The organism is Sphingomonas psychrotolerans, assembly GCF_002796605.1.
GTDB classification, from domain to species: Bacteria; Pseudomonadota; Alphaproteobacteria; order Sphingomonadales; family Sphingomonadaceae; genus Sphingomonas; species Sphingomonas psychrotolerans.
The window spans coordinates 57,672-115,342 of sequence record NZ_CP024924.1; the positions used below are offsets into that span (position 1 = coordinate 57,672).

At 61.8% G+C, this 57,671-nt stretch carries 54 protein-coding genes (2 of these 54 cut by a window edge); 24 read left to right on the forward strand and 30 right to left on the reverse strand.

Features of this window, described 5'->3' with window-relative positions; translation table 11 throughout:
* From CVN68_RS22410 to CVN68_RS22420, 3 genes are all read left to right on the forward strand, one after another.
* On the forward strand, positions 1-211 hold the 3' portion of the coding sequence (locus CVN68_RS22410) for an SDR family NAD(P)-dependent oxidoreductase (RefSeq protein ID WP_100284654.1). 530 nt of this gene lie to the left of the window's left edge; the window shows 211 of its 741 coding nt (coding positions 531-741); its start codon lies off the left edge, out of view; its stop codon occupies positions 209-211.
* A gap of 149 nt (positions 212-360) precedes the next feature.
* Complete coding sequence (locus CVN68_RS22415) at positions 361-1,323, forward strand: aspartyl protease family protein (RefSeq protein WP_100284655.1); 963 nt, start codon at positions 361-363, stop codon at positions 1,321-1,323.
* A gap of 73 nt (positions 1,324-1,396) precedes the next feature.
* A complete protein-coding gene (locus tag CVN68_RS22420; protein WP_407695555.1) occupies positions 1,397-1,795 on the forward strand; it encodes a cupin domain-containing protein in 399 nt (132 codons plus the stop codon).
* Positions 1,796-1,953: 158 nt separating this feature from the next.
* Here CVN68_RS22420 and CVN68_RS22425 read toward each other — a convergent pair whose 3' ends face one another.
* From CVN68_RS22425 to CVN68_RS22495, 15 genes are all read right to left on the reverse strand, one after another.
* Complete coding sequence (locus tag CVN68_RS22425; protein ID WP_100284657.1) at positions 1,954-3,570, reverse strand: FAD-dependent oxidoreductase; 1,617 nt, start codon at positions 3,568-3,570, stop codon at positions 1,954-1,956.
* 168 nt (positions 3,571-3,738) lie between these two features.
* Complete coding sequence (locus CVN68_RS22430; RefSeq protein ID WP_100284658.1) at positions 3,739-4,425, reverse strand: CPBP family intramembrane glutamic endopeptidase; 687 nt, start codon at positions 4,423-4,425, stop codon at positions 3,739-3,741.
* 217 nt (positions 4,426-4,642) lie between these two features.
* A complete protein-coding gene (locus CVN68_RS22435; RefSeq protein WP_100284659.1) occupies positions 4,643-5,716 on the reverse strand; it encodes an NAD(P)H-dependent flavin oxidoreductase in 1,074 nt (357 codons plus the stop codon).
* A 418-nt stretch (positions 5,717-6,134) separates the two neighbouring features.
* Positions 6,135-6,383: a hypothetical protein gene (locus CVN68_RS22440; RefSeq protein ID WP_100284660.1), complete on the reverse strand. Its 249-nt coding sequence runs from the start codon at positions 6,381-6,383 to the stop codon at positions 6,135-6,137.
* Positions 6,384-6,389: 6 nt separating this feature from the next.
* Positions 6,390-7,394 (reverse strand): ankyrin repeat domain-containing protein, encoded by a 1,005-nt coding sequence (locus tag CVN68_RS22445; RefSeq protein ID WP_100284661.1) that lies wholly within the window; start codon positions 7,392-7,394, stop codon positions 6,390-6,392.
* Positions 7,381-8,373 (reverse strand): alpha/beta fold hydrolase, encoded by a 993-nt coding sequence (locus tag CVN68_RS22450; protein ID WP_100284662.1) that lies wholly within the window; start codon positions 8,371-8,373, stop codon positions 7,381-7,383. The genes CVN68_RS22445 and CVN68_RS22450 overlap by 14 nt, the downstream gene beginning before the upstream one ends.
* Positions 8,374-8,497: 124 nt before the next feature.
* Positions 8,498-8,944 (reverse strand): hypothetical protein, encoded by a 447-nt coding sequence (locus tag CVN68_RS22455; protein WP_100284663.1) that lies wholly within the window; start codon positions 8,942-8,944, stop codon positions 8,498-8,500.
* Between the two features lie 44 nt (positions 8,945-8,988).
* On the reverse strand, positions 8,989-9,429 hold the full coding sequence (locus CVN68_RS22460; protein ID WP_158299056.1) for a YybH family protein: 441 nt from the start codon (positions 9,427-9,429) through the stop codon (positions 8,989-8,991).
* Between the two features lie 226 nt (positions 9,430-9,655).
* Positions 9,656-10,108, reverse strand: coding sequence for an OsmC family protein (locus CVN68_RS22465; protein WP_100284665.1), 453 nt, complete (start codon positions 10,106-10,108; stop codon positions 9,656-9,658).
* Between the two features lie 112 nt (positions 10,109-10,220).
* Complete coding sequence (locus tag CVN68_RS22470) at positions 10,221-11,114, reverse strand: pirin family protein (RefSeq protein WP_100284666.1); 894 nt, start codon at positions 11,112-11,114, stop codon at positions 10,221-10,223.
* Positions 11,107-11,403, reverse strand: coding sequence for a GNAT family N-acetyltransferase (locus CVN68_RS22475; RefSeq protein ID WP_100284667.1), 297 nt, complete (start codon positions 11,401-11,403; stop codon positions 11,107-11,109). The genes CVN68_RS22470 and CVN68_RS22475 overlap by 8 nt, the downstream gene beginning before the upstream one ends.
* Positions 11,400-12,242, reverse strand: a complete 843-nt coding sequence (locus CVN68_RS22480) for an alpha/beta fold hydrolase (protein WP_100284668.1) — start codon at positions 12,240-12,242, stop codon at positions 11,400-11,402. Before CVN68_RS22480 ends, CVN68_RS22475 begins: the two co-directional genes overlap by 4 nt.
* A 120-nt stretch (positions 12,243-12,362) precedes the next feature.
* The gene (locus CVN68_RS22485) at positions 12,363-13,046 is read right to left on the reverse strand and encodes an FMN-dependent NADH-azoreductase (protein WP_100284669.1); all 684 of its coding nucleotides are present in this window, start codon (positions 13,044-13,046) and stop codon (positions 12,363-12,365) included.
* A 203-nt stretch (positions 13,047-13,249) separates the two neighbouring features.
* Entirely contained in the window at positions 13,250-14,035 is a 786-nt protein-coding gene (locus CVN68_RS22490; RefSeq protein ID WP_100284670.1) for an SDR family NAD(P)-dependent oxidoreductase, read from the reverse strand.
* Positions 14,036-14,065: 30 nt separating this feature from the next.
* Positions 14,066-15,106 carry an Atu2307/SP_0267 family LLM class monooxygenase gene (locus CVN68_RS22495; RefSeq protein ID WP_100284671.1) on the reverse strand — a complete coding sequence of 347 codons (1,041 nt, stop codon included), beginning with the start codon at positions 15,104-15,106 and terminating at the stop codon, positions 14,066-14,068.
* 614 nt (positions 15,107-15,720) lie between these two features.
* Between CVN68_RS22495 and CVN68_RS22500 the strand changes: the two genes are divergently transcribed.
* Positions 15,721-17,490 (forward strand): monovalent cation:proton antiporter-2 (CPA2) family protein, encoded by a 1,770-nt coding sequence (locus tag CVN68_RS22500; protein WP_100284672.1) that lies wholly within the window; start codon positions 15,721-15,723, stop codon positions 17,488-17,490.
* 50 nt (positions 17,491-17,540) lie between these two features.
* On the forward strand, positions 17,541-18,485 hold the full coding sequence (locus tag CVN68_RS22505) for a LysR family transcriptional regulator (protein WP_100284673.1): 945 nt from the start codon (positions 17,541-17,543) through the stop codon (positions 18,483-18,485).
* A gap of 97 nt (positions 18,486-18,582) precedes the next feature.
* Here the strand turns inward: CVN68_RS22505 and CVN68_RS22510 are convergent, their stop codons facing one another.
* Together CVN68_RS22510 and CVN68_RS22515 are read right to left on the reverse strand one after the other, a co-directional pair.
* On the reverse strand, positions 18,583-19,128 hold the full coding sequence (locus CVN68_RS22510) for a hypothetical protein (RefSeq protein WP_100284674.1): 546 nt from the start codon (positions 19,126-19,128) through the stop codon (positions 18,583-18,585).
* 237 nt (positions 19,129-19,365) lie between these two features.
* Complete coding sequence (locus CVN68_RS22515) at positions 19,366-20,259, reverse strand: LysR family transcriptional regulator (RefSeq protein WP_100284743.1); 894 nt, start codon at positions 20,257-20,259, stop codon at positions 19,366-19,368.
* A 106-nt stretch (positions 20,260-20,365) separates the two neighbouring features.
* Between CVN68_RS22515 and CVN68_RS22520 the strand changes: the two genes are divergently transcribed.
* A complete protein-coding gene (locus CVN68_RS22520; RefSeq protein WP_100284675.1) occupies positions 20,366-21,268 on the forward strand; it encodes a pirin family protein in 903 nt (300 codons plus the stop codon).
* A 129-nt stretch (positions 21,269-21,397) separates the two neighbouring features.
* Here the strand turns inward: CVN68_RS22520 and CVN68_RS22525 are convergent, their stop codons facing one another.
* The 4 genes from CVN68_RS22525 to CVN68_RS22540 all read right to left on the reverse strand — a co-directional run bounded on the left by CVN68_RS22525 (position 21,398) and on the right by CVN68_RS22540 (position 26,046).
* Positions 21,398-23,203, reverse strand: a complete 1,806-nt coding sequence (locus tag CVN68_RS22525; RefSeq protein WP_100284676.1) for an amidohydrolase — start codon at positions 23,201-23,203, stop codon at positions 21,398-21,400.
* Between the two features lies 1 nt (position 23,204).
* The gene (locus tag CVN68_RS22530; RefSeq protein ID WP_233503746.1) at positions 23,205-23,708 is read right to left on the reverse strand and encodes a VOC family protein; all 504 of its coding nucleotides are present in this window, start codon (positions 23,706-23,708) and stop codon (positions 23,205-23,207) included.
* A gap of 137 nt (positions 23,709-23,845) precedes the next feature.
* Entirely contained in the window at positions 23,846-25,342 is a 1,497-nt protein-coding gene (locus CVN68_RS22535) for an alginate export family protein (protein ID WP_100284677.1), read from the reverse strand.
* Positions 25,343-25,392: 50 nt separating this feature from the next.
* Positions 25,393-26,046 carry a hydrolase gene (locus CVN68_RS22540; protein ID WP_100284678.1) on the reverse strand — a complete coding sequence of 218 codons (654 nt, stop codon included), beginning with the start codon at positions 26,044-26,046 and terminating at the stop codon, positions 25,393-25,395.
* Positions 26,047-26,189: 143 nt separating this feature from the next.
* Here CVN68_RS22540 and CVN68_RS22545 point away from each other — a divergent pair, with 143 nt between their 5' ends.
* Positions 26,190-27,080, forward strand: a complete 891-nt coding sequence (locus CVN68_RS22545) for a LysR family transcriptional regulator (RefSeq protein WP_100284679.1) — start codon at positions 26,190-26,192, stop codon at positions 27,078-27,080.
* A 286-nt stretch (positions 27,081-27,366) separates the two neighbouring features.
* Here the strand turns inward: CVN68_RS22545 and CVN68_RS22550 are convergent, their stop codons facing one another.
* Positions 27,367-28,407 carry an LLM class flavin-dependent oxidoreductase gene (locus CVN68_RS22550; protein WP_100284680.1) on the reverse strand — a complete coding sequence of 347 codons (1,041 nt, stop codon included), beginning with the start codon at positions 28,405-28,407 and terminating at the stop codon, positions 27,367-27,369.
* Between the two features lie 188 nt (positions 28,408-28,595).
* On the opposite strand from CVN68_RS22550, the gene CVN68_RS22555 reads away from it, so the two are divergent.
* From CVN68_RS22555 to CVN68_RS22570, 4 genes are all read left to right on the forward strand, one after another.
* Positions 28,596-29,492, forward strand: a complete 897-nt coding sequence (locus tag CVN68_RS22555; RefSeq protein ID WP_100284681.1) for a LysR family transcriptional regulator — start codon at positions 28,596-28,598, stop codon at positions 29,490-29,492.
* Positions 29,493-29,645: 153 nt separating this feature from the next.
* Entirely contained in the window at positions 29,646-31,379 is a 1,734-nt protein-coding gene (locus tag CVN68_RS22560; protein WP_100284682.1) for a pyrroloquinoline quinone-dependent dehydrogenase, read from the forward strand.
* Between the two features lie 135 nt (positions 31,380-31,514).
* Positions 31,515-32,351, forward strand: a complete 837-nt coding sequence (locus tag CVN68_RS22565; protein WP_100284683.1) for a DODA-type extradiol aromatic ring-opening family dioxygenase — start codon at positions 31,515-31,517, stop codon at positions 32,349-32,351.
* Positions 32,348-33,328 (forward strand): SMP-30/gluconolactonase/LRE family protein, encoded by a 981-nt coding sequence (locus CVN68_RS22570; RefSeq protein WP_100284684.1) that lies wholly within the window; start codon positions 32,348-32,350, stop codon positions 33,326-33,328. The genes CVN68_RS22565 and CVN68_RS22570 overlap by 4 nt, the downstream gene beginning before the upstream one ends.
* A gap of 44 nt (positions 33,329-33,372) precedes the next feature.
* Here CVN68_RS22570 and CVN68_RS22575 read toward each other — a convergent pair whose 3' ends face one another.
* Positions 33,373-34,776, reverse strand: a complete 1,404-nt coding sequence (locus tag CVN68_RS22575) for an alginate export family protein (protein ID WP_100284685.1) — start codon at positions 34,774-34,776, stop codon at positions 33,373-33,375.
* Positions 34,777-35,522: 746 nt separating this feature from the next.
* On the opposite strand from CVN68_RS22575, the gene pqqA reads away from it, so the two are divergent.
* From pqqA to CVN68_RS22615, 9 genes are all read left to right on the forward strand, one after another.
* Entirely contained in the window at positions 35,523-35,606 is an 84-nt protein-coding gene (gene pqqA, locus CVN68_RS22580; protein WP_100284686.1) for a pyrroloquinoline quinone precursor peptide PqqA, read from the forward strand.
* A 7-nt stretch (positions 35,607-35,613) separates the two neighbouring features.
* Positions 35,614-36,513: a pyrroloquinoline quinone biosynthesis protein PqqB gene (gene pqqB / locus CVN68_RS22585; protein WP_100284687.1), complete on the forward strand. Its 900-nt coding sequence runs from the start codon at positions 35,614-35,616 to the stop codon at positions 36,511-36,513.
* A gap of 8 nt (positions 36,514-36,521) precedes the next feature.
* The gene (gene pqqC, locus CVN68_RS22590; protein ID WP_100284688.1) at positions 36,522-37,244 is read left to right on the forward strand and encodes a pyrroloquinoline-quinone synthase PqqC; all 723 of its coding nucleotides are present in this window, start codon (positions 36,522-36,524) and stop codon (positions 37,242-37,244) included.
* A complete protein-coding gene (pqqD, locus tag CVN68_RS22595) occupies positions 37,241-37,513 on the forward strand; it encodes a pyrroloquinoline quinone biosynthesis peptide chaperone PqqD (RefSeq protein ID WP_100284689.1) in 273 nt (90 codons plus the stop codon). Before pqqC ends, pqqD begins: the two co-directional genes overlap by 4 nt.
* Positions 37,510-38,607, forward strand: a complete 1,098-nt coding sequence (gene pqqE, locus CVN68_RS22600; protein ID WP_100284690.1) for a pyrroloquinoline quinone biosynthesis protein PqqE — start codon at positions 37,510-37,512, stop codon at positions 38,605-38,607. Before pqqD ends, pqqE begins: the two co-directional genes overlap by 4 nt.
* Entirely contained in the window at positions 38,600-39,562 is a 963-nt protein-coding gene (gene pip / locus CVN68_RS22605; protein WP_199560344.1) for a prolyl aminopeptidase, read from the forward strand. Before pqqE ends, pip begins: the two co-directional genes overlap by 8 nt.
* A 145-nt stretch (positions 39,563-39,707) precedes the next feature.
* Positions 39,708-40,106 (forward strand): ester cyclase, encoded by a 399-nt coding sequence (locus tag CVN68_RS22610; protein ID WP_100284691.1) that lies wholly within the window; start codon positions 39,708-39,710, stop codon positions 40,104-40,106.
* Positions 40,107-40,291: 185 nt separating this feature from the next.
* Positions 40,292-40,435 (forward strand): hypothetical protein, encoded by a 144-nt coding sequence (locus CVN68_RS23535; protein ID WP_158299057.1) that lies wholly within the window; start codon positions 40,292-40,294, stop codon positions 40,433-40,435.
* 315 nt (positions 40,436-40,750) lie between these two features.
* Entirely contained in the window at positions 40,751-42,829 is a 2,079-nt protein-coding gene (locus CVN68_RS22615; RefSeq protein ID WP_233503747.1) for a TonB-dependent receptor domain-containing protein, read from the forward strand.
* A 305-nt stretch (positions 42,830-43,134) separates the two neighbouring features.
* Here CVN68_RS22615 and CVN68_RS22620 read toward each other — a convergent pair whose 3' ends face one another.
* Positions 43,135-43,335, reverse strand: a complete 201-nt coding sequence (locus CVN68_RS22620; RefSeq protein ID WP_100284693.1) for a hypothetical protein — start codon at positions 43,333-43,335, stop codon at positions 43,135-43,137.
* 13 nt (positions 43,336-43,348) lie between these two features.
* Positions 43,349-43,693: a hypothetical protein gene (locus CVN68_RS22625; protein WP_100284694.1), complete on the reverse strand. Its 345-nt coding sequence runs from the start codon at positions 43,691-43,693 to the stop codon at positions 43,349-43,351.
* A gap of 223 nt (positions 43,694-43,916) precedes the next feature.
* Here CVN68_RS22625 and CVN68_RS22630 point away from each other — a divergent pair, with 223 nt between their 5' ends.
* Entirely contained in the window at positions 43,917-44,420 is a 504-nt protein-coding gene (locus tag CVN68_RS22630; protein WP_100284695.1) for a hypothetical protein, read from the forward strand.
* A 201-nt stretch (positions 44,421-44,621) separates the two neighbouring features.
* Here CVN68_RS22630 and dinB read toward each other — a convergent pair whose 3' ends face one another.
* Complete coding sequence (gene dinB / locus CVN68_RS22635; protein WP_100284696.1) at positions 44,622-45,701, reverse strand: DNA polymerase IV; 1,080 nt, start codon at positions 45,699-45,701, stop codon at positions 44,622-44,624.
* Between the two features lie 99 nt (positions 45,702-45,800).
* Here dinB and CVN68_RS22640 point away from each other — a divergent pair, with 99 nt between their 5' ends.
* Positions 45,801-46,910, forward strand: a complete 1,110-nt coding sequence (locus tag CVN68_RS22640; RefSeq protein WP_100284745.1) for a metallophosphoesterase family protein — start codon at positions 45,801-45,803, stop codon at positions 46,908-46,910.
* Positions 46,907-49,540 carry an AAA family ATPase gene (locus CVN68_RS22645; RefSeq protein WP_100284697.1) on the forward strand — a complete coding sequence of 878 codons (2,634 nt, stop codon included), beginning with the start codon at positions 46,907-46,909 and terminating at the stop codon, positions 49,538-49,540. Before CVN68_RS22640 ends, CVN68_RS22645 begins: the two co-directional genes overlap by 4 nt.
* Before the next feature lie 128 nt (positions 49,541-49,668).
* On the opposite strand, the gene CVN68_RS22650 is transcribed toward CVN68_RS22645, so the two are convergent.
* The 4 genes from CVN68_RS22650 to CVN68_RS22670 form a co-directional block, all read right to left on the reverse strand.
* A complete protein-coding gene (locus CVN68_RS22650) occupies positions 49,669-50,472 on the reverse strand; it encodes a DUF2971 domain-containing protein (protein ID WP_100284698.1) in 804 nt (267 codons plus the stop codon).
* A 29-nt stretch (positions 50,473-50,501) separates the two neighbouring features.
* Positions 50,502-51,809: a hypothetical protein gene (locus CVN68_RS22655; RefSeq protein ID WP_100284699.1), complete on the reverse strand. Its 1,308-nt coding sequence runs from the start codon at positions 51,807-51,809 to the stop codon at positions 50,502-50,504.
* 922 nt (positions 51,810-52,731) lie between these two features.
* Positions 52,732-55,815, reverse strand: a complete 3,084-nt coding sequence (locus CVN68_RS22665; protein ID WP_199560339.1) for a TrlF family AAA-like ATPase — start codon at positions 55,813-55,815, stop codon at positions 52,732-52,734.
* A 191-nt stretch (positions 55,816-56,006) separates the two neighbouring features.
* On the reverse strand, positions 56,007-57,245 hold the full coding sequence (locus CVN68_RS22670) for an integrase (protein WP_100284700.1): 1,239 nt from the start codon (positions 57,243-57,245) through the stop codon (positions 56,007-56,009).
* Positions 57,246-57,406: 161 nt separating this feature from the next.
* Here CVN68_RS22670 and CVN68_RS22675 point away from each other — a divergent pair, with 161 nt between their 5' ends.
* Positions 57,407-57,671 carry the beginning of a hypothetical protein gene (locus CVN68_RS22675; protein ID WP_100284701.1) on the forward strand. Its footprint extends 677 nt past the window's final position, so only the first 265 of its 942 coding nucleotides appear in the window; the start codon lies at positions 57,407-57,409; its stop codon lies beyond the right edge, outside the window.

A 57,671-nucleotide genomic window follows, 5' to 3' on the forward strand; every position in this document is an offset into this window, starting at 1 on the left:
TATCACCGTCAATCTCGTTCAGCCGGGGGCCACCAACACGGATTCGAACCCTGCGGACGGCGAGGCGGCCGATTTCCAACGCGGTCTGACCTCTCTTGGACGGTACGCCGAGCCCCGCGAGATCGGCAATGCCGTAGCCTATCTCGCCAGCCCAGCCGCGAGCATTATCACGGGCGCGACCCTTACCGTCGATGGTGGCGCGATCGCCTGACGCTTGATCAGAGCAGCGCGCTCGCTGGCCTCCAGAGTCCGAGCGGCGCGCAGGCGACGAAATCTCGGGCCGCGAACGCCCTCTTTTCCGCCTGAACCGTAGTCGCTCTCACCGTGCCACCTAATCATAGCCACGAAGGTCTTTTAAGAATGCGGTATATTCTCTCGCTCGGCATCATTGTCGCCGCTTCCACGGCCGTCCAGGGACTAGCGGCGCAGGGAAAGGAGGCAGCGCCTGTCCAGCCCTCTACAACAGCCGCCGACATGCCTTCACGGATGCCATCGAGACCAGCCAGCATTCCTATCAAGCTGCGGGACAACCTTGTAACCGTGGCGGCGACGATAAACGGCCAGAGCGAAATTGCGGTCCTGGACAGCGGCGCGGGTGCGATCGTCATCGATCGGGAATTCACGCGTGCCATCGGCTTGAAGGCCGGCCAATCGGTCGGCGAGGTAGCTGGAGGGGGAGCTCAGGCTCAACAGCTTCTCCCGGTAAATATCTCCAGCCTGATCGTGGGGCCAATCAGGTTCGACGGAATTGACGCCTATTCCGTGAACCTGGAACAGTTGTCTTCGTCCGCCGGTTTTCCTGTGAGGTTGCTGATTGGGGCGCCAGCGTTCAAGTACGGAGCGATCACGTTCGACTACAAGCGGCAGCGCGTCACGTTTGGCCCGACCGGAAGCTCGCCCAAATGCGCAGCCCCCATCCCCATGTCGTTGGTCCATGATGTGCCGGTCGTCGAGGTAGAGCTGCGTGCGACCCCGTCCTCCGAACCGGCACGTCTCAAGCTTGTGGTGGATCTTGGGACGAGGCACCAGGCGATGATCATTGGTGGGCCATTCGTCAGGAGCGACGCGGGAAAAGCGCTGGTGCAGTCCGGTCAGGCGCAAAAGATCGGACACGGGACCGGTGGTGAGATCCAGGGAAGCATCGCTAAAGTCGCGCACGTTAAGATCGGTATGTTGGAAATCCAGGATTTGGAAGTAGCGCTATCTTCCGGTGCGCCGGTCTTCGAATCCGGTGCGGCTGACGGATCCTTGGGCGTTCCACTCTGGAAAGAGGGCCGGGTCACGTTCGACTATCCGGCAAGAACCTTGTGCATCGAGAGGTAACGAGCGCATGCGGACGGTATACGCAAGCTCCAGTGCTGAAACTAGCGACGCGGGGGAAAGCAACGAGGTGGGTGTGGATTTGATCACGCTGCTGGATCTCCAGCCACATCCAGAAGGTGGCCATTTTCGCGAAACAATACGAACGGCCGATGGACCGGACGGCCGTTCGCGGATGACGGCGATCCTGTTCCTGCTGGCGGAAGGAGAGCGTTCGCACTGGCATCGCGTAGACGCCGACGAGGTCTGGCTCTGGCACTCGGGAACGCCGCTAACGCTTTGGATCGACGGGCAGGATCCTATCTTTCTAGGGCCTGATGCTGGCAGGGGGCAGCAGGTACAGGCGATTGTTCCTGCGGGCACGTGGCAATCGGCCGAGGTGGCCACTGGCTGGGCTCTCATGACCTGCGTCGTCGCCCCCGGGTTCGAGTTCGGCGGCTTCGAACTCGCGCCTCCAGGCTGGAGCCCGAACTGATCTGACAATCAATCTCCTTGGGTAGCGGGCCGGGATGTAGCCGTCGGTTGCGCGGATTAATGCGTCGAGGAACCCGGTTCGGACCAGGCGTGCCCGCGCCTTCCACGAGCTGGAAGGTCGCCTGTGGCCAAGCTTGATGAGGCCCCCCGATGAGGTTGTCAGTGTGCCGAGTTGACGTGGTCCCAAACGCGCGAGATGACGACCGAACCTTCCCCGACGGACGAGGCGACGCGTTTGACTGATCCCGCACGCACGTCCCCGACCGCGAAGATGCCTGGGCACGACGTCGCGTAGGGCGATGCGGCGCCCGCATCGTCGCCCGTCAGAACAAAACCCTTGGCGTCGAGCTGCACTAGCTCGGCAAGCCAAGCGGTATTCGGCACCGCTCCGACCATCACGAACATGCCGCAGGTATCGACGGTTTCCTCCGAGCCGCTTCGCCGGATCGTGACCCTCTCGAGCCTCTGGCTGCCGTGGACCGCAACCACTTGCGCACCGTATTCGATTGTGATCGCCGGATCGGCCTCAAGCCGGCTGGACAGGTAGCTGGACATCGAGGCTGCCAGCGAGTCCCCGCGAACGAGGAGGCGTACCCGGTTTGCGACGCGGCTAAGGAACATCGCTGCCTGCCCGGCCGAGTTCCCCCCGCCGATGACGATGACCTCGGTGTCACGGCAGAAGCGCGCTTCGTTCTCCGTCGCCGAATAGTAGATTCCATCGCCCTCGAAGTCGGCCAGGCGGTCGATCGGGAGGCGGCGATACTGCACTCCCGTTGCGATCACTACCGCTCTCGCACGAGCGCGCCGCCCGCTGCTGAAGGTGGCGCAGAAGGTGCCGTCCTCCAGCATATCTAAGGCATCGACGCGGAGGGGCATCGCAAAGCGCGTCCCGAACTTCATCGCCTGAACCTCGCCTCGCCAGACCAAGTCGGCGCCCGAGATGCCGGTGGGGAAACCCATGTAGTTCTCGATCCGGCTTGATGTGCCAGCCTGCCCGCCCACGGCAATGTCCTCTACCACTACCGCGCTGAGCCCTTCGGCTCCCGCATACACGCCCGCAGCGACGCCAGCGGGACCACCGCCCACGATGAGAACGTCGACGATCTCGTTCTCATTGAGCTCCTGATGCATTCCGACCAGCCGAGCGATCTTTTCCGGCGTCGGATCCGTGATCACCGTATCCTTGCCAAAGATCACCATGGGTTGGCCCGGATCGGCAGAGCAGCTTGATGCCACCGCGTGCGCTTCTGCGCTGTCCAGGACGTGGGACGCGCAGGGGAGTCGATTTCGCGCCGCGAACTCCGCGATGCGTCGGATGTCCCGGTCCGCCTCTTCGCCGATGAGTACGAGAGAGCTGTTTCGCGTTTCGAGTTGTTTGCGACGTCGTGCCGCCAGTACGGTGATGACGATGTCCGACATTTCGGGGATCTGCGCCATCAGCTTGAGCATCTCGGCGCGGGGGACCTCGATCACCCGGGTGTCCTGAGCTGCCCGGAACGCCATCGACCAGCTGCCGCCCGCAAGGAAGGAAATCTCCCCCATGAATTGGGATGGTCCAAGCGTGTCGGGGATCAGGCGCTCTCCGGTGAAAGCGTTCATGACCTCGATCTCGCCCTCCTCAACGTAAACGAAGCTGTCGATCGTTTCGCCGGGTCGGACCAAAACCGTGCCGGCAGGATATCGGACCTCCGTGCCTGCAACGCGCATGGCGGCGACGTGCGATTCTGACAGCGGAACCCGCTGCATCTCTGAAAGGTCTCGGCCGATCTTCTCCACGCCCGTCTCCGATGTACTTGGTCAAATTGACAGCTAGCGAATGGTGGCGGTTTGCCACTTCAACGATCGAGCGGGTAGCTCCGCGCGGTGACATACCGTGTCGCGCGTCGCGGAACGCCTACGGCGCACAGTCTTCGGCTGACATAGGTAGGACCCGCTAGGTTCGCCTCAGGGAACCGGACTAATGCCCAAAACCGAAGCGACGCTGTTCGAGCCGTTGTAGACACAATGGAGAATGATCCCCGGCCAGACCGAGCCGGTACGGCGGAACAGAATCGCGGCAAGCATGCCCACCATGATCGCGACAGGCAGGATTACGCTGATCCCGTGCGCGAGCCCGAAAATGACCGAGCTGACGCCAATGCCGGCCCATGCTCCGTAGCGGTTCAGGGCGTTTGCAACGACACCCCGGAAAAGGATCTCCTCTCCGAAAGGCGTGAACGCGGCACCTCCAAGAAGCGATGCGAAGAACGGGAGCGCGCCGCCACGTGCGGCTGCGTGGAGAATGCCTTGAGGATCGTCGTATCCGAAGGACGCCGCATAGACCATTTGGATGATGTAGTTGAGGCCATATCCGGCCACTCCCATGCCGGCCGCGATTACCAGCCAACGCGACGCAACCCGCCGGAACCCGAACGGCGGAAGGGTCCGGATCCTCAATCCATAGGCGGCGACGAAAGCGCCCACGCCGGCGAAGCCCCCCGCGGTCGAACCGACAACTCCCTGAAGAATCGGCCGATCGGCGGGCAGCTGGCTGAAACCCAGCGCGAAAGCGAACAGCAGCACAGCGAACGCGATGAGACCGATGAGGATCTCAGGCCAGCCAGGCTGCCTTGTCTTAATCCCGGTAAACATTGTTGCCTCGCTCCTCGCCGGTCGAACGTCTGTGCGCCGGCTTCCAGTACGAGTTCGCCCTCGAACATTGCGTGAGTCTGGCGATGCCGACCAAGCTTCGCGGCAAGCGCCCGGGCAGACTAAAACGTCTTAACCATCGCCTCATGGATGACCTGCTGCTATTCCGCGACGGCCTTCGCCGGGCGGCCATTGACGATGTGGATGTTGAGCAATGGCATTACCGGTCGTTCCGATTGCGGACGGCACTCAGCTCGCGCGCAAGTGTTTCAATGAGGGCAGCAGCAGGCAGGGCGCGCGACAGAGGCGCGCCCTGTCCTGCCCAATGCGCCCCAAACCCGTGTTCGCCGCGAGCTTTGGCGGCTGCATGGAGGGATTTGCCGGCATCGTAGGCAATGGGATAGTCGGGCGGCAGACGCTCGGCGAGTTGCCCGATCAGTGCCGTAAAGCGGTTGGCAATCGCTCGCGCGGGGCGTCCGGAGATCAACGGTGTCAGGGTCGTGTGATATGCTCCCGGACCGTTTAAAGCGGTGCGATAGGCATTGTCAGCAGCGGACTCCGGACAGCCTACGAACGCCGTGCCGAGTTGCGCTGCAATGGCGCCAAGTTCGAGCGCGGCCGCGATGCCCGCGCCATCCATGATCCCGCCAGCAGCGATAACAGGCAGCTTCGTTTCCCGCACCAGCAGGCGCGTCAGCGCCAACGTCCCGAGAGCATCGTCTGGCTTTGCCGGATCAAAGACACCCCGGTGTCCGCCAGCCTCGATACCTTGCGCCACAATACCATCGATACCGGCCGCTTCGATCGCGCGTGCTTCCTCCACGCTGGTGGCAGTCGCCAGCAGGTAGATGCCACGCGCGCGCAACTCCGAGAGCGCGTCGGCAGACGGCACACCGAAATGGAAGCTGACGACGGGGGGTTTCAGCGCCAGCAGGGTCGCCAGCATATCGGCATCGTCGTCAAAGCTCTTATAGATCGTACGCAGCGCCTTGGGCGGCTCGGCATCGAACTCCGCGAACAACGGCGCGAGCCATTCCAGCCATGCCCGTTCTCGCTCCAGATCAGCCGTGGCGCTGCCGTGGACAAACAGATTGACGTTAAAGGCTCCATCGATGCGGTTGATGCGTGCGCGGGTTTCCTCAATCATCTCGCGTGCGCCGCTGGCGTCGGTCGCGCCGACCCCGATCGATCCTAGCCCGCCAGCATCCGACACCGTTGCCGCCAGTGTCGGCGTCGAGACGCCGGCCATCGGTGCCTGGACGATGGGGAGCGTCATGTTGAGCCGGTTGAGCATTCTTGCCTCCTTATGCCGCAAACGCTTCGTCAGCCATCGTCTAGTAGACTCTTCTCGCCGTTCGCGAGCGCGCGGATCAGCATTGTGGGTGTGTCGCACCGATTGTGGTTTGCGTCTCAACGATCGTGCGCCTGCGGCGTCGAACCGTCTCACGCAATGTGAGCCGGAAACGACCCTTATTGCAGTTCCGGGCGATCATCATTGCGAGCCGCTACAGGCACGGGTGCTCCGGCGGCATCCGGTAGTCGATGCCGTAACAGGGTACGCCGTGCTGCTTGGCTTGGCGGCAAGCGCTCACCCGGGACGCCTCCCCGCCGCCGAACACCAGCGAGCCGGCCGTGCAGATCGATCGTCGCGTGCCGGTCATCGGATATCACGTCCGGCGTGGCGTGATGGATGATCGCGGGGCCGGCTTCGATCATAGACGATTGAGCTCGAAGGTTTCCTGCCACCCCTTCGCCGATGTGGCATATTGTGCGTCCGCCGCCGCCTTGATCTTCATCCAACCCGGAAGGTCGTCCGGCTGCGGCGTCTCGTAAAGGGCGTGAAGAGGCCTCCCGTCTTCCCCGACGAGGCAGGCCAACGCCGCTTGGGCTTCGGCGCTGATGGAGGCGGGGACCGGGATCGCACGCGCCTCTAGTTTCACCGCAGATCCGTTTTCGTCCATATGCGTCTATTCCGCCTTGGCGAGGATGCGTGCCAGATCCTCGTAACCGTAGAGACTGGCTAGCTCGCGCGGGGTCTGCCCCGAATGGGTGCGCAGACCGAGCGATGCGCCATGCTCGACCAGAATTTGCGCGGCCTCCACATGGCCGTGCCAGACAGCATCGTGCAGTGCTGTCAGGCCGTTATATGGACCTTGCGCGTCGAGGCCGCGACTGCCCACGCCGCCGCGGTCGAGACCCTGCAGCAAAACCCGCAGGACATGTGCGTAGCCGAGAAAAGCCGCCTCGTGGATCGCCGTTCCGCGCATAAGCCCGATCTCACCATGAGGATCTGCGCCGGCATCGAGCAGCAGGTGGACAATCTCCACCTGCCGCGTGCGCACGGCGATGCCCAGAGCGGTATAGTCGTCCTCTACCGTGCCGGTGACGGGGATACGCTGATTCACGTCAGTGCCTTCGGCGATCAGCCTTCGCGCCTCGCCGACGTCGCCCTCCTTGATCGCCACGATCAACGCCGACCCGGCAAGCTGCTCCGCCGATGCTGTTTCGTGGAGCACGATCGCGCGGGCGATCGCTTCCGACCCGTCCTCTTGCGCCAGTTCCAGTGCGGTCTGGTGCCAGTGATTGCGGATCCCCGTCCGCGCGCCGCGATCAAGCAGCAGCTGCACCGCGCCCTCATGCTTGTGCAGCACCGCGTCCATAAGCGGTGTGTTGCCGAGAACCGGAGTTTGCTGGTCTACAAATGCGCCGCAGTCGAGCAGCAGGCGTATGACAGCCGGGCTTCCAGATTGCGCCGCCTTGTGCAGCACCGTTGCTCCCATGCGCGGTTCCACGGCAAGCAGATCGGCGCCGGCCGTCAGGAGTAGCTCCACCATCAGGGTTTGGCCCAAGCCGGCCGCCATCATGAGCGGAGTGAAGCCGTCGGCATCCCGCCGATCAACATCGGTGCTGTCACCTAATGCCACCCGCGCTGCGGCTACATCACCCGCTCGGATCGCTTCATCGAGCGACATCGCACACCTCCCGAGCCAGGAATCGGACAATCTCTTCGTTCACCCGCTCCGCCGCCTCGTGCTGCACCCAGTGGCCGACCCCGTCCAATTCGACGACGTCGACAAGCCCTGGCCACACCGGGCTTAGGTCCGACACGGCGGGAGGCTCTGGGTGGAAGAAGCGGCAGAGACCGTCAGCACCGCCCCAGATATAGAGGCTGGGCTGCGCGATCGTTACGTTCTTGAACGCAGCGGTCAGCCCGAAGGTCTCTTGGAGGACGCGGTAGTAGTTCAGCCCTCCGTGAAAGCCTGTCCGCTCAAAGGCGCTGATCGAATGTGCCACATAGTCGGGATCCGCCCAGGTTGGAATCTCCACCAGCGGAGGGCGGAGCATTCCCTTCGCCGGGTCGATCGGGTCCCACCTTTCTCCGGGCGGGGGACTTGCGGACAGCCAGTAGAGCACGCTGCGTATCGTGTTCGACGCCGGCAAGAGGCGCGCATCCGCTTCGGGTTCGGAAAGTCCGAAGGCGTAATAGCGCTCGCCGAGTCCGCGTGCCCGCAAGTCTTCCCAGAGGCTCGTGTCTCCGCGCGGTGAAAAGGGAATGCTGAGGCTGACGAGCGCGTGGAAGCGGTCGGGACGCATAATGCAGGCTCGCTGCGCATAGTCCGCACCCCAGTCGTGTCCGACAATCACCGCGCTGTCGATCTCAAGCGCGTCGAGCACGCCGATCAGGTCGCCCGTGACATGAAGAGAGGTGTAATTGCGAAAGTCTTCCGGCGCGTAGCTCTGGCCGAACCCGCGCATGTCCAGCGCTATCGCCCGAAACCCAGCCGCGGCAACGGCGCGCATTTGGCTCCGCCAAGTCTCTGCCGTATCCGGGAAGCCGTGGCAGAACAACACGGCTGGGCCCTCGCCCTGGTCAAGCACATGGAAGGGCTCGCCGTTTGCCATCACCCGCATGCGGCGCACGTGGGGATAGTCATCTGCCTGATCGCTCATCTCGAAAGTCCCCTATGTGCCGGTCTGCATGCTCGTCGCCAAGGTCACGTCGGTAACCGCGAGAGGAGCCGCGGTTCCACGAAGTCTCTCTCGACGATGCTCGACCACGTCGCCGTGATTGCCCTCAGGGGAGGTCGGCCAGCTGTTTCCTCATGAAGAGCATGAAGTCCTGATTTCCGGTGTAGAAGTCGAGAACGGCCCGCGCCCGTCTTGTGGCGAAGATCGTCGGCAGTGCCGCAGTTAGGGTTTCCCATGATTCCCCGTCGAGCGTCCCCGTTCTGAACTGGTGCCAGGCGTATTCCCGGATCTTGATGAGCTTGACCACCTGCCACAGGAACATCCGCTCCGCTTCCGGCGTCAGCGCGATATCGTCGCCTATGAAGTGCGGATCGACGCCTTGCTGCATGTAATCGGAGATGATGCCGATGTCGGCTTCCAGGATCTCCTGAAACGAGCTCGCGATCATGGCCTTCGTGTTCTGCCGAAGCTGCACGATCACATACCATAGGCTGGCCACGACCACGACGGACTGCACGAGACCGCTGACCGCCGAGATCGCCGTCCAGTTCATCCCACTCTCCTCGGTGCGCTTGTGAGGCGTCGCACGCGCGACAGTTATTGGGGGAGCGGGTTCGTCGTCGCGAAGGAGTAGCGCGCGATCTTCCACGCCTCGTCATCGCCTTTTTGGAAGATGAACAGTTCGTGGTTGGCGTCGGGGACGCGTTGCTTGATTGCATTCACGGTCACATGCCCGTTCGAACTCGTCCGGACGAACGCCCAGTTCGGCGCGACCTGCACGACCTCCTCGACCGTCAACTCGGTATCGAAGGTGATCGCCTGGAAAATGCCGTTGTAGGCAGCCCGGATTGCATCGGCGCCGACGGTCGAAGGGTTGTTCGGAGCCATGAAGACGCCATCAGGTGCAAATACGGTCAGCACTGTGTCGGTGTCCGAGGCGTTCAGCGCCGTCTCGTAGGTCAGCAATACCTCTTCGATGTCTGCCTGAGTCGAAGCGGCGCCTGCGGTTTTGCTTGCAGATTTCACGAGCTTTCTCATAACGTGCATCCCCGTCTTGATTCAATTTGTTGCGCTTGGACTTTATGTCGCTTCCGGTCTTCGGAGTAGTATGGGGGTCTGCGATACTGTGTCGCCGTTTCCGGAACGCGGCACGCCGGACGCCCCCCACGGCGTCCCATGAATGGATCGCAGCCAGCAGGGCGCTCGCAAGGCTGAAGGCTTTAGAGCGCCCGGGGCGATCTCATCACCATTGCGATCGGCGCCGTCAGTGCTCCGGCGTCGACGCTCCAGCCTTCGTCCGGATCAGGGGCGCGCCCTCCAGGACGCGCTGAACCGGGCACTTGCCCGCGATCTCCATCAACCGTGCCAGTTGATCGGCGCCGAGCAGCGGAGCGCTGATTGAGACGGTCTTGTCGAATATATCGATTGGTGCAGCGGCACCGGCAATCACCGTCTTCACATGATCAACCACAACCTCGATATGCTCGACCGGCCAGCCTTGCTGGAGCGCAAACCAGCGGACGGTCATGACGGTGCATTCGGCTAGCGATGAGGCCAGCAGTTCGAGCGGGTTCGGCCCCAGGCCGCCGCCGCCCGCACTGGCTGGTTCGTCGCCAATGAAGCTGTGGTCATGCGTCGCGATGCGGACAGCAAACGGGCTCTCCCCGGTTTCGATCGCTGATACTCGGGTGCGAAGGGCCGCCATCACGAGATCCATGGGGCCGGTGTAGGAGAGGCCTGGCTTTGCAAAAACCAGGAGGAGGGTCGCGTGCTTGCAGAGCCAATCGCGATGTCTCCTCGCAAACCGGTGCTGCAGATGACAAAAGGGTTCATGATATCGCTGGCAGAGGCGGAACCGGCTCGTCCGGTAGTGGAATGAACTCGGCATCGTCGGCATCGGGCAGCTTCATGCGTCCCGCCTTCCAATCGGCCGCCGCCTGAGCGAGCCGGTCCTTGGATGAGGAAACGAAGTTCCAGTGGATGAAACGCTCTCCGATCGGCTCGCCGCCGAGAACCATGACGGTCGAAGCCTTCTTGGCCTTAAAATGCGAAGAGCCCGCGCCCAGAACCAGCATCTGTCCCGCCTCGTAGCGATTGCCGTGGATTTCGATCGCGCCCGCCGCGATGTAGAGCGCCCGCTCTTTGTGATCCGCGGGGACTTCTGCGACCGCGCCAGGCTCCATTTCGAGGTGCGCGTAGAAGAGCGGCGAGTGCGTCTTGGCCCTTGCGGTGAGGCCATAGGCGCTGCCCGCGATTAGATGACCGACTACTCCGCCGCTTTCCCATTGCGGCAGGTCGGTGCCCGAGTGGTGGGTGAAGGACGGGGCGCTTTCCTCGAATTCCTCCGGCAGCGCGACCCAGGCCTGGATGCCATGCAGGTGGTCGCCGACGGCGCGGGCATGTTCGAAGCGCTCGCTATGCGTGATGCCGCGGCCGGCCGTCATCCAATTCACTTCTTGCGGCCGGATCGGCATTTCGTAGCCGAGGCTGTCGCGGTGCATGATCTCGCCCGAGAACAGGTAACTGACGGTCGACAGGCCAACGTGCGGATGCGCCCGGACATCGAACTCGGGGCCGAGGCCGGGGGCCAGATCGATGGGCCCGAAGTGATCGAAGAATATGAAGGGTCCGACCATGCGCCGCTTGGCGAAGGGCAGGACGCGGCCGACCTCGAAGCCACCGCCTAGATCGCGGCGACGCTGATCGATGACGAGTTCAATCATTCTGGGTCTCCGTCGCGACGATATCGGCATATTCGGGATGGCGCGCGTAGAAGGCCGCCATGAAGGGGCAGAGCAGCACCACCTTGCGCCCGGACGAACGGATGGCGTCGAAGGTGCCGCGTGCGAGCTGTGAGCCTAGACCCTGTCCGGAGAACCGCTTCGGCACGATCGTGTGGGTCAGGACGACCTGATCACCGTCCATGCGGTAATAGGCAGCGGCAACTTCGTGGCTCGCATCGATCGGCAGTTCGAAGCGATGCTGAGCGGGATTGTCTTCGACGACGTTCACGCGAGGTTCTCCCCCTTGATAAAGGCAAGAAGGTCGGCGTTAATGAGGTCGGGATGGGTCGCGAACATGCCGTGCGATAGGCCGGGATAGGTTTTGAGCGCGCCATTCGGGAGCAGCTTGACCGCAATGCGAGCCGAGGCCTCGATCGGCACCACTTGATCGTCTTCACCGTGCATCAGGAGCACGGGAACCGTGACGGCCTGCAGATCTTCGGTGAAGTCCGTTTCCGAGAAGGCCGTGATACAGTCGTAATGCGCCTTGGTGCCGCCCATCATGCCTTGGCGCCACCAATTGCGGATCAGGCCTTCGCTGACCTCGGCGGCGTCGCGGTTGAAGCCGTAAAAGGGACCGCTGGGCACATCGAGAAAGAATTGCGCGCGGTTGCGGCTGAGCGCTTCGCGGAACCCGTCGAAAATCGACATCGGCAACCCGCCGGGATAGCGCTCCGTCGCCAGCATGATGGGTGGCACGGCGCCCAAGAGCACGGCCTTGGCGACGCGACCGGGTGTGCTTCGCGCGACATAGCGGATCACTTCGCCGCCACCGGTGGAATGCCCGATATGTACTGCGTTTTTCAGATCGAGCGCGTCTGCCAGTTCCGCGACGTCGGCGGCATAGGTGTCCATCTCATTGCCGGTATCGGTCTGGTCGGAACGGCCGTGACCACGTCGGTCATGCGCGACGACGCGGTAGCCTTTCGCCAGAAAAAACAGCATCTGGTTATCCCAGTCGTCTGAACTGAGCGGCCATCCATGATGGAATACGATGGGCTGGGCGTCGCGAGGACCCCAATCTTTGTAGAAGAGGCGTGTACCGTCCTTCACCGTTAACGTTGCCATTGTCGGGCAAATCCTTCTTGGTTGGGGACCGGGCTAAGGCCTGTCAGCCCCGCGCCTGATCCGGGTAAACATGGATCGCCTGAATTCGACCGTTCTGAATGTGGGCGACCTCGGTCCGATTCATGGCCGCCGGTCGATCACCTGGTCCGGCCCTGCCGTTCCGTCCGGCACGTGCACGGCCATGCCACCTGCGGCGATCCGTGCGACGGCTGTCTCGATCTGACCCCGGGCATGCGCGATCGCGGCGTCGCGCGCTTCGGGCCCAAAGCCGATCTTTTCGGCATGAACGAACGCGACATCCGTGATCCCGACGAAGCCGAGAAGCTGCTTCAGATACGGCTCTTGGAAGTCGAGGACCTTGCTCGGCCCTTCGCTATAGAGACCGCCCCGCGCCTGGATCACAATGGCGCGGATGCCTGTGAGCAGGCCCTGCGGGCCGGATTCACTGAAAGAGAACGTTACGCGCGGTCGCAGCACATGATCGAACCAGCTGCGCAGCGTCGTTGAAATGCTGAAATTGTACATCGGCGCCCCGATCACGAGGATCGTCGCCTCCTGCAGCTCCGCGATCAGATCGTCCGACAGCCCCTGCGCAGCAAGCTCGTCTTCTGTTGTTGCAACAGCACGAATGCCGGCGACGGTGTCCGGGGTCAGATGCGGAACCGGAACGTCACTGAGGTCGCGCCGGGTGACCAGCGCGTCAGGAATCGCCGCCAGCAGACGCTGCACCGTTTCTTCGACGAGGACACGGGAGACCGAGGCCTCGCCGGAGATGCTGCTGTTGATCGCAAGAATTCGGTTCACACGGCGCTCCACTTCGATTGCGGAACCCGGCGTAACATTCCGGCGACGGGCTAAGTAGCGGCGCAACGTGACAAGCTGTGTCGCAGAAAGAGCAACCCTTGGCCGATCGCATCTTATGCCGCGCTCGCGATGCTGAGCGGCCGCAGCTCGAGCCACGCTCCTAGCCGAAGCCATCTATGGCCGCGACGAACACCCGCCTGCCGTCAGGCGCGAGTGTCGATTTCCGCTTTGACCGGCACCTGGCTTTGGACAGCGAGATCGAGCACGCGCGCCGCAGCTGTGACGGAATCCCCCAGCGCCTCGCCCTCGGAAAGCTTCTTCATCCAGACGCGTAGTAGCTTTCCATAGAGCTTGCGCTGGGCCGCCGTCATGCTGTCGTCGAGCCGTGTTAAATCGTTGGTCGGACCTGTTGACGTCGCCTCGAGATCGCACATTGATGCGATGACCACGTCGATGCCGAATGGCTTGAGTTCGGCCCGGTATGCGGCCGAAAAAGCTTCTACGGCCGCCTGCGAGGCATCCGACGGGCCGTCAAAAGGCTGCGGCTCATCCCGCGCCGAGGAACTGATCTGAACGATGCGGCCTTGAGCCATCCGTAGCGCGGGTAGGAAAGCGTTGATGACCGCCAGTCCGCCGAAAACATTTGCCTCAAAGCCACGCCGCACCTCTTCGAGGGGCAGCAATTCGAGGGGACCGGAGGGCAGATGCACTGCCGTATTGATGAGAAGATCGAGCCCGGATTTACCGATCGCCTCTGATACACCGGCGGCCCACGCATTCACCATCTGCGTCTGTTGCATATCGCAGGCGATAAGACTGACACGGCCGCTGGAGGCACTGCGTAGATCTTCCACCTCCTGCGCCGAGCCGGCGGTACCGAATACAATGGATCGCCTCTTCGCAAGCATAAGCGCGATCTCGCGGCCGAGGCCGTGACCTGCGTTGGTGACGACGACCGGTCGGCCAGATGTTCTAAGAAGCGGACGCATGTCGGACACCCTTGTTCGCAGACGCAAAGATCATTTGGTAAAAAAGCGTTCTCGCACCGTCGGAGCGACCTCTCTGCCCAGGAGCTCAATCGAGCGTTGCATTGCTGGCGGCTCAACCGACGCGGTGCTCATCTGGAATGTGATCCGCGAAATGCCGCCCAGCGCTTCGCTCGCCCGCAGTACCTTGTCGGCCACGGTCTCGGGCGCGCCTACCAAGTACGCGCCTTCAGGACCCGCCATGTCTGCGAACTGCGCGCGTGTTGGTGGCGTCCATCCGCGCTCGCGACCGACGATGGCCATCAAATGCGCCCAACCCGGGTAGAAGGCATCAGCCGCCTCGGCGTCTGTAGCTCCGAGGAAGCCGAGCGCGTGGACCCCAACCTTTAGTGTTGCGGGACCGTGCCCGGCCTTCTCACCGGCTTGCCGATAGAGGTCAACGAGTGGGCGGAAGCGCCCGAAGGTGCCGCCGATAACCGCGATCATGAGTGGCAGGCCGAGCAGGCCAGCGCGAGCGAAGGATTCCGGCGTTCCGCCGACGCCAAGCCAGACGGGCAGCCGCGGCTGATGCGGACGCGGGAAGACACCCTCTCCATTGAGGGACGGTCGGAAGCGCCCTTGCCAGATCGGGTGGGTGGTCTCACGCAACGTCAGAAGCAAATCGAGCTTCTCGGCGAAGAGGTCGTCGTAGCTGCGCGGGTCGAGGCCGAATAACGGGAAGGCCTCGCCGAACGAACCGCGGCCGACCACTAGCTCGGCTCGCCCCTTGGAGATCAGGTCCAACGTGGCGAATTCCTGGAAGATCCGCACTGGATCGGCAGCGCTGAGCACGGTGACTGCGCTTGTCAGTCGGATGCGGCTGGTGCGTGCGGCCGCCGCAGCCAGGATGATGGCCGGAGCAGAATCGAGGAATTCCGGGCGATGGTGCTCGCCGATGCCAAATACGTCCAGGCCAACGCTGTCGGCGATTTCCACCTCCGTAAGCAATGCCGCCATGCGATCGGTGGAGGACGGCAGAGCACCGGTCGCCGGGTCAGGCAGAATAGCGGCGAAACTATCGATACCAATTTCCATCTAGGGTCCTTTTGCGTGGCAGGGCTGCGGGAGGGGTTCTAGGGAAACGCCTCTCTCTTTCCATGTCGCCGGCCTGGTTCCGATCGGATCGCCCTGCCCCGATCTTCGGACATCGGCGCCCCGTTCGGTCGGAAGGTAAACTTCCTCGCGTCCGCAAGACTTAATCCAGCCGAGCTCCGGCCAAGGGAAAATCACGGCGCATCCTCCTTCCGCCCTGAACCGGATTGTGTTCGCGAGGGCTCAGCCGACAAGGCATCACCTGCCAGCTCAACTGCCATCTTGGGCGGAGCCGCGGTAGCGCCACCTACTGGTAATCTCTGTCGCCCGAACGGCAACGCCAACCCGGCCCACGATCCGCAGGACACTGGAGAGTGTGGACCGGTGTTGGATGAAGTGACAGCTCCTTTGCCCTCGATTGGGCGGAGCGTTCTCCTAGTCCGCGTTCCACAAACTGCGACACAGCTCATCAAATGTCGAACCTACCGCGCGCGTAGTGCCTGTGAGATGTTATGGGGCCGCTGTGAGCCTCCCCTAAGGTCGGACGCGTGACGTCGGCGAACGCGGTTGTCCCGACCGGGTCAAGTGGCAGACAGAATTCTTGGGGAAGTGAAGTAATGTCCGATGCCAGCCTGGGACAGACGATCGGGCCAGCGGTAGCGCTTATGGGTGCCGCCGTTATCGCGGTGCCGCTATTCCGGCGGCTAGGTCTCGGATCGGTGCTTGGCTATTTCGCGGCCGGCGTGCTGGTCGGCCCGTCTGGCTTGGCCCTGTTCCGCGACACGCAGTCGATCCTGCACTTTTCCGAGCTCGGCGTCGTCATGTTCCTATTCGTGATTGGGCTGGAACTACGACCGATCAAGTTGTGGGCGATGCGCGGTGAGATCTTCGGCCTTGGATTAGTGCAGGTGCTGCTCGCGATCGTCGCGCTCACGGCCACCGGAGCGCTGGTCTTCGGCCTGCCATTCCAGATCGCGTTCGTCGCGGCTGCGGGTATGGTTCTGTCCTCCACCGCCGTCATCATGTCGGTGCTGCAGGATCGCGGCGAGATTTCCGGCGCGGGAGGACAGAAAGCGGTCGCGATCCTTCTATTTGAGGATCTGACGATCGTGCCCTTGTTGACGGCAGTGGCCTTCATGTCGCCCCTCGCGCGCGAGGCGGCGGGGTGGACCGGCGCCCTGACCGCGGTTGGCGCACTGCTGCTGTTGGTGGGCATAGCGCGCTGGGCCCTAAACCCTTTCTTCGCGCTGCTCGCTCGGGCGCGGACGCGTGAGGTGCTTACGGCTGGCGCGCTGCTGGTGGTGCTCGGCGCCGCCTTGCTCATGGACCTGGCAGGACTCTCGATGGCGATGGGCGCCTTTATCGCCGGCGTGATGCTGTCCAGTTCGAGCTACCGGCATCAGATCGAGAGCGATATCGAGCCATTCCGCGGACTGCTGATGGGGCTGTTCCTTCTTGCGGTCGGCATGTCGCTCGATCTCTCGGTCGTAGCGGCCGAATGGCGGCTCCTGCTGGCGATGCTGGCAGCATTCATGCTCACCAAGGCGGTGGTCGTCTACGCGGTCGCCCGCCTGTTCGGCGGCGACAATCATCAGGCGCTGCACCGCACGTCGCTCTTCCTGCCGGGAGGAGAGTTTGCCTTCGTGCTTTACACCGCGGCGGTTTCGAGCGGCGTAATCGGCGCACGGGAGAACGCGATCTTCGCCACCTTGGTGATCTTGTCCATGTCGCTGATTCCGGCTCTTGCCGCTGCCATGGCGCGGCTGCAAAGGTCGAAGCCGACGATGGACGGCGTGGAGGCCGCACAAGGTCTCAGGGGGCGGGTTCTCCTCATCGGCTTCGGGCGTTTCGGCCAGATCGCATCACAGCTGCTGCTGGTCCGCGGGGTAGACCTGAGCGTCATCGACAACGATCCCGACCGGATCCGCGACGCGGCTCGATACGGGTTCAAGGTCTTCTTTGGCGACGGTGCAAGGCTCGATACGTTGCACCATTCGGGGGCTGGCGAAGCTGACGCGATCATGGTCTGCATCGATGACGCGAAGGCGGCCATGCAGATCGTCGCGTTGGCTCAGACCGCAGCGCCTCAGGCCCGACTTCTGATCCGTAGCCGTGATCGAGGGCATGCGATCGAACTGATCCGCGCAGGCGTCGATTACCAGATCAGGGAGACCGTAGAGTCTGCATATCTGATGGGGGCCGAAGGATTGCGCGCCCTAGGATTTGCCGAAGCCGACATCGCAGAAGCGGACGAAGACATTCGACGCCGGGATACTGAACGCCTCTCGGAACAGACGCAGGGAGACTCGTTCTCGGGCAGAGATCGTCTCATTCTTCAGCCTATTCCGGAGCCGCTGTTTCCCGAAGGCGCGAATATCCGACGGTGACCGGAGAAGGAGTGGGGTGCTGTATGGGAATTGAAAAAGTGAGGTGCTGAGTGGAAATCGAAGAATTGCGCACGTTCGTCGAAGTCGCGGACTCAGGGGGTATCTCGGCAGCGGCGCGTCGATTGGGCGTGTCCAAGTCGATCGTAAGTCGTCGCCTCATGCGCCTTGAGGATGAGCTGGGCATTCAGTTGCTCTCGCGAAATACGCGAGGTGCCAACCTCACGGAGGCCGGAGTGACATTCCGGGATTGTGCCGCCCAAGCCTGCTCGTCCATCGACATCGCGAAAGAAACCATCCTTCCTCAAGGTGAGCTACGCGGTCGCCTTCGCATCGCTGCGCCGTACGTTTACGGTCCCACCCACATTGCCCCGATTCTCGCTGAGATGGCGCGACGTCATCCGCGGCTCCAGATCCACACCAGCTATAACGATCACTTCGTGGATCTCATCGGCGAAGGTTTCGACTGCGGCATTCGGTTCGGCTATCTTGAAGACTCCAACCTGATCGTCAGGCAGGTAGCTCCCCTGCACGGCAAGCTCGTGGCCAGCCCCGAATACATTGCCAAGCACGGCTCCCCGGAAACACCAGAAGAACTTGCGAGCCACGAAGCCCTGATGCTGCGGACAGAGTCATGGCAGTGCATGGACGGACAGAAGATGGTCACCTTACGGCCGCAAGGGCGCTTCAAGAGTGACAACGGGAACGCGTTGATTGCTGCTGCCCTGGCGGGCATCGGGATCGGCCGGTTGCCGAACGAGTTCGTCGACGAGCATATCGCCGCTGGGCGCCTCGTTCACGTCATGACCCGCTTTCCACTCCCCCCGGCTGGTATATACGTCGTCCGACCGCCTGGGCAGCATCCGGCACGCAAGATCCGGATTCTGACCGAGATGCTGATCGAGTGCTTCGGGCGAAACTACCCCGCAGGCGTTCGTTTTGGATTCGATTGGGCAAATGACGTTCAATTCGGTCAAACTTCGAACTCGCCCGGCTAGTATCCAGGCCCGGGCGCGTCCGCGGCGATCATTGATAGAGAGGTAGGTGCCTCGTCGCGACGAACACTTGCGCTCGCCTCTGCAGCTTTCACAGCAATCAGCGCGCGCTCTGAGCTGGGAGCAAGAGCGGCGCGAGCAGCACGAACGATAGACCCGAGATGATGAATGCGATCATCTCCTCCGCCAACGCCTGCGCCACGATATGGTAGATGAGGCCGACCGCGAGTCCGAGTGCGCTCCAAGACAGAACGGCTGATCCTGCATGAGAACGACATCTCCAAGGCGCTACCATCTGCTCCAACCGGGCAGCTTGTCCCGCTGCAAAACCGGCTTCGAAGAAATTGCGTAAGTCGTTGTCATGCGCTGGTCCGCGAAGTCGCAGGATGACGGCGTGCCGGCGCAGGGCCTCAAGTCGTCCGTCCGCCAACCGGTTGGACAATTTGTAGCCGAAGCAGCGTAGCAGCCTGACCTTGAGGCTAAGCGGATCAGCGAGGGACAACCATGGGTCGTTGCGCGAGAGGAGGATTACCGATCGCTCCGCTTGATCAAAGCGATTGGGCGTTTTCAACGACGAAGACTCGGCGCTAACGAGGCCGGTTGCCTGAGATGTGGCAGTTTGATGTTGGAACAGGAGGTAGGCCATGGGCGGTCCGATCTGCCATCTAGCCTGAATCAGGTACGATGGCGCGTGACCGGCGGGTAGCCGCCGTTCGAGCGATGCTTCGTCGCACGAAGCGCGACATCCGCTGCCTCATTGCGCGTTCCGACATCTCTCAAAGATGTGACAGGCTGCTCGACCGGCGCCCCCGAGACCCGATGCACAGCAAGATCGCTGATCGCCACCGACAGCGTTACCTACGCTGCCGACGCAGGGTATTGGTCATTCGGCGACCTTTAGCCGCTCCACAAACCACTTGCCCGCAGGACCCGGCGGAGCGTCGTCGCGCCAGGCGGCGAACATCGACATCATCCGCTGCGCACGACCAAGCGAAAGCACCTCGAGTTCAACAAGCGATCCGTCATTGATATCCTGTCGGACGACGTCCAGCGGCATCGCGCCCCAGCCCAACCCAGCCTTGAGGAACGCATGCTTTGCGCCGAGGTCGGCCAGACGCCACACCCGTGGGGAGAGTACACCAAACTCGCGCCCTTCCGTCAGCGAAGAACGATCGGTGAGGATCAACTGAATATGGGCGCTCAGTGCGGCGTCGACGTCGCCCGAATCCAATGCAGCCAGCGGATGGTGGGGCGAGGCAACGACGACCATCTCCACCTCGAGCAGGCGCTCTACCCCGATCCCCGGTGGAACGACCGGTAGCGAGCCCATCACCCCGAAGGAGCAGCGTCGATCGAGAATGGGCATCAGGACCGCGCCGAGCGCTTCGACGTAGAGCCGCAGCGGCGTGTCGGGAAACTCGGTGTGAAATGCCGACACCGCGTCGGTCAGCGTCGTGATCGGGAACATAACATCGACCGCGACCGACAATTCCGGCTCCAGTCCGCCGGCGAGCGCGCGCGCTTGTGCCTTGAAGCTGCCCATCGCGCCGACGATCTCGCGCGCTCGCGGGATGAGGGCTGCGCCGGCGGGCGTCAGGACCGGTGACCGTCCGCTTCGATCGAAGAGCAGCACGCCAAGCTGGCCTTCCAGATTGGCAAGTGTCTGGCTGACGACGGACTGGGCACGTCCCAGCCGACGTCCGGCCGCAGAGAAGCTGCCCTCTTCCGCAGCCGCGATGAACGTTCGGATCTGATCGGAGGAAAAGGCATCCAGCATGACGACCATCCTATCGGGCTTGCCGATAGATCGCATCTGTTTTGATGGGCTACTCCAATAGGTCCCGAATCTCCACTTTGCGGTCATCAGACTAGGAGTTTCAGAGATGAACGCGCAAATAATCGAAAGAACCGGTTCCGCTTACGTCGCATCTGGCGAGCGTCGCATCGTCCACCGCACGACGGGCCAAGCGCATGGATCGATCAGGCGTCTGATGAGCCCCGGGGATCTCGGCGAGGTCGTCAAGCCGTTCGTGTTCCTTGACCTGTTCGAGGCCCGTTCGGAATTCATGGGCTCGATGGCCATCCATCCGCACTCAGGCCTGGCAACGGTTACCGTCCTGACCGAAGGCGATGTGCGGTTCGACGATCCGTCCTCGGGGCAGGGAACGATCGGCTACGGCGGCGTCGAGTGGATGCGTGCGGGCGGCGGCGTATGGCACGGCAAGGAGATGTCGCGCGGCTCGTCGCCGAGCGTTCAAGGCTTTCAGCTCTGGGTAGCCCTGCCGCCCGAGCTCGAGAACGGCCCGGTCGACAGCCAATATATCGAGGCGGGTGACATGCCGTCGGTCGGTCCGGCGCATGTGATCCTGGGCGAATATGGCGGTCGGCGTAGTCCGGTCCGGTCCGTCGATGGCACGACCTACCTTCTCGTGACGCTCAAGCGGGGTGAGACTTGGACGTTCACGCCGTCGAAGGACCAGTCGGTCGCCTGGCTCGGCGTGGCCCGCGGCTCGCTCGATGCCGGAGAAACCGTCGTGGCGACCGAGATGGTCGTATTCGACCAAGGATCGGACGCCATCACGCTGACCGCCGGGAATGAGCGTGACGCAGTCTTCGTCATCGGCTCTGCTATCCCCCATCCTCACGATCTGGTGACGGGTTATTATTCGGTTCACACATCCGAGGCGGCGTTGGAGGCCGGTGAAGCGAATATCGCTGCCATCGGTCAGAGGATGAAGCGATCAGGCGCCATGGAACAGTCGGGAGCCGTGCCGATCTTCCGGTAGAGCTCGGCCAGCCGGCCGCTCTCCGGCCGGCATCACAAAAGGCACCGGCAGCGCTTCAGCGCTGCCGGTGCCTCCCGCCGATCCAACCCATCAACTATGGCGCTGGCTGTAAGCAGCCGGCCCCATAGGTTACTTCCCTTGGTAATAGACGCCGAAATGTTTCACGGGCGACCACGTAGGTAGGGTCGCGGGCAGCTGTGGCGACAGCCCACTGTAATCCTGGTCACCGAATACGACCTTGCCGTTCATGACAGTTAGAACGGATGAGACGGACTTGATCTGGTCCTCCGGCACGGTGAAATAATCCCGGTCGAGCACCGCGAAGTCCGCCAGGTAGCCGGGCGCAATGGTGCCCGCTTCCGATTCCGCATTCATGAACCACGCTCCTCCCGCGGTGAACAGCTTCAACGCCTCAGCTCGGGTAAGCCGGTTATCCTTGGCGAGTGCCTCGGATCCAGACACTGATTTCCCGGACACCATCCAACTGATACCCACCCATGGATTGTACGAAGATGCCCTGAAGCCGTCGGTGGTCATCGCTAACGGGATCCCGCTATCTATGAGCATGCGCAGGCGCGGAGTCTGCAACGCTTTGGCAAGGCCATATGTCTTGATGAAGCCATCGGCGTGCAGCGCCATCTTATCGTCCAGGGCGATCCCGCCGCCCAGCTTCCGAACCCGAGCGATGTTCTCCGGACTGATGGTCTCGGCGTGTTCGAGGCTCCACCGCAAGCCGTCAAGCGGTGTCGTCTCATTCACCTTTTCCAACGCATCGAGAAACGGGGAGATGTTCTCGTTGTAGCTGGCGTGCATACGGAAGGGGATGCGTCGCTCGACCAGCCTTTTCACATCTTCCTCGACGAAGCGCCGCATCTTCTCTGGGTCGATGATGATGGCCGGGCGGTCAAAATTCTCATGATCGTGGACTTCCGCGCTCAGGACTTCCCCGGCCCCTCGATACTCATGGCCATGCGGCAAGGTAGGATACAGGTTCTGTCCGGGGCTTATCGGCGCCGTCTTCGTTATAGCCTCTAGCTCTAGATCCACCATGTTTACTGGACCGCCATTGCCGAGCTGTAGATCCACGAAGGGCATGCGCACATTGAGGCGGTTGTCTCGCGCAAGCACGGCAACCCTCGCCTGTGCTTTAGGGTAGGCCCACCTGCTGCCGTTATCGACGATCGATGTGACACCGAATCGGTTCAGGCCATGGATGCTACTGACCAGCGAACTCACTTCCTCGTCGAACGTGGGCTGCGGCACCGCCATCTCGAGAGCGACGAACAACCAGGTATTGCCGTAGATAACTCCCGTGGGGTTCCCGCGACTGTCCTTTTCAATCTCGGTGCCCGGCACCTTCGGGAACCGATCGGTGCCCACGCCCAGCACATCCAGCGCCTGCTTGTTCAAGTAGGCGCGGTTATAGGCGTATTGCACGATCATCGGCCGATTGGGCACCGCCTTGCGGAGTTCAGCCAGCGTGGGGAAGCGGTTCTCCTTGAACTGGTACGGGGACCAGCCTCCAATCACCTTGACCCACTGGCCATCCGGAGTGCGGCCCGCTTGCTCGTGAAGCATGGTCAACGCCTGACGTAGCGTCGGCACGCCGTCCCATCGCACATTGTAGTTATAGGCCAAGTCGTTGAGGACATGGATATGCGCATCGATAATGCCCGGGATGAGCCTGCGGCTGTGCGCATCAATGACCTTGGTCTCGGCACTCTTTAGGCCAAGAATATCGGCGTCGGATCCGACGGAGTAAATGCGGCCATTTTTTACGGCCAGCGCCGTCGCTTCTGGCTGCGCTCGGTTGCCGGTGGAGATCTTGGCGTTGAATACGATCAGATCGGCTCCGGTATGGCCCTGCGTTGATTGTGCCTGTAGCGCGGAGAACGATGTGATCGCGACGATTGCGACAAATGCTTTCCTGATCATATTAGCCTCGCTTAGCTGTTTGTTTGGACGGAGTGCGGGAGGCTGGAGGCGAGCACCTCAGCCAGTTCGATGAGATTGCCGAAAGGATCGGCGAAAAAGCGAGTTTGCGGCCGATTGCTTCGACCACGAATGGCTCGGCGACGATGGTCACGCCGCGCGCGCGAAGCTCCTCGAGCGTTTCGGCACCATCGACGACGCTGAGACAAAAATGGTGATAGCCCGCGAAGTCGAGGGTGCCGCCCAAGTGTGAGTAGGGCCGCACATCTTGCGGAACCGGCTCACCGCCAACGATAGTTTCGATGCAGAAACGATCGTCGACGGGCGAAGCGAGGTAGCCGAGCCTCTGGTCGGCGTAGTCCCATTCGGCGACCACACGAAAGTCGAGCGATGCGACATACCATCGCTTGGCGATCTCGAAGTCGGGCGTGCGCACCGCGACGTGGTGACCGCGCATGTCGGCGAAGGGTGAAGCATCATTAAGCGCGGGCGGAGTGAGGTCAGCCACAGGCGTTGTCCGTCGAATTGAGGATGAAGGTTTTGAACTCGGAGCCCGCTCGGCCGCGCCGATGCGGCGGTGGCCGATCCCGCCTTTCCTCGGTTGGGCCACGCGGCAATGCGCGGTGAGCGGCGGATAGCGCATCGTCAGAACCTAAAGGTGGTCTGGGCGCCGACCATCTTGATGGTGCGCGCCGGGCCGGTATCACGAATGAATGGGCCGGGGTCGAAAGCACTCAGCGAGGCGGTGAGGTTCAGCTTCGGTGTCGCCTGCCAGCTGGCGGCAAGCTCGATCTGCTTTCCGATGAAGCGCGCGTCGCTGGTCTTGCCGCTTCGTACCAGAAACCCTGGGATGGCGTAGATCCCGTCGTGTACACTCTCACGCCAATAGGCAACTCCGGTCAGCGATACGGCGATGTCCTTGCGCGGATGAACCGTGGTCGAAGGTCGGAGATGGATGAGGTTCCGCGGACCGATAGGTGAAAGGGCTCCGAAATACTTGCCGTTCGGGAAAAGCGGATTCAGCGTCCCCAGCTTCCGGTCGTTCGGGTCACCGTCGCCCGAAACAACATCGGCAGTAAGCGCGATCTCTGGTCGGAGTGGCGAGTTCCGGAAGCGGTACCCTGTCTCTGCCCCGACGCCCCAGGCCGCCGAGCGGTAACCGGCAAATGTGCCGCGCTGCACCGCTGCCTCGGCGTTCCAATACCAGGCGCCATTGTCTCCGAAGAACCTTGTGCCGATGGTGTGCGCCAGCTGCCTGCCGGCGCCTTGGTCGAAGACGGCGTTTCGGTCTCGCAGGCCGATATAGTAGATATCGACACCATATGTGTGCTTCGCGTTGAGCCATTGTGTGGCGTAGACGCCCCAGACTGCTTTATTACGCGAGCGTCGGTCGTTGAACGCGCCCAGCTTCGTGTCGACCGGCTGAAGGTAGAAGCCAGTTATTTGGCGGCTCTTACCGGTGGCGATACCCTCGAATCCGTCAAACGGCAGCGGAACGCCGGTTCCATAGCGCCTGTCGATAAACCGTCCCGAACCGAGCGAAACTAGCTTCCGCCCGGCAGACAGTCGAAGCACATCCCCGCTCGGTACCGGGATGTCTACGTCGACAAACGCCTGCAGCATGTCGACGCCGGTAGCGTCCGCAGGTCCCTTCCGGCGGTCTGTTCCGGAGATAGCCGAAACGATCGGCATCGCAAAAAACCGCAGCTTGCCGACATGAAGATCAGCATAAGGCATCAGTCGATTCCAGACGTAATCGTCGTTCGGCGACGCTCCCCAGTTCACATTCTCATAGCCTTCGTAGCGTGAACGCGCCTCCAGGCCCGTGGTCAGATAGATGGAGCCATCCTCGTTCAGCGGGATATACTTCAACGGCTCGGCCCAATCGCCCGTCCGGGCTGCGGGATCGGCGAGGGTGGACCAGTTTTCTGAATAGCGATCGATGGTGAGCGTCGGAGCGCGTTCCAGATTGGTCGACACCTGCGCACTTGCTGCGGAAGGCGATATCAAGGCGGCCGCGACGAAGATCAGGCACGGTCCGGCGTTCGCCAGCCGAGGGACTCCACTTCGATTGCGATCATCGGAAGTCGGCCGCCTTGGCGCGCTTCCGACCTTGTAGGGGGGGGTGGCGAGCATCGACATGCCCGCAGGCTGCCGCAACGCGTTTTGTCGATGCTCGCCAATCACGGCGATCAGCCCGCGTCGGTATCGACGGGGGTCTTCAAGAGTTGCTGCTCCCACAGATACGCGATGCCGGCGCCTCCCGCGTGGTCGATCAGGATCTCCGGGAGAAGCGCCGCGGTGTCGGTCCGCGCCCAATCGCGCTGCCACTCCGAGACCACGGCCATCCAGGTCATCACGTTCACTCCGCCGGCGACCAAGCGCTGAATGGCGACCTGATGTGCCTCGACCGATGCACCGCCGCTGGCGTCAGTAACGACCGTTACATCCCAGCCTTCGCCGGCCGCGTGAAGCGCTGGCATAGCTACGCAGACCTCGGTCCAGAGACCGGCAATGATGAGCTGCTTGCGACCAGTCGCCTTGACCGCGTCGACAGTGGGCTTGTCTTCCCAGGTATTGATGAAAGTGCGGTCGATTACCTCCTGATCCGGGAACAGGTCAGTGAGCTGCTTGAAGAGTAGCCCACCCCGGTTGGCGATGACGCTGGTCAGGATCGTTGGGACCTTGAACACCTTGGCGGCCTTCGCAAGAGCTGTCGTGTTGTTCACGACCGCCTGCGGATCATGGCTGTTCGTGTTGGCAAGCTGATAAGGTTGGTGATCGATCAAAAGGAGCACTGAATCTTCGGGACGAAGAAGCGAGTTGAGCCCATTGCGGAAAGTCATGGCGGTTCTCTCTTCTGCAAGTGCTTGCATTGGTTGCTGGGACATCGAACGAGACGCGAGCCCAGTTGAAGTGTTGCCATTCCGGTATCCGCGGCGGTAGCATCGTCCGGTGACATGCTGTGTCGCAGGACGGGGAACGCTGGATGGACATTGAAGACTTGCGGACGTTCGTTGAGGTCGCTGACGCAGGTGGCGTCACGCCCGCCTCGCGGCGGCTGGGCATCTCCAAGTCGATGGTTAGCCGCCGCCTTGTCCGACTGGAAGCGGAGTTGAGTGTCCAGCTTCTTGCGCGCACCACACGGGGTGCGGCGCTTACCGAGGCCGGAGCGACGTTCCGGGACTATGCCGCCCGGGTGATCGCCGAAATCGATGTCGCCAAGGAAACGATCCTTCCGGCGGGCGAGTTGCGGGGCCGCCTGCGCGTCGCAGCGCCCTTGTCATTCGGGCCGACGCATTTCGCGCCGGTCCTTGCCGAAATGGCGGCGCGCCATCCAGAGCTTCATATCCATTCATGCTACACAGATCGGTTCGTCGACCTCATTACGGAGGGTTACGATTGTGCGATACGCGTCGGTACGCTGCCCGATTCGAACCTGATCGCAAGGAGGATCGGCCCCATCCGCGCGGGGTATGTCGCATCGCCGGCCTACATCAAGAAGTACGGATCTCCAGAAACCCCAGAGGAGTTCGTCACTCATCAGGCGGTCATGCAGGGCACGGAGACATGGCCAGCAGCGGACGGCGACAAGATCATCGCGATGCGGCCGCGGGGGCGATTCAAAGCAGATAACGCCGTCGCCCTCATCGCCGCTGCGATCCAAGGCGTCGGCATCGCCGGAGTCCCACTCGACCTGGTCAAGGAACATCTAGCTTCCGGCGTTCTGGTGCCCGTGATGCCTCGCTATCCGATCCCCGAACTCGCCATCTATGTTGTCCGTCCCCCGGGGCAGCATCCTTCGCGAAAAGTGCGCGTGCTCACCGAAATGCTGATCGAGTGCTTCAGCGAGCACAAAGCCGACCAAAGCGCAAACTAGTCGCTGGCGTTCCGGAGGCTGCGACACACATTGCCTCGGCGTGGCACTACCTTGCTCTGACCCGCGATGTCAGAGCGGTGATCCCGCTCGGAAGGCGGGGAGATTATAGTCGAGCGTCGGAGCGCTCGAGCGGGCTTTATCGACAGATCGCCGACCGCCGCGCTCTCAAGGGGCGCCATAATCTTCTCCGTCCGGCAAACCCCTGTGTATCGAGAGGTGAGATACACCATAGCGGGGTGCATGCTGACAGATCCGCCAGTCCGCCCATACCTGGCCTTTGCCTCGCTCAAGTGGAAGCATCTAACGTCCGGACAGCCAGCGCAACCTCAGTGCCGAGTAGCTCTATCGCACGCAGCATCGCGGCAGTCTCTGAGGCTGCAGACGTCATCTGGAAAGCAACTCGCGAAAGGCCCCCAAGGACCTCGTTAGCGTGTTGGATCTTTGCGGCAACAGTCGCAGGATTCCCAATAAGGAAAGCCCCTTCGGGACCCGCTGTCGCTTCGAACTGCGCGCGCGTTGGCTGAGACCAACCACGTTCGCGCGCATATTTGGAGATCATCTGCGCCCAGCCGGGATAGAAGGCATCACGGGCTGCCGCGTCACTGTCCGCAACGAAGCCCATGGCATGAATCGCTACCTTGAGCTGCACGGGATCGTGGCCCGCGCGCGCGCCAGCCTCGCGGTAAAGGTCGACTAGCGGACGAAACCGATCGAACGTGCCGCCGACGATTGCGATCATCAGTGGCAACCCCAGGCGGCCAGCGCGCTCGAATGATTCAGGGGTCCCGCCGACACCTATCCAAACGGGCAAGCGGGCCTGATGCGGTCGCGGAAACACACCCTGTCCTGTCAGCGGCGCCCGGAACCGCCCTTTCCAAGTGGGATGGGTCGTTTCTCGAAGCAGCAGGAGCAGGTCGAGTTTCTCCGCAAAGAGTTCGTCATAGTCTCGCATCGGAAGGCCGAACAAAGGGAAAGCTTCCACCGAGGATCCCCTTCCGGCGACGATCTCAGCGCGGCCGCGGGATATGAGATCAAGCGTCGCGAACTCCTGAAAAAGCCGGACCGGATCGACGGCACCGAGAACCGTTACCGCGCTAGTGAGCCTGATCCGTTCTGTACGTGCCGCGGCCGCAGCCAGGATCGTCACCGGCGAGGAGTCAAGAAACTCGGACCGGTGGTGTTCGCCAATGCCAAAAAAGTGGAGCCCTACCCGCTCCGCAAGCTCGATCTCTTCGAGCACGCCAGCCATTCGATCAGCTGCCGCAGGCAGCGCGCCGTTTACCGGATCGGGGAAGATAGCTGCGAAGCTGTCAATGCCAATTTCCATATCACGTCCTTGTCGTTCCGACACCATGCCGCCGATCGATCCGCCCAGCAGTGATCAAGGAGGCGCGGCCCCGCGCTGATGGGAGCATGCTGGAGGCAGCGAGATACCGCTACGTGACGTTGGCATCCCTTATGCGGATACGCTAGCATCGTATTCCGCTACTTTGCGTCACAGATTCGAGGACGAGCGTGAACACCCAAGACTTACGAACCTTCGTGGAGGTCGCGGATGCCGGCGGCGTGACGGCTGCTGCCCGTCGCCTCGGTATCGGGAAGGCGATCGTCAGCCGGCAGCTTATCCGCTTGGAGGCGGATCTCGGCGTCCAGCTGCTTGCCCGAACAACACGGGGGGCCTCGCTGACCGAGGCAGGCGCGACGTTCCGAGAATATGCCGCAAAGGTCATAGCGGATCTTGATACCGCGCGAGAGACAATCGTGCCGAACGGAGAGCTCCGTGGTCGCCTTCGGATCGCTGCGCCGCTGTCATTTGGACCGACGCACCTGGCCCCCGTCCTAGCTCAGCTTGGGCGCCTGCATCCTTCCTTGCACATTCAGACTTGTTACAGCGACCGGCACGTGAACCTGATAGAGGAGGGGTTCGATTGCGCCATTCGGTTTGGACGCCCCGCACCATCGACGCTTCTCGCCAGGCGCATTGCGCCGCTCTATGCATCGCTCGTGGCCAGCCCGGACTACATCGCGAGGCGTGGGTCACCAGAGACGCTGGAAGATTTGCTTAGTCATGAGGCGCTTCTCCAAGGCACTGAGCCGTGGGACTTTGTCGATGGCGACAAGACCGTCACGCTCAATGTTCAGGGTCGCTTCAAGGCTGATAATGGAGTCGCGATCACAGCCGCAGCGCTTGCGGGTCTCGGCATTGCTTGCCTGCCTGACGGCTTGATTGTCGAGCATTTGGCATCAGGAGCACTCGTGCGCGTGATGTCTCATTATCCGCAACCAGTGTACGGCATTTTCGTTATTCGCCCACCCGGGCAACACCCGTTGCGCAAGGTCCGAGCCCTCACCGAGCTTTTGATCGAGCGTCTTGGAGCACCAGATAGTCTGTCTAATAACCCGTCAGGCTGACAGCCGAGGCGAGCGTGATGGGGTTTGGCAAGCCCACGCGAATGACGCTTCTCAGTGCCGCGCGTCTCTGTTTTTGCGACACAGTTGCCTGTCTGCCGCGACTACAGAAAGGCGCTCATCGACGATAGCGTGCGCAGTCGAAAGGGGGCTCCCATGCGCCACAACATCGTCATCACTGAATCTCAGACACAAGTTACCACTGTCGATACACTTCGAGACCCGCAGACCAGTTCTATGCTGTCGAGCATTGCTTTGATACTCGACTCGAAAAGGCCCGCGAACCTGCGTCGCAGTTTCCGCTACCTCGCCACTTTTACGTTTTCGTCGTTCGCAATGACCGCTTGCGCCGCCTCCCAAGAAAACCCGGGTGCAGCATCCGATGGGAATTGGGCGTCGTACAACCGGACCTTGGCCGGGGACAGATTTTCGCCTCTCGCTGATATCACCCGGGAGAACGTCGGGTCGCTCGTCCGCAAGTGCGAGTATGCCCTGTCAGAGCCGTCATCTTTTCAAACCGGCCCGCTCGCGATCGATGGGGTCCTCTACTTCACCACCCCCGGTGGTTCGTTCGCAGTTGATGCCGGGACCTGCAAGGAACGCTGGCACATCACGCATCCGGTGCCGACTGGAGAAGGTGTCATCACCGCTAACCGCGGCTTCGCGTATCATGACGGGGTCCTGTTCCGCGGAACGATGGAGGGTCATGTCCTCGCGATCTCTCCGAAGGATGGTCGCACGCTCTGGGATGTTCAGATCCCTGACGCCGGGCCCGGGGTCAGCATCCCGATGGCGCCGATCGCCGCTGACGGTAAGGTGTTCATCGGCAATGCTGGCGGCGACCGCGCGAATGTGACCGGCCACGCCTACGCGTTCGATGCGAAGACCGGCAAGATGCTCTGGCGTTTCGAGGTCGTGCCCGACACCCCCGAGATCCGCGCAACCTGGAAGATGCCGAAAGGTAACCCTCTGTCTGGCGGTGGGATTTGGACCTCGCTCACCTATGACGAAGCAGCCGGCGTCGTCTACGTTCCGACAGGCAATCCCGCTCCGGACTTCGACGGCGAGCTTCGACAGGGTGATAACCTTTACGTCAATTCAGTCATTGCCATCGACGGGAAGACCGGCCGGCGGATCGCCCACAATCAGGTCGTGAAGCAGGACTACCACGACTGGGGTCTGAGCGGCCCCCCGGCGCTGTTCACCACCGCTGGGGGCAAGCGCGTCGTCGCCTCTGCGAACAAGGATGGCATGCTGTCAGTGCTCGATCGCGGCGATCTGAAATCAGGTCTCCCGCTCCTCTACGGGCAGCCAACAACAACCCGCAAGAATGTGGATGTGCCGCTGTCGCGCGAGCGAGCCACGGAATTCTGTCCGGGCATGTTCGGCGGGAGTGAGTGGAATGGCGCGGCCTTCAGTCCCAAGCTCAATACGATATTCGTGGGTGCGGTGGATTGGTGTTCACGCGTGACGCTGACGCCCAAGGACGCACCTGTGCCAAAAACGGGCGACATCTGGCTCGGCATCAAGGAGCCTATGACCGAGGCGATGATGCCGTGGTCGACTGCTCGCGGCTGGCTTACCGCCTACGACGCGGACACTGGTGCCGTGCGTTGGAAACTTGAGGCACCGAAACCGGTTCTCGGCGGGGTTACCCCCACTGCCGGCGGCCTTGTCTTCGCCTCTGACCTGGCCGGCAACTTTTTCGCCGTGGATGCCACCAGCGGCAAGAAGCTTTGGAACGAGCAGGTCGGACAGCCGATCGGCGGCGGCATCATCACCTACCGCGTCGGAGACAAACAGCTTGTAGCAGCGGCAATCGGAAACGGCGGCGGAGCTTGGCCCGCACCCGTCACACGCACCAGCATCGTTGTCTACGGTTTGAAGTAGCGCGCGTTACGCCCACCGTTCACGTGGCCGAGGCGGATGCTCCACTGCAACCCACCTCGACCATCTAAGACTTCGGACGGTGGGCCGTTTTCCTTCGTATCATCGAAGCCCAGTAACGAGCCTCAGGATCTCATCGTGACGACCCAACCTCTTCCAACGTACTTCGTGAGCCATGGCGGCGGCCCTTGGCCCTACATGGACGGCGAGTTTCGGCGGCGTTTCGATGAGCTCGAAGGCTCACTCGTTCGGATGCGCGCTGAACTCGACAACATGCCGAAGGCTGTGCTGGTGGTCTCAGGCCACTGGGAAAAGGAAGCATTCACTCTGTCGTCTGCCGCGCGACCGGGCATGGAATACGATTATTACGGATTTCCCCCCCACCTCTACGAAATCGCCTACCGCTCCCCCGGCTCACCAGCACTGGCCGAGCGGGCGGCCGGGTTGTTGGCGGCTCGAGGGCTCCCTACCGATCTCGACCCTCAGCGCGGCTTTGATCACGGCACCTTCAGCATCATGAAGCCCCTCTATCCCGAGGAGGATGTTCCTCTCGTCCAGGTCTCACTACATGCCAGCTTCGACCCAGCCCTGCATATCGCCGCTGGTAAGGCTCTCGCCCCCTTGCGAGACGAGGGCGTTCTGATCATTGGCAGCGGGCTCAGTTACCATAATCTGCAAGCTATGCAGACGGGAGCCGGGCACGAACCTTCCCGACAGTTTGACGCGTGGTTGCGGGAAACGGTGCTCGACACGCCGCCTCACGAGCGCGAGAGGCGACTGGTACAATGGACTGGGGCTCCCTCTGCCCGCGCGGTACATCCGCGCGAGGATCACCTCCTGCCGCTGATGGTCGTGGCCGGAGCGGCGGGCACCGAACCTGCCTCCCTTAGCTACCACCAATCGGATTTCTTCGGGGGCCTATCGGTTTCGAGCTTTCGCTTCGGCGAACCCCCTCTCGAAGGAAACAACCTATGATCTGCTCGCCTCACATCATGAGCGTCCAGCACGCGAAACGTCAGATTCCATTTCTCGCGCTCATGGCGGCCGCAATCGCCGCCGGAGCCTCCGGTTGCGCTGCGCAGCCCGGACCCTCGCGCTCCGAGATAGTAATCGACGGCCCGAGATCCTTTCCTGAAAACATCACCTCGACCAAAGACGGAACCATCATCACCGGCTCGGTCGGGTCGGGTGGAATCTTCAGGGCGGTGCCAGGAGCGGCAGTTGCGACGCAATGGATAGCGGCCGGTGACAACGGTCTTCTCGACACGTTCGGAGTTTTGGCCGACGAAGCCTCCAACATTCTTTGGGTCTGCTCTTCGCGCCTCGATCCTGCGGCCCCGGGACAGGTTACAGCCAAGCCGGCGGTCTTTAGATACGATCTCAAGACTGGCGCCTTCCGCAGCAAACATCCGCTGCCCGGCGGCAGCGGGCTATGCAACGATATCGCCATCGGGCCGGACAAGGCCGCATATGTCGCCGATACTGCCGGCGGGCGCATCCTGCGCCTGGCTGCCGACAGCCAGGAGCTAACGGAATGGTCGAGGTCGAACGACCTTGAGGGTGCCGACGGTCTCGCCTTTCAGGACCGTCTGCTGTTCGTGAACAGCTTCACTTCCGGAAAGCTTATGCGCATCGAGCTGAAGGCCGATGGGTCTGCGGGCAAGCCGGTAGTTTTGAAAACGTCGCGCCCGCTGACACGACCAGACGGGATGCGCCGCCTGAATGCGACCCAGTTGGTCTTGGCTGAAGGTGGGGGGACCATCGACCTGCTGACCATCAAGGGCGACACTGTCGCCGTGCAGACACTCCGCTCAGGCCTAGTCGGGCCTGCTGGTGTCACAATTGTAGAGAACACACTCTGGGCGCTCGAATCGAAGCTCTCTCTGCGCGACAAGCCAGAGTCCGATCCTGCACCATTCAAAGCTTACGCTATCACTCTCCCCTCCCCCTGACCCGAGCTCAACCTCCGCGAACCTACGGGTGAACGCCCAACAGCTCAGAACCTGAAGCTCGTCGTCGCAACCACCGCGCGAATTGATCGTGCCGTGCCGGTCTCGCGGATAAATTGCTGAGGATCGAACAGACTGACCAGACCTCGGAAGCTCAGTTCCGAGTTGGCCTGCCAATCTACCGCCAACTCATATTGCTTGCTGACGAAGCGAGCCCTGCTCCCGGCACCACTCCGCTCCAGGAACCCTGGCATGTTGTAGATCCCGTCGCGTGTGCTCGCGCGCCAATAGCCACCACCGTCGAACGAGATCGCCACACGTTCCCAAGGATGCACGGTCAGCGAAGATCGAACATGAATGAGGTTGCGAGGACCGATCGGCGACTGCGTCACGAAATACTGGCCTCTTGGGAATAGTGGATTCATCGTTCCAAGTTTATCATCCGCCGGGTCGCGATCGCCGGAGGCATAGTCCAGCGTAAACGCAAGCATCGGCTTCAAGGTCGAACCCGAAAAGCTATAGCTTACCTCTGATCCCACCCCGAAAGCCTGGACCTGCTTGTCGGCGAACGACCCGCGTTGGACGGCGCCTTCGAGGTTCCAGGACCAATTGCCGCGTTTACCGAAGAAACGGCTGCCAACTGTGTGGACCATCAAGCGGCCAGCGCCTTGATCTACCCGTGCGTCACGGTCGCGGAGGCCCAAATAATAAAGGTCGACGCCGCTCGCGCGGCTCCGGTCCAGCCACTGCGTCGCATACACTCCCCACACCGCTTGCTTGTTTGAGCTGCGGTCGTTCATGTCGCCCGCTCGTGTATCAACCGGTCTGACGTACAGCATTCTTAACTGTTGCGCTTCTGCCGAAAACGCGACGTCCGCTCCGTCGAAAGGCTGGAGGATGTTGGGTCCGTAGCGGGAGTCGATGAATCGGCCTGCACCTAGCGAGAAGACCTTACGTCCGGCGGAAACACTCAGACTGACGTCTTCCGCAAGCCGAAGATCGACCTCTAGGAATGCCTGCAGCGCGTCAGTGCCGCTCGTATCGACGGGGCTTAGAGGGCGGTCGGCGCCCGAAATCGCAGAGAAGACCGGCTGAATGAACATCCTCGCATTTTTGAGGTGCAGGTCCGCGTAGGGCATGAATCGGTGCCAGACATAGCTGTCATCCGGCCGTGATCCCCAGTTGGGGCTTCGGAAGCCTTCGTACCGGACGCGTGCTTCGAGTCCGGACGTCAGATAGCTCGATCCATCGTCACTCAAAGGTATATACTTGAATTTCTCTGTCCAATGGCCAGTCCGTTTGGATGGATCATCGAGATAGGACCAGTCTTCAGTATGGCGCTCCGGAGTCACTTCGGGTGTCTGGCGTTCATTCGCGGTCACCTGCGCATGCGCACTAAGTGGCGAAATCGCTACTGCTACCGCTAGGCGCGCGCAGATGAGACTGACCATTGGGATCAGAGAGGAGGGCGGCAAGACTATCGATCCCTATTTTTCGCTTAACGCCCTCGCGGCCATTTCTTTCTCAAGGTACCCCCGGAGACCCGAGCTCATCCCTCCTCCACTCTGCAGGGGTCGGGGGCGAGATCGCTAAAAGCTGCTGGACCTCTGACTAAGAATGCCATGGCGCCTCGAACCGCGTTAGCTCCACCATTCGTCGTTCTCTGTCGCACGATTCGGAACGCCGCCACGGACTCCTCTCGTCACGAACTTCGGATCGTACAGATATGCGATGCGCCGCTCAGTGAGGGGAGCCGGCAGTCCGAGTATCAGTGACTGATGTTTGCAGAGGAGCCGCGGGCTGGGCTGACGATTGCTCTCGGCACGTCGGCCGACGCGGTTTCGGTCTCTGCAGGTCCGGCAGAACCGCGACTACGTCCGTTACTACCGTTCCTCCCGGTCCAGGACGAACAAGCGCGGCAACGGCGCCTGTCCTTCCAATGAGAACCGTCGGCTTCTGTCACGATCCGCCATGGCGAAAGTGTGGGGCTCACCAGTAGATATGAGGCGCGAACGCGACACGTGCTACCCGCCCAGCGTTCCGCCAACTGTGACAGAGAGTACACGGTATCGGCGCTACCGCCGCACCTGACGAAGTGTCATTGTCAGCGTGCGTGTGATCGGCCCCCGAGCTGCTGCCACATTCTGTGGGATGGCAGTGGCACTGTCCCGCGCCAGCAACCTGATGGAGCAAGCTCATGACCTGGAACACACCCAAGATTGTCGAAATCGCCCTGGGCGCGGAAATCAACTGCTACGCCTCTGCCGAGCTGAACGCCTGAAATATCAGTGCAGGTTTTGGTCCTGGGGTCCGCTGCTGGCGGTGGTTTTCCCCAGTGGAATTCCGATGCTCCCGGTTGTCGCCGCGCCCGCGCTGGCGATCCTGCGGCGCTCCCCAGGACTCAAGCCGGCCTGGCCATCAGCGCGGACGGCAATCAGTGGATTCTTCTCAACGCATCGCCAGACCTTCGCGAGCAACTCAACCGCACGCCTAAGCTGCACCCTCGCGACGGAATGCGCTCCAGCCCCATCGCTGCAGTTGTCCTGTCTGGCGGCGATGTGGACGTGATTGCCGGCCTCCTGACATTGAGAGAGCGCCACGCGTTCACCCTTCTTGCGACACCGCGCGTCCACGGATTTCTCGATGCCAACCCGATCTTCGACGTACTTGGGCGGGACATCGTGGCAAGGCAGGCGTTGGAGCTGAACGCTCGAGCAACCGAGTACGGCTGCACCCTCGAGCTGTTTTCCGTCCCGGGGAAGGTGCCGCTCTTCTTGGAAGAGGCTGATACGATGCCGACCATCCAAGTCGACGAAACGACCGTTGGCGTGCTGGTGTCGGACGGGCGGCATCGAGTCTTCTATATCCCTGGCTGTGCAGCCATGACGAACGAGCTAGCCTCGCGGCTGAACGGCGCGGACATGGTGTTCTTCGACGGCACGCTTTGGCGCGACGATGAGATGGTCGCCGCGAATCTCGGTAGCAAAACGGGCCGAAGGATGGGGCATATGAGTCTCTCCGGGCCTGATGGCACGCTGGCAGCATTCCAATCGATCACGGTGCGCCGCAAGATAATCATTCACATGAACAACTCGAACCCTGTCCTGCTGGCGGACTCGCTCGAGCGAGCCGAAGCGGAGGCTGCTGGCTGGATAATCGCCGAGGACGGCATGGAGTTTTCGCTTTGAGTGCGGTGATGTCCCCTGACGCGCTAGAAGCCGCGCTCCGCGCGATCGGCGCTGAACGGTATCACAGCCTCCACCCTTTCCATCAGCTGCTCCACTCCGGTGAACTCACCCGCGGTCAGGTACAGGCGTGGGCGCTCAACCGCTACTATTACCAGGCAAGCATACCAACCAAGGATGCGATGCTGATGGCGCGCCTCCCCTCTGCTGCGCAACGCCGTGAGTGGCGTCGGCGCATCGAGGACCACGACGGTGATGGCGACACGCCGGGAGGCATAGAACGCTGGCTGAAGCTGGCCGAAGGGGTTGGGCTTGATAGGGCCCTGGTGGAAAGCGCTGGCGGCATCCTCCCCGAGACGCGTTTTGCCGTGGACGCTTACGTCCATTTCGTTCGGGATCGCACGCTGCTGGAAGCGATCGCATCTTCGCTCACGGAGTTGTTTGCGCCGGCAATCATCGCAGAGCGTGTCTCGGGCATGTTGAAGCACTACGACTTCATAACCCGCGAGACACTGGCCTATTTCACGCCCCGGCTCACCCAGGCGCCGCAGGACAGCGCTTGGGCCCTCGCCTATGTCAGGTCGGAGGCAGTCACCTTAGAGAAGCAAGCAGCGGTGCTAGCGGCGCTCCGGTTCAAATGCGACGTGCTATGGTCTCAGCTGGACGGCCTTTACTATGCCTATGTCGCTCCCGGTTTTGTACCGCCCGGCGCATTCGTACCGGACGCCGCATGAGCGGCGAGTCTCGCGTTCCGCGCTTCCGTCGAGGCGTCCGGTTCCGGTACGATCAGGTTCGCGGGGCTTGGGTGCTTCTAGCGCCCGAGAAGCTGTACGTGCCTGATGAAGTTGCAGTGGAAATTCTGAAGTTGGTGGATGGCGAGCGCCCAATCGCGGCGATTGCCGACGATCTCGCTTCGCGGTTCGACGCACCGCGTGAGCTCATTGTTCGGGACACGGCAGCAGCGCTGGAAGACCTGTCACTACGCGGAGCGCTGGAACTATGAACTATACCCAGCCCCCCATGGGTCTTATTGCTGAGCTTACGCATCGCTGCCCCTTGCAATGTGCCTATTGTTCCAACCCTATCGCGCTTGACCCACCGCGCGGCGAACTCACTACCGCCGACTGGACACGGGTGCTCGACCAAGCGGCGGCGCTGGGCATCCTGCAAGTGCATTTTTCGGGTGGCGAGCCGATGGCGCGCGCCGACCTCGTACAGTTGGTCGCGCATGCTTCGAGCGCAGGGTTATATACCAACATCATCACTTCTGGCGTGTTGCTGTCCGATGCGGCGATCAGCGATTTGCTAGGCGCCGGTATCGATCACATACAGCTTTCTTTCCAGGACGCCCTTCTGGCGGAGGGCGACCGCTTCGGCGGCTACCGTGGCGGCCACGCACGTAAGCTGGAGTCCGCGCGCCGCATTCGTGAAGCCGGGCTCCCGCTCACCGCCAATTTCGTCGTGCACCGGCAGAACGTCGATCGGGTCGAAGCGATGATCGCCTTGGGTGAAGCGCTTCAGGCTGAGCGTATCGAGATCGCGCATGTGCAATATTACGGCTGGGCGCTGCTAAATCGGAGCGCGCTGCTACCCAGTCGCGAGCAGTTGGAGGCGACCAACAAGGTCGTTGCAACCGCCCGTACCAGGCTCGCTGGTCGCATTGCTATCGACTACGTTGTCCCCGATTACTACGCCGCCCGTCCCAAGGCCTGCATGGGGGGATGGGGCAATCGCTTCATCAACATATCGCCTTCCGGTAAAGGGCTACCATGCCATGCGGCTGAAACGCTGACCGATCTCGCGTTCCCGTCGGTGCGAGACATGTCGCTTAAGAACATCTGGACTGACTCGGAGGCGTTTCGGCGTTTTAGGGGCACCGAGTGGATGCCAGCACCATGCCGGAGCTGCGACCGGCGGGAGATCGACTGGGGCGGCTGCCGCTGCCAGGCGCTGGCCTTGGCAGGTGATGCCACGGCGACCGATCCGGCGTGCGCCCGGTCCCCCGATCACGCTCTGATGGCCGAGGCGGTCGCTGCCGCTGTCGATGCACCGCTCGACCTTGTTCCTCGTCGAATGCGACGCGTTGCCGATGCCTGATCTGCGGTCGTTATATCCCCCGGTCGAGCCCTACGCAGCGGGGTTCCTCGATGTCGGCGATGGCCACGTCCTCTACTATGAGCGCTGTGGAACTCCAGGGGCCAAGCCAGCTGTGTTCCTCCACGGCGGACCGGGCGGCGGCATCTCGGCGCGACACCGCCGCCTGTTTGATCCCGCACGATATGATCTGTTGCTGTTCGATCAGCGCGGATGCGGAAAGTCTACTCCCTATGCCAGCCTGGAAGCGAATACGACCTGGCACCTGGTGGCCGACATGGAGCGGTTGCGTACTCTCACCGGCGTTAAGCGGTGGCTTGTGTTTGGGGGCTCCTGGGGCTCGACGCTAGCACTGACCTACGCACAAACGCACCCGGACCGAGTCAGCGAGCTTGTGCTGCGGGGGGTCTTCACTGTCACTCGGCGGGAATTGGACTGGTACTATCAGCAGGGTGCTTCGGAGATTTTCCCGGATCAGTGGGAGTCGTTTGTGGCGCCCATCCCAGCAGCGGAACGTCAAGATCTTCGCACTGCCTATCGTCGCAGACTGACGAGCAGCGATCCGGCCGTCCAGGCACAGGCCGCTCAGGCTTGGTCGATGTGGGAGGGGAAGACGCTAACGCTGATGCCGGACCCAGACACCAGTGCTGGCTTTGCCGATCCACGTTTCGCGCTCGCGTTTGCACGCATCGAGAACCACTTTTTCGTTCACGGCGGCTGGCTTGAAGATGGACAGTTGATCCGCGACGCCCGCCGTCTGGGCGCAGTGCCCGGCACGATCATTCAAGGTCGATACGACATGGTTTGCCCGCCGCGTACCGCCTGGGAATTGCATCGCGCTTGGCCGCAGGCAAGACTTCGAATGATTGAGGGCGCCGGCCATGCCTGGTCTGAACCCGAGATACTCGATGAGCTGATCCGGACAACGGACGCCTATGCGGCAGCGGTACCCATTTAGGTGCCATTCGGTATCGTGGCCGGCGATGAACCTCGTCCCCTCAATCCACCCTCTCGCGGCGGATTGAATGCTATTCGACCATGTTTCTCCAGCCGCACTCGACGTGGTTGACGCACATAGACTCACCAATCGAAAGGAAAAGCCGATGTCAGAGGTCGATCTGCGCAATTTTTTTGGACGCTACATCGCCGCGCTTAATTCGCATAACTTTCAGCAACTCAGCGAGTTCATGCATGACGACATGATCGTAAACGGACAGCCGATGACTAGGGAGCAAATGGTTACAGTGCTCGAAGAGCACGTCGATGCCGTTCCTGATCTGATGTGGCGTCCTCAGGATCTCGCCATCGACGGCAATCAGGTTGCAGCTCGCTTCTACAATAAGGGCACCCCGATCAAAGAATGGCTCGGCTCACCGCCGAACGGCGCGACTGTCGAGTACGTCGAACACGTGTTTCACAAAATACGAGACGGTCGCTTCGTGGAGCAGAACTTTCTCCTCGACGCTCTGGCGATACAGCAGCAGCTCAACGAGAACCCTTGACGCGATATGATGCGGCCTGCCGCCGGCCTATGCCGCCCAACACACTCCTACGCTACCAAGTTCGAACTGCGGCGTTTGTTCTGATCACGATAGCAGCGGCTGCAACCCCCTCGGCTATCGGTAGCCAAGCGCGGATCCCCTCCAAATCCGAGCGAGCCTGACAGATACGCTCTCCTGACGAAACGGTGACCATTCCGATCGTCATGGTTCAGGAGTTTCCCTTGTTAGATGGATCCGTGGCCGGCACCGATGGCAAGTTTTTGCTCGACACTGGCATGCAGGGGGCACGCACTATCAATGACCATCGCGTGCCGATTTCCCAAGCGTAAAGGGCGCACAGCGTTGTTGTCCTTTCAGCCAAACCACTTCGCGCTCACCCTTGACATGAGGATATAACATCTCATTAGGTGCCTCGGTCTATGTAGGTGATTGGAGCTGAGAGATTGAGTTTCCGACAGGTAAGGCTACGAGCTCCCGCGCTTCTCGCAGCGACGGTTTTTGCGGTAGGCACACCGGGCCTGGCGTATGCTCAAGAAGCAGCAGTCGAGAGCGAGGAAGCAGAAGCCGAGAGGCGTGACCGGCTGCCTTCCGGCGACATTGTCGTCACGGGTCGCTCGCTTGACACCATAGGGACGTCGCTACCGGTGCACGTCCTTTCCGGCGACGAACTGGCGCATCGTCGCCAGGGGGGGCTTGGCGAGACGCTGGCCGGCCTGCCGGGCGTTCACCTTGATAACTTCGGCGGCGGCGCGTCGCGGCCCGTGATCCGCGGCCAGACGTTGCCGCGCATCGAAGTGCTGACCGATGGGGCCAATCTGTTCGACGTGTCGTCAATTTCGCCGGACCATGCGATTACCACCGATCCCCTCCTACTAGATGCCATCGAAATTCAGCGCGGGCCGGCGGCTATCAGGTATGGCGGTAATGCGACCAACGGCGCCATAAATCTGATCGACAGCAAGGTGCCCAAGGCTGTGCCGGATGGGAGCCTTTCCGGTGCAACGGAGGCGCGCTTTGGCAACGGCGACGAAGAGAAGACGGTTGTCGGCCGGGTCACCGCCGGCTTGGGCCAGTTCGCCCTCCATGCTGAGGGCGCGCGTCGGGCTGCGGAGGACTATGACGTCCCCAACAGCTACGGTTCAGACAAGCTGCGGGACTCTTTTGTTGAGAGCACGAGCTATTCCGTCGGCGCGTCATGGATTACACCTAAGGGGTATATCGGCGCTGCATATTCGCGAATGGAGAGCGAATACGGCCTTCCCGGGCACAGTCACACAAATGGTGTCTGCCATACGCATGGGCTCGACCTGCATTGCGAAGCGCATGGCGGGTTCGATGACCCATTCGGCGGGCCAGACAGCCATACGGCCTCTATCAAGCTGCGCAGCGACCGGGTCGATGTCCGCGCCGACTATGACGACCTGCTCCCGGGCTTCAGCCACGTCCGGCTTCGCGGGTCCTACACAGATTACGCCCATGACGAGATCGACGGCGAATTGCTGTTCTCCCGCTTTACCAACGAGGTCTGGGATGGGCGTTTCGAGCTCACGCACAAGCCGATCCTCGGCTTCACGGGGACAGCCGGCGTGCAATATACCGACGGCAAGTTTGGCGGCATCAACGCCAACAACCTGCACAGGCCGTTTCCTGACGGCGCTTATGGTTTTGATGGGACCCCCGACTATCTGACTGAAAGTGTCGGCATATTCCTGACCGAGCGCCGCTCGTTCGGCACCGTTGATATTGAGGCTGCGGTCCGCAAGGACTGGCGTCGAATTGACGTAGGAGTGCCCTCGTGGCGCTCGACTGTTGGCCCGGAACTGGCAGCACTTTTCGTGGAGTGGTACGGTGCTGATTGGAAACAAGTGCTGGAAAGCGAGGACGTAGAGCGCTTCCGCACCAGGAACCCTACCGTGCGGCACAATCCATTGTCGGCATCGCTCGGCGCCACTTGGAACGTCGGGCAAGGTTATGCGCTTGCGCTGTCGTTCGGGCATACCCAGCGTGCGCCGAGCGTGCGCGAGCTTTACGCACGCGGAAACAACCTTGCGACCAACAGCTATGAACTCGGTCTAGCGGTCGGCAATCCGACCCTCGACGAAGCCGGGCTTTCGGCTGAGGACGTTCTGGAGACCACGGACGCGATCAATCTGACGCTTCGTCGGACCAGGGGGCCGCTTAAGTTCGAGGTTGGGCTCTTTTATCAGAACGTCGACGATTATGTGTTTGCGCGCTTGATCGAAACTGAAACCCAGACCGGCGTTCCGCACAATTTCCTGATCTACACTGCAGCGACGGCACGCTTCGCCGGTGTCGATGGCCAGGCCAGCTATCAGATCACGCCGCAGTCGCGGGTGACGGTGTTCGGCGACTATGTCGACGCGAAGCTCAAGAACGAGAACGACAACCTGCCACGCATTCCCCCCGGCCGTCTCGGCGTGCGCTACGATGCGACCGCCGGACCGCTGTCTGGCGACGTCGAATACTATCACACGTTTCAGCAAGACAAGATCGCGTCCTATGAAACCCGGACGCCCGGCTACGACATGCTCAACGCCACGCTCAGTTACCGCTTCGACTTGGGTAACGAAAGGGCAGTTGACCTGTATGTGCGCGGGAGTAATTTGCTTAACGAACTGGCATTCGCACACACCTCCTTTGTAAAGGATCAATCACCGCTGCGCGGCCGAAACTTCGTGATAGGCATGCGACACGCATTTTGAACTTGATAGGGCGGCTGGTGGTGCCTGCCGCCCTGCGGGTAAATGAAGGTCGAGCGGGACGTGATCAGTGGCCGGTGCGGCTTTTCCGAAACGCGTTTCCGAAAGGCTTTCCCAAAAAGTGCTGTTGGAAATAGAGAAACCGGACACTCCCAAGCGAGGGTCAGTGTGATGATCGCCGCCAATGCCAGACTATAAATGATCCGTGCAAGGCAGTCCGCCACGCGATCTATGCGCCGTAAACGGCAGGCCCTTAGCGTACGATTTTGAATCCTCTCACCGGATCCCGCTTTACGGTGTGCGGCACCTCAGTCCTCGGAGTCGCGGAAGCAGCAAAAGCCATGCTCCGCGACGAGCCGCTTCGCCTCGGCCTCGTCGTCGCCGCCTTGATCTAGGTCGACGCTGCGCAGTCGAACCCACGGACCATGCTCGATCGGCAACACGGCCCCGCCATCGTCCGCGCACAGCGCCCTTAGATCCCCGTCACCCTTGAAGAGCCATACCTGCATCGGGTCGGAGCGATCAGCGCTGGCTGCACTTTAGGTCGATCGCGCCCGTAGCGAGCTGCGAAGGGTAGCCTCCCTCGGGCGCCACTTGCTCGTCCACGCACCGCTGCCTTGGTGTGCGGGTGTCCTTCGGCTGCTGGTCCACGACATAGACGTTGCGGCCATCCGGCGTGACGACGGTACGCACTTGGGTCGGGTGAGCGGACCCCGAATGCGCCGGCACGACATAAACGGCGCGGCCATCCGGCGTGGTGACGACGCGCACCTGATCCCTCGACGACTGCCCCGCAAGCGGTGAAGCCGCGCCGATCGCCAGCGAAGCTGCCACCCATGCGAATGCCAGTGATGCGGGTCGCGTCATACCTAAGCATATCGGCACGAATCGTGTTCGTATCAAGCTGATGACATAATCTAGATCAGCACTCGCTCTACCTCGTTGAGCACTACCTCGCGGGGCCGACGATCGATCGCGCTGCACGCGGGCGCCATCGCAAACATTGGCTTACGGCAAGGGAACCGCCGCGTGCTTGCTTAGTCGGCTATTCGTTCTCCCACTGGCAACGCACCCGCGCTAGGCTGGCTGCATGACGCTTCGAATCCTCTTCGCCGCCGCGCTCCTGTTCCTTCCGACCACGTTTGTGTCGGCCCAAGGCTTTGCAACACGCGATCTTGCTAGCCTGGCCAAGGACATGGAGAGGGTTCTGGGGCCCCACTTCATAAGCCGGACCGAAGATGGCCAAGTCGCCCTATCCTGTCTCTCCTGCCCCAGCAGCCCGATCGTAGGCGTCGCGCTGGGACGTCAGAACGACGGCACCGAGCAGCGTGTGCGCGAGGGAAAAACCACAATTCAACAACTCCGGGCGCAATGCCGCGCCCGCGACCCGAGTTGCGAACTCACTGCACTTAACGTTGCGCCCGCCGTCGGCTGGATCACCAGCTATCGCATGGGTTCAATGGCCGGGGCGACCGCCGTCATCATCCGTGACGGTGATGTCCTCACTATCCGCTCTCTTTCGGAGGATCCCGCTATCGCTCGCGCTAACGCCGTCAAGATGACGAGCTTTGCGCACCAGATCATCGGAAAGTGACAAGCGAGCCAACACCGCATCTCGGCGTCGTCACGCGGGTATGCTGTTCCAGACCGGATTCGTGGTGAAGCCGTTCTTCTGGCGTCCGGGGGCTGGCCACCGTCACTGCCATGTTCGGGTCGTCGGGAGAGAAGTCTCTTGCGAATCAGCGATCCGCAACGACATTTAGCTGCTTCTCCAGTAATGACGCGGTCGCCTCACCTAGTCGAACAAGGGCAGCGCTTCTCTCACCGTAGACGCCGATCGGTCGAAATTCGAGACGGTCACGCCGACCAGGCGTACGCCTTTCTCAGTCGGCAAGACGGAGCGTATCAGCGCAAGGCTCGCGTCGCGCAGAGCTTCCTGTGTCGTCACCAGCGCCGGCAGGGTCCGGCTTCGCGTGATGTTCTGAAAGTCGCCATACTTCACTTTGACGGTGACGGTCCGGCCAAATTCCTGGGCCTTCTCACACCAGTTCCAGACGTCATCCGCCTGACGCAACACGCCTGCCTCGATCTCTAGGTCCTCTTGCAAATCGCGATCGAACGTCGTCTCAGAGCCTGACGATTTGCGCTCACGATCGGGATTGACCGGGCGCTCGTCGATGCCCCGAGCGATCAGATAGTACCATTCGGCTGAGCTGCCTAAATTCTGCTGAAGGAAAGCCAGCGTCTTGTCGCGGAGGTCAGCACCTGTCTCGATGCCAAGGCCGGCCATCTTCTTGGCGGTGACCGGTCCTACACCGTGGAACCGCGAGACGGGCAGGCTCTCTACCCATGCAGCGCCCATATCGGGCGTCACCGCGAACTGGCCGTTGGGCTTGCGCTGATCAGAGGCGAGTTTGGCGAGGAACTTATTGTACGAAACGCCTGCCGACGCAGTGAGCCCGGTTTCCTCCAATATGCGCGCGCGGATCTCTCTGGCCGTCTTCCAAGCCGTCTCGATCCCGCGCCGGTTCGCCGTCACGTCGAGGTAGGCTTCATCCAGCGACAGCGGTTGGACGAGGTCGGTATAGTCGGAGAAGATCGCGTGGATCTGCCGCGAGACGGCCTTGTACACGTCGAAGCGCGGCGGCACGAAGACCAGCTCGGGACACCTGCGAAGTGCAGTGACCGAAGGCAATGCGGAGCGCACGCCGAATTTGCGAGCCTCATAGCTGGCCGCTGCCACGACGCCGCGGGCCGCAGCGTGGCCCACAGCTACAGGCTTGCCCCGAAGCGCCGGCTCATCGCGCTGCTCGACCGACGCGAAGAAGGCGTCCATGTCGACATGAATGATCTTTCGGTCGACCGAGTCTGGCATGGGCTCAAAATAGCGGAGCTTGAACAGAAAGGGAACGATTTAGGACGCATGTGAGCAGATGCTGTGTCCGTTGTCGGCAACGAACGCTATAAGGGCGAAATGAAGTTCATCCACTCCGCCGACTGGCAGCTAGGCAAACCCTTTGGCCGCTTCGATTCCGATGTCCGCGGTGCGCTGACGGAAGCCCGCTTCGACGCCGTTGACGCGCTTGGGAGCGCCGCCGCCGAGCATGGCGCCGAACACGTCATCGTCGCCGGCGACATCTTCGACACCGAAGGGCCTGAAGACCGAACAATCGTTCAGGCGATCTCGCGGATGGATCGGCATGGCTGCCGCTGGTGGCTCCTGCCCGGGAACCACGACTTCGCGCGCAATGGCGGGCTGTGGGACCGGGTCCGGCAACGGACCAGCGACAAGATCATCGTCCTCTCCGAACCTGAGCCACGGGAGATCGAGGACAAGATCTGGCTGCTGCCCGCCCCCCTCATCCACCGACATAACCTCGAGGATCCAACCAGCCTGTTCGATACGATGGAGACCCCGGGCGCGCGGCTTCGGATCGGCGTCGCTCACGGATCGATCCGCGATTTCGGATCGCGCGGAGAGACCAAGAACCAGATCGCCCCGGATCGTGCCAGGCTGTCGGAGCTCGATTATCTAGCGCTCGGCGACTGGCACGGAGCCCTCAAGGTCGATGCACGGACATGGTATTCCGGCACGCCGGAGACCGACCGCTTCCAGCGCGATGAACCGGGTCACGCGCTCGTCGTCGAGGTCCAGCCCGACCTTATGCCGACAGTGACGCCGATCCGGACCGGCCGCTTCCAATGGCTAACGCGCGATTGGACGATCAACGACAAGGCAGCGTTCGACGCTGAATGCGACCAACTCCTTGCTGGCGTGGACGCCCCCAACACGCTTCTGCAGCTGACCCTGGCGGGCATAACCAGCCTCGGCGAGCGGATCGCGATGCTCGGGCGGCTCGAAAACGACCTCAGTCACCGCCTGCGGCATCTTGGCGTGCGAGCCGATGACCTTGTCGGCCGCCCACGCGAGGAAGACCTCGCGACGCTCGCCGTGGAAGGGATGCTCGGGACCGCAGCAGCCAAGCTCAACGCAAGGATCGACGCGGGCGGCCTGGACAGCGCCGTCGCCAAGCGAGCGCTGGAACGATTGTTCGTCGAGTACAGCCGGGAGGGCCAGGCATGAGCCTCGTCATCCGGCAGATCGCGATCGACGGCTTCCGCAAGTTCCGGACCCCCTTCGCGATCGACGATCTCACCGAGGGATTGAACATCGTCATTGAGCCGAACGAAACGGGCAAATCCACACTACTCGAGGCGCTGCGCGCAGCTTTCTTCGTGCGCCACACCACGCGCAATCAGCTCGCCCAGTCCTTTGCGCCGTACGGCGAGGCGGTCGGCCCCGAGATCAAGGTGACCTTCGACGTCGACGGTGCACCATGGTCGTTGACGAAACGCTTCCTCAGGAGCCCATCGCTGGAGATCACCGGTCCGCAAGGCCGTGCTCAAGGCGATGACGCGGAGGCACGGCTCAATGTGCTGCTCGGCTCGGTCCGCGACACCAGTCGTGGCGGCGATGTTTCGACTTACGGGGCATTGGGGCTGTTGTGGGTCGGGCAGACCGAGGCGCTCGCCGTTTCCGGCCCTGGGCAGATCGTTCGCGACACGATCGCGTCCACTCTCGAAGCTGAGGTCGGATCGATCATGGGCGGAGATGCCTATCGGCGCGTGCGTCAACGGATAGACGCTCAATACGAGCTTTACTGGTCTCCCAGCGGCCAGAAGCGCGGGCGACAGAATGAAGCGCGGGAAAGGTCGGATGCTGCAGAAGCGGCGGCGCGCGAGGCCAACGAACGGCTCGCCGCACTGGAACGAAGCTTTTCCGAGCTCGACGCCGCACGCGGTCGGCTCAAGATCGTTCAGCGGGAGATCGCAGACGAGACCGACGCGCAGGCTCGCAAAGACCTAGTCGGCTCTCTTGAGGTCGCCCGGGCGGCGGCGCAAATTCTCTCGACGCGGAAGGCCGAACGGGAGGCGGCCGCTTCGAAGCTGAAGGGACTGGAAGACCTGCAATCTCGCCACGCAGCGGCGGCTATCTCCAGTGACAACGCTACGACGGCTCTGACGACAGCTCAAGCAAAGCGCACCGAGCTCAGAGAGGCGCTCTCGACCGCCAAGGGCAAGGCGGCGACAGCGCGCGAGGAACTCGAAGCGGCGCGCAGCGAGCGACAAGACGCCCGAGCAGCGCTTGCTGCAGGTGAGCAGGCTCTCCGCCTCAATCGTCGCCAGGCCGCGACCGCAGCCGCCCGGCGTCGGCATGATGAATTGTTGAAGCTCGAGCAGTTGCACCGTGACGCGACAGCGCTGGCGGCAACCGCCATTCCTGCCAAGACGATCGAAACGCTTGAGGCGAACGACCGGACGGTTAGCCAGGCACAGGCGATCGTTGACGCCGGCGCGACCCGGCTGGCCCTGTCGGGCACGACCGACGGGATCACTATCGACGGCGAGCCGATGGCAGCTGGCGAGCGCACGATCACGCGCGCGACCCATATCGTGCTCGGAGGGGCCCAGTTGATCGTCAGCCCGCCGGCCGCGGCCGCCAGCGCCGAAGAGACCCTCGCGGCCGCGCTTCGCAAGAGGAGGGCTACGCTGGAGGAGCTTCAGCTCGACGACCTTGCGGCTGCCCGTTCGCGCAACGAGGCGGCACGCGACGCCGCCGCGGAGCTGCGCACGCTTGCTGCACGTATTGAAGCGGCGACGCCCGCCGACGACACCCTACCGATCGCGGCCGGTCCCGAAGCGCTGAAGCTGTTCGTCGCCGATCTCGAAAGTGAGGCAAGCGACTCAGATAGTACGCTTCCGGATGTGACAGGACTGGCGGCGGCGCTCGACGCTGCCGACACAAAACTCGCCCGCGCCGAGGGAACACAGGACAGCGCCATCGCCGCATTGCGCCGGGTTGAGGAAGAGGATGCGCCCCTCGCCCTAACCGAAGCCGGCGCGGTGAGTGATCTCGCCAACGCTGCGAACCTTCTCCAGGAGATCGAAGCCCGTCCGGAATGGCCGTCCCTTGATGCAGACCTGGCTAGTGCGCGTGAAACCGCAGCCGAGGCAGCCGTTCGTTTGGAGAACGCCAAGCGCGATGCGTCGGCACACGATGTCGCAGCGATCAATCGCAAGATCGATGTCATCGACGCGCGGGTCCGGATGGCCGCTGAAACCCGCATCAGACTCGAAACCGAGATCGCCCGCCTGGAGGGCACTATCGAAAGTGAGGGCGGCCTGGGCCTGGCCGACCGCGCCGCGGCCGCTCAGGAGGAAGTGGAGGCGGCAAACGCCGCGCTCCAGCGCGTCACCGAAGAGGCAGACTCGCTGAAGCTGCTGCGCGATACTCTGGAAAGCGCACGAAACGAAACCGCCGCCAAGTTCGTCGGCCCGGTGGCGAAACGCGCGAAGCGATATATCGCCAAGCTGTTGCCTGACTGCGAACTCACCTTCTCCGAGGATTTGGCGCTAGCAAGCGTGACCCGGACCGGGGTCGACGAGAGCTGCGCCAACCTCTCTCGTGGCACACAGGAGCAGCTCGCCGTTCTCACCCGGATCGCGTTCGCCGACCTTCTGCTGGAGCAGGGGAAGCCTGTGTCGCTGATCCTGGACGACCCGCTGGTCTATTCCGACGACGGGCGGCTCGACACGATGATCGAGATCCTGACCGAAGCGGCGACGCGGATGCAGATCATCCTCCTGACATGCCGCGACCGCGCTTTTCGGCACGTACCCGGGAAGAGGATAATCCTAGGTCCGACAGCGTAGGTGATGGCGCGGATTAAACGGCGGAGAAGCTGGTAGGCGCGAACACATCATTGCGCTCACCGCGAAAGCGGACCCCGGTTCAACAGAGGTCGGGGGCCCCAAGCCTTTCGAGAGCATGGTCGGGCCCATTAGCCCGGATCTTCCGCGCCCGCGATCATCTCCTGCGCACTATGGAAAGGCTCGAACTGGACATCGTAGGATCCGCGCCGTTTGCGTCCGATCAGGCAGCCTTCCAGCCCAAAATCATTGACGATCCGCTGGACCTCATATGGGTTAGCCGCGATTCCGAAACAGACCCGAGACACGCTACCCTCGGGCAGGTGAAAGGCGTGCATTGATGAGCCCTCTTCCCGCCGTACGACCGTGAAGGTGCCACTGGCGTTTTCCGGATCGTCCTCATCGACGCCGCGCAGACACTTCACCACCCGGACTTCCTCCTCATACGCCCAGCAAAGCGGCTTGGAGAGGAACAGTCGCTGCAGCTGCTGAAAATAGTCCACCCGGAAATCATACAGCTCGCCGACAACAACCCCCGGCCCAGAGGTCGGAGCGCCGGCATACTGGCTCATGTTCGGATTGTTCAGGTAGATGACGCTGCCGAAATGCGCCGGGATTGCATTAGTGCCGGTGTCCAGAAAACCGGCTGTGCCCACGTCGATCTCGATGACGGCGCCGCGATGCTTGTCGGCATAGTGCGCCCACATCAGCGAGTTGGTCGCCGTGCGCGTCAATGAGCAAACGCCCATATGGCTCGCCCATATGCTGCCCTTCAGGCTGGCGGTAAGCGAGCCGAGAAATCCATATTCCCGGACATCGGGCGCCGTGGGAAAGTCGAAGGGATCGTTCAGATCCTTCGACAGGGAAAATCCGATTGTGTTGTGCTTGAGCACCGCCTCGAGGCTAGCGAGGCTCATATATTTGTAAAGACGCATCGACAGCTAAGCTCCTCAGTCGGCCCTTATCATAGATGGCTCGCCGAGGAGTTCGCGGTCGCCGCTGCCTGCTCCGCTGCAATCACGGTAATTGGACGACAGCCGGGAAAACTGAGGTAGGCGGTTCGATGCAGCCAGCTTTGATATTGCCCCTCGAAACCGATCGCATCCAAGATGATGCGGGTCACGATTTCGCGCGCCCAGACGATATGGTCGAGCATGCGCGCGTCTGCCGGCCCCTGGTCTGGCGCAACGCCCGTATGGACGATGACATTGCGCGCGGCGGTGATCGCAGTCAGCCAGCCCGTGGGCAGATCCTCTGTGTATATGCCACGTGCCCCCAGAAGGAGGTCGAGCTTGTCCCGCAAAGAGCGGCGGTTGAGCTCGCCTACCTTGCCTCCCATCGCGGAAGGTGCGTCCGGGTCCGCCTTCAGAAACTTGCGCACACGCTTTTTCAGTTCATGAAATGCGGCAGGATCGTCGAGAAATAACTCAGGGAGACCGGAGCGGGCGATGATGCTTTCCAGAGCACTCATGGCATTGATAAGCCGCGACTCTTGATAGGCAACGGGCGCCGTCATCCAGCGAATGGCAGGATCAAGGCGCTCGATCGCCTCTGGTCGCTCCTCAAAGGCGCACACCGCGCAATCGAAGATCTGCCACATGAAGAGGAGATCGAAAGGCGCCATATACGGTGCGGATGTCCTGCCCCGCTGAACGACGCGGAGCGTCATCACGCCCCCCCGCACGCGCTGCTCGTAGATCGGAACGAGATAGACGTCGCAGGCTAGAGACAGCACGCGTTCGAGGTGAATGAGAAAGCGTTCGCTCTGGTCCCACCAGCTTTGGCTCTCGGAGCCTCTGGCATGAATTGCCAGCACGGCCCGCGGTTCCTGGTCGGTACCCTCCCTATACCCAGTGAACACCAGCCGACCGAGCGGGGTCTGGCGCTCGATGCCGTGGATGGTCGCCAGCTTACGGAAAAACCAGGCGCGCATGTCATTATGGTCGACACGAACGTCCCGACTGAACTCGGCCAGCCCGCAGCCTCCCTCGATCTCGACCCGACCCTCCGGATGCGACCAACGATGCAGATGAAAGGTCTCGCTCGAGAAGCGCCAGCCATCGTCCGACGCGCCTTCCAGCCTCAGGCTCGATTGGTTGTCTAATGGGCGATCGCGCGGCACGAACGGTGTCGCGGCGCGCGCTGGCGTGATGGGATCAAGTGCGATCGTAAGATTGCCATCGTCGTCAATGCCGGCGGTGAAGCCGACCGAAACATCGGCGTCGGCTTGGGACAAGGTGCCCTGAAAGCGGATAGGATCGAGGATCGGCATGGCCCCCACCTATCACGCAATCGGCCTTGACGGTCAGCTTGGATGGCGGACAAGTCTGCAGCGAGCCTCAAGAGCCGAATAGATTTCCGCGGCCAAGTCGTAGTCTATTTGGTGCTTTCCATGTGGGGTAGACGCCACGAAGCGGCCGATCTCGGAGGGCGAAAAGGAAAAGTTCTCGGGCAGCTTCAAACGTCGCTTGGCCGCGCCGTCCGCAGTGTTGCACTGGTCGCAAAGGACAGTCGGTAAAAACCGAGCCGTGCCGACGCCGGTCCAGCTGCGGGCATGATCATGGTGCTCGTGTAGGCCAGCCATCCAATCCTCGAACCTGTTGACGGTCCGTGGGAAGCGCATGGTCCAGCGCAGAATTTCAAACTTCGGTCGCTGACAACTCGGACAGGTCCAATCGGGACCGACGCGCGCCCACAGCTGGTGACAGTGCGCGCCCTTATAAGCAGCGAACTCCTCGGGCGTCGGAACCCTGACGGGTTTGAACGTCCTCACGCCGCACCCGGGGCATCGTCCAGGGCTAGCGAGACACTGCCATACTTTTGGGTGCCGGCAATCCATGCCGTAGGTGGGGCCGGTGCCAGGCAAACATAGTGCGCAATCTTCGTCTCAATCTCGGGTGCCGTGAGCGAACCGAGGCCTGAGTTTACGCCAATTTTTTCAGGGAAAGGCGGGTTTGCCTGGTCCGAGTCGGTCATAGTAAGCCTCGGATTCGCAGCGGACGTCTTCCGAGGGAACGCCGCAGTCACGCATCCGGCATCTTGGCGTGAGGCAAGCAGTGACGGCGGTTGGTCGTTCCGCTCACTGATGACGGTGAAATCGTGCTGGTGGATCATAGGCAGTTCTGCTTCGCGTACCCCTGATTGGATCGCCATAATGCGCCCTGCCCCGCCGTGTTCGGCCGCGTGCCGCGCGGTCACTGATATTTTTGCCCGCGATTATCAAACGCCGGCTTAGTGCCTTCGAGGACGTTTACGACCGCGGTGTTCAATGCGGCGTCCTCGATCGCGCCGGATAGGTACTTGATGCTGCACTTTGCCTTGCGGTCGAACTCGGCAAATATGATCTGCTCGGCATCGCAGACTACCGCCAGGTTCGGGTTGTGCGTGACCATTATGATCTGCCTATTCTCCTTGGCGGCGTTCAGCACCGGCACGAGAAGACTGACGATGGTTTCGTTGTCGAGGTTCTCCTCCGGCTGATCGAGAATGATCGGATTCCGCTTCTTGTCGACGAGGAGATAAAAAATCAGGAGCAGAGCCCCGCGCTGTCCCGGCGACAGCTGCTCGATGTGCGTGTCCTGGAAAAGCAATGTGTACTTCGGCTCCAGATACTCGAAGCCAAAAATAAGATCATAAACCTCGCTCGGAGTCCGATCCTTCCGCATCAGTACCAGCAAATCAGACTGGCCGGCCGACCGTTGTCGGGCCGATTCATGGAGCAGCCGGTGAAGTTCGCTGGCAAAATCCAACGCCCCCGGCTTGCTATCCAGATCGCGTGTCTCGATCCGTGCCTTAATCGCAGCGCGGCTTTCGTCCTCGCCGCGAAGTTCACCGATGCTGTTCTTAATGAGGGAGAACAGCTTTTCGGAAACAGCATCATGATAGGCGGCCAGATTTGCCTTGAACTGGAGGCGGTATTCATCGCGGATAAGTGCGTTTTCTCCGATGATCTTCTGGAGAGGCTCGAACAGCGTCGAGCGCTGATCCCGCTGCATCGCTAGGATATCGAATATGTCGCCGGCCAATTCGTCTCGGTGGGCTCTCCGCTCCGCCAGAGTATTCGGAAGTTCGTCGAGCTGGGCTAGCCGGGTCTCGAGGCCGTGCTTACTATCCGGAACGTCGGCCGTGCCCTGAATCGCATCAACGGACGCCTGCCACACCTTCAACGCATTGCGATAGTCCTGGTACGCGCGCTGTGGCCCGTCGAGCGCGACCGTTGCCAACGAGATTTGATCAGCATTGGCCAGCCTGAGCGTTTTGATCTCTTGGACGCGCGTCGCGAGGGTGACGCCTCCCTTTTCCGCTTCGCCATCGACTTCATGAAGCCTCTTATCTTCAGTCTCGAACACCAGCACATCGACCGGTTGCAGACCCAATATTTTCAAATCATCCGCGATTTCGGCCACTGCACCCGTAATTTGAGATCGAAGCAGCGCGAGGCGCTCGCGAACGTTGCGGACCGCCTTTCGTTGGGCTGAAAAGGCGGTGAGCTTCTCACCGACGAGCTTCTCTTCCTCGTCGAGCTTTTCGTTGGCGGCCACGAGGGAGGCCAAGGTTGCCGCGGCATGCTCTTGTTCGGACGTTAGCGTATCAGCTGGCTCAGGCACTGGCGTTGGCTTGCTCAGTTCCAGTTCCGCAAGTTGAACCGTCTTCAGCCGGATCTGTTCTTCGATATTCTTGCGAATGGTCGGGTGCAGCTGATCCTCAATCCCCGCAATGATGCGGTTGACCGAAAACAGGTTTTTGCGCGCTTCATCTAATCGCACGCGCAGCATCGCCTCTTGCGCCTCGATCAGCTGGTCAAAATCGAGTGCATGCAGGCGATCTTCAGACGGAATATGAGAAAAGATGACCGAGCGAAGCTCACGCTCAAAATTCTCCCAGCGCCCCGTGACGTGCTCATTGCACAGCGCTTCGAAGCGACCTTGCGGGACATACCTTACGAGCTCGACACGGTCCGCGGCCGGGTTATCCGCAAGGTTCGCTCGGGTTGGGTCTCCCGCCAGCCAACGGAGCTCGCCTTCGAACTGACGCGCCGGCTCGCCTGCCTTGCCGCGGAAGCGATCGGCTTTGAGGAAAGAAAAGTGTGAGTGCTGCTGAGAGTTGCCGATCAGTGCGAGCACGTCTGCCAAGGCACTTTTGCCGCTACCCTTGTTGCCAATGATGGCAATTAGGTCCGCGTTCAACGGAATCGTACATCCATCAAACCACGCCTCGGCTAACGTGCTACCATCCACCTTCGCGAGCGAAATCGCATCAATGTAGAAGGTTTTGTTCGCGGAAATCCGCTGGAGCTTGGGCGGGATCAGGCCAATATGGCATCGCTTCTGCGGTTCCTTGATCGCCTGTTGCAGCCCCCTCCAGGTCGGATCCGCCTTGATCCACGTCACCCTTTGGGATGGGTAATCGCCATAGCCTCGCGCGTCGTTGTTGCCAGCTACGCCCCGAAATTGGTGCGCGTCGCTGCCGGAAACAGGCAGTCGCGAAACCTTTCCGATAGATTCTTGGAATGCATCGAAAAACTTGGCGTTCTCGGCCGTCTTACGGCCGACAAATGCATTCCAAAGACCCTCGTTTCTAGTCTCGAAGATGGGCGAGCTATCGAACAGCCCGATCGCATATGCGTAGTGCTCGAGGTGTTCGACGGACGCGAGCCCATCGTTGGTATCGAAGGGCATGAATCCGGAGGCAAAACCCTCCGGTACCGCTCGCACAGCTGCCTTGTAGCTCTCGACCGTGATTTCCGCGGTATGGTAGCCGGCCTCAAGCGCGACCTGATCCTCGGCCATGACCCTGGTCTTATCGAAGCCATGAACCTTGAGTTTGTCGGCCTGAACGCCGCGCGCGTAGGTCATCAATGCGTGGGGCGAGAGTGGCTGACCGGTGAGCTCGAGCTTCAGCGCGGATAGGAAATCTCTGAGTAACTGGTCGGGAATTTTGTCGGAGAAGATGACGTGTGCGTTGAGGCGGGCGGCCATGGGCGCCGCGATACGCAATTCGATCCCGGGGAAGACCGTCTTTTCCAGCTTGGGTGCGCCGGCTTCGGCGAGGCGTCGCTTGAGGGCAAACCAGCCATCGAAGTGCCAATAATCTTGGATCGCGTAAACTGCCGGCGCAGCGTCGTTCAGCGCGCCGACCATATCGTCGATCAGCTCCTTATCCCGCGGACTCGCCCCTCCTTGTGTGAAACGCTCACCCTTCCAATGGAAAGAAGCGGGCGTGTGAATGTGGAGATCCCACTGCCGCCATTCCGATCCCCGAGGATATTTGACTGACACTCCGCCCCCTAAAACTCGCCTAGATCACGAGCCGCTCATCATTTTCGATTTACGTCCATAACGGCAATGCGCGATTTGGCCGCCCGATATTCGACTGTTTGGATCGCTTTTTGATGTCCAAGCCGAATGCGTTTCCGACACCTAAAGGGGCCCGCTCATTTCCACCTGAGAAATTGCCCAGGACAACTGTTTCACGCGATCTTTGCCATGAGCCGCCCCGCTGCACCCTGCTCAGCGGCTAGGTTTCGATTGTAGGCAAGCGGCATGCGCGGAGACTTCCACCGCAGCGCATCCATAATCCCAGCCAGATCTTCGCCGCTCGCGAACAGATCCTGATTGAGCCCGATCCGCGTCGAATGGGCACTGATCCCCTTGAGCAACCGTGTCAGATCCTCAGGGGTTAGATCGGGGAGCGCGCCGACATCGAACGCCCGCTGGATGATCGACCGGAAGATTGGTCCAATCGAGCCCGGGTGCAGCGCCACGGTACCGATGTCGTACTCGACGCGCGCCTTCACCGCAGGCTTAGAAAGCGTCTTGCGCAAATCCCACGCTTCGCGGCCCGAAATGCTGTCGATTGGCCGACCGCGCACGGCTGCCCGGGCCTTGTAGCGCCGGACCTGTACTCGCCGGAACAGCGGCCCCGCCGTGATCTCGGCCGCGTCGGTCCAGGCGGCGAGCGCCGTGACGGTGCGCGGGCTCAGATAGGCAGTTGCCCCCTCCCCGTCCTGATCGCCCTTGTGGCGCAGGATTTGCAGCAGTCGCGCCTCAGGATCGATCGCTTCCTCGATATGCTCGACGGATACCGCCACCAGCTCGGAGGCGCGCAGGCCGGTGTCATAGGCGGCCGACAGCAGCGCCCGATCGCGCAGCCCCGGCAAATCGCCCCCGCAACTCTCGAGCAGTGCGCGGATGTTGAGGCCCCGCGCCTTGTCGCGCTCGACGTCGCGGACCGGCCCCTTGAACCGCAGCGGCCGCGCCTGCTTCTGCGCCGCCCCCTTCTCGCGCCGCACCGCCTGCAACCGCAGCTTCACGAGGGGGGCCGGCGTCGGATCCTTCAAATCGAGCAGCTGATGGATCTTGGCGATCGACGCCTTGTAGCGGGACAACGACGCCGGACGGCTCCCCTTCCCTGCCCGCGCATCGAGATAATCGGCCACCGTTTCGGCGGTCGCGGGCAGCGCGATCCGGTTAGTGCGCCGGCACCAGGCGTCGAACGCCTCGACGTCGGATTTGAGCGCGCGGATGCTGTGGGGCGAAGAAGCGGCCTCATACGCCGCGATCAGCGCCTCGTTGACGGTGATGCGCTCGCCGGCACGCACCTGCACGATCGTCCACGCAAGGTCGGCGGGCGCTCTACTGGCCGGCAGGATCGCCTCAGACGCCGCTACAGCGGTTTTTGGCCCTTCCAAGGCGGTTTCGGTGCCCATGATGTGCTGTGCTCCTCAGCGGCGCGTGTACCGCGCCTTATAAGGACCGGTCAATTCCGCTTATGTGATAACTGCAATTATCACATGTTTGTACTCAACAGCTATGGGTGAGGGAAACCAACTGCTGACTTTGGTTTCCATACGTGGCATCGTCCCTTACCGTGACCCGCGCTGAAAACCTTCGGATCGACGACAGCCTGCTTCTGCTCGGTCGCCTCGACGGCCGGTTGCAGGGTAGCACATGCGCGGACATCTTCCTCGCACGGTCGCGCCTTGAGGGTGCGGCCGCCCTAGCCGGCCTCGCCGGCGTGCCAATCCGGGTACGGGATCTGCAGGACTGGATCGCGGGCCGCTGTCCGCCGCCCCGTGCCTCCGAGGGCCTCAACGACCCTATCTCGGTCGCCGCCATCTTTCACCTCGCGCTCA

Bases quoted from the DNA above. Each gene is read 5' to 3' on its own strand.
- CVN68_RS22540 (WP_100284678.1), bottom strand. From the start codon at position 26,046: ATGACTTTCCGCAATGGGCTCAACTCGCTTCTTCGTCCCGAAGATTCA.
- CVN68_RS22480 (WP_100284668.1), bottom strand. From the start codon at position 12,242: ATGGCAACGTTAACGGTGAAGGACGGTACACGCCTCTTCTACAAAGAT.
- CVN68_RS22535 (WP_100284677.1), bottom strand. From the start codon at position 25,342: ATGTCGATGCTCGCCACCCCCCCCTACAAGGTCGGAAGCGCGCCAAGG.
- CVN68_RS22670 (WP_100284700.1), bottom strand. From the start codon at position 57,245: ATGGGCACCGAAACCGCCTTGGAAGGGCCAAAAACCGCTGTAGCGGCG.
- CVN68_RS22645 (WP_100284697.1), top strand. From the start codon at position 46,907: ATGAGCCTCGTCATCCGGCAGATCGCGATCGACGGCTTCCGCAAGTTC.
- pqqD (WP_100284689.1), top strand. From the start codon at position 37,241: ATGAGCGGCGAGTCTCGCGTTCCGCGCTTCCGTCGAGGCGTCCGGTTC.
- CVN68_RS22515 (WP_100284743.1), bottom strand. From the start codon at position 20,259: ATGCTGGATGCCTTTTCCTCCGATCAGATCCGAACGTTCATCGCGGCT.
- CVN68_RS22520 (WP_100284675.1), top strand. From the start codon at position 20,366: ATGAACGCGCAAATAATCGAAAGAACCGGTTCCGCTTACGTCGCATCT.
- CVN68_RS22570 (WP_100284684.1), top strand. From the start codon at position 32,348: ATGATCTGCTCGCCTCACATCATGAGCGTCCAGCACGCGAAACGTCAG.
- CVN68_RS22445 (WP_100284661.1), bottom strand. From the start codon at position 7,394: ATGTCGCTCGATGAAGCGATCCGAGCGGGTGATGTAGCCGCAGCGCGG.
- CVN68_RS22620 (WP_100284693.1), bottom strand. From the start codon at position 43,335: ATGCAGGTATGGCTCTTCAAGGGTGACGGGGATCTAAGGGCGCTGTGC.
- CVN68_RS22575 (WP_100284685.1), bottom strand. From the start codon at position 34,776: ATGGTCAGTCTCATCTGCGCGCGCCTAGCGGTAGCAGTAGCGATTTCG.
- CVN68_RS22450 (WP_100284662.1), bottom strand. From the start codon at position 8,373: ATGAGCGATCAGGCAGATGACTATCCCCACGTGCGCCGCATGCGGGTG.
- CVN68_RS22495 (WP_100284671.1), bottom strand. From the start codon at position 15,106: ATGGAAATTGGTATCGATAGTTTCGCCGCTATTCTGCCTGACCCGGCG.
- CVN68_RS22655 (WP_100284699.1), bottom strand. From the start codon at position 51,809: ATGCCGATCCTCGATCCTATCCGCTTTCAGGGCACCTTGTCCCAAGCC.
- CVN68_RS22430 (WP_100284658.1), bottom strand. From the start codon at position 4,425: ATGTTTACCGGGATTAAGACAAGGCAGCCTGGCTGGCCTGAGATCCTC.
- CVN68_RS22640 (WP_100284745.1), top strand. From the start codon at position 45,801: ATGAAGTTCATCCACTCCGCCGACTGGCAGCTAGGCAAACCCTTTGGC.
- CVN68_RS22525 (WP_100284676.1), bottom strand. From the start codon at position 23,203: ATGATCAGGAAAGCATTTGTCGCAATCGTCGCGATCACATCGTTCTCC.
- CVN68_RS22440 (WP_100284660.1), bottom strand. From the start codon at position 6,383: ATGGACGAAAACGGATCTGCGGTGAAACTAGAGGCGCGTGCGATCCCG.
- CVN68_RS22545 (WP_100284679.1), top strand. From the start codon at position 26,190: ATGGACATTGAAGACTTGCGGACGTTCGTTGAGGTCGCTGACGCAGGT.
- CVN68_RS22415 (WP_100284655.1), top strand. From the start codon at position 361: ATGCGGTATATTCTCTCGCTCGGCATCATTGTCGCCGCTTCCACGGCC.
- CVN68_RS22455 (WP_100284663.1), bottom strand. From the start codon at position 8,944: ATGAACTGGACGGCGATCTCGGCGGTCAGCGGTCTCGTGCAGTCCGTC.
- pqqA (WP_100284686.1), top strand. From the start codon at position 35,523: ATGACCTGGAACACACCCAAGATTGTCGAAATCGCCCTGGGCGCGGAA.
- pqqE (WP_100284690.1), top strand. From the start codon at position 37,510: ATGAACTATACCCAGCCCCCCATGGGTCTTATTGCTGAGCTTACGCAT.
- CVN68_RS22470 (WP_100284666.1), bottom strand. From the start codon at position 11,114: ATGATTGAACTCGTCATCGATCAGCGTCGCCGCGATCTAGGCGGTGGC.
- CVN68_RS22625 (WP_100284694.1), bottom strand. From the start codon at position 43,693: ATGACGCGACCCGCATCACTGGCATTCGCATGGGTGGCAGCTTCGCTG.
- CVN68_RS22500 (WP_100284672.1), top strand. From the start codon at position 15,721: ATGTCCGATGCCAGCCTGGGACAGACGATCGGGCCAGCGGTAGCGCTT.
- pqqC (WP_100284688.1), top strand. From the start codon at position 36,522: ATGTCCCCTGACGCGCTAGAAGCCGCGCTCCGCGCGATCGGCGCTGAA.
- CVN68_RS22610 (WP_100284691.1), top strand. From the start codon at position 39,708: ATGTCAGAGGTCGATCTGCGCAATTTTTTTGGACGCTACATCGCCGCG.
- CVN68_RS22460 (WP_158299056.1), bottom strand. From the start codon at position 9,429: ATGAGAAAGCTCGTGAAATCTGCAAGCAAAACCGCAGGCGCCGCTTCG.
- CVN68_RS22650 (WP_100284698.1), bottom strand. From the start codon at position 50,472: ATGCGTCTTTACAAATATATGAGCCTCGCTAGCCTCGAGGCGGTGCTC.
- pip (WP_199560344.1), top strand. From the start codon at position 38,600: ATGCCTGATCTGCGGTCGTTATATCCCCCGGTCGAGCCCTACGCAGCG.
- CVN68_RS22490 (WP_100284670.1), bottom strand. From the start codon at position 14,035: ATGCGTCCGCTTCTTAGAACATCTGGCCGACCGGTCGTCGTCACCAAC.
- CVN68_RS22435 (WP_100284659.1), bottom strand. From the start codon at position 5,716: ATGCTCAACCGGCTCAACATGACGCTCCCCATCGTCCAGGCACCGATG.
- CVN68_RS22560 (WP_100284682.1), top strand. From the start codon at position 29,646: ATGCGCCACAACATCGTCATCACTGAATCTCAGACACAAGTTACCACT.
- CVN68_RS22550 (WP_100284680.1), bottom strand. From the start codon at position 28,407: ATGGAAATTGGCATTGACAGCTTCGCAGCTATCTTCCCCGATCCGGTA.
- CVN68_RS22630 (WP_100284695.1), top strand. From the start codon at position 43,917: ATGACGCTTCGAATCCTCTTCGCCGCCGCGCTCCTGTTCCTTCCGACC.
- CVN68_RS22510 (WP_100284674.1), bottom strand. From the start codon at position 19,128: ATGGCCTACCTCCTGTTCCAACATCAAACTGCCACATCTCAGGCAACC.
- CVN68_RS22465 (WP_100284665.1), bottom strand. From the start codon at position 10,108: ATGGATCTCGTGATGGCGGCCCTTCGCACCCGAGTATCAGCGATCGAA.
- dinB (WP_100284696.1), bottom strand. From the start codon at position 45,701: ATGCCAGACTCGGTCGACCGAAAGATCATTCATGTCGACATGGACGCC.